Genomic DNA, 52427 nt, shown 5'->3' on the forward strand with positions numbered 1-52427 from the left:
TTATGGTCCCGTTAGGTGAGCAGATCACTATACCTATCCCTGCGCCATCCCCTTCTATGTTGTTACCGGTGACCCTTGTTGTGTTAAAGCCTGCAGCCACCATGGAAACGTCACGGGTTCCATTTACTCCATTTACCATGTTATGGATCATTTCAAGATGTGCCAGGGCAACACCCACAATACCTGCAGCCACACCAGGGGAGGTGATATCTGAAGCAATGTTATTTTTCAGGGTTGCATTGTTTAGGAGGCCCAGGCCTAACATGGCTACGGATGCACTGGCTTTGCTGATACCGGATACAAGGTTACCTTCCATTTTAAGGTCCCCGATGGCAACGATAACCATTCCAACTGCCTGTTGCCCCGCCACTATGGATGATATTATATTTTTGGATATTTCAACGGTTCCATTTCCCACTATGGCGGCTTCAAGCGCATAGACAGAACTGTTGGCAGAACCCTGTAAATTTAAGATCCTGTTACCTGATATGATGGCATTAACGCTGTCACTGACTATTTCCATTCCCATAATGGCACTGAAGGCAGTTACACCGTCAATGATGTTCCCGGTAACCACTAAACTGGCCACACTGGCCAGCTCGGGGTTTCCACCGGCACCCTTGCTTTTTCCAAGCTGGAATCCGAATACGGCGCCATTAGAAGTGCTTATATTTGACAGGGTGTTCCCGCTTAGATTAAAACTGTCTAAAGTCCCGTTGGTGGAAACAGTAACCCCACAGATGGTTCCCTCACCATTCATGTTTAATATGCGGTTTCCGGAAACCGTGAAGAAACCCTGGGAAATGTTAGCAAATATACCATTCTCATAGGGACCAGAAATAACGTTATTTAAGATTGTGGTGTTGCATCCTGAAACAGCAATCCCTGTTTTACCACCATTAATCCTGTTATTTTCAATTTTACAGTTATCTGCACTTATATTAACCCCGACACCATGGGGAGGACTGTTTATTATGAACCCCCTTATTGTGCTTCCGCTGCCATCACCGGTCCCATCGTTTACCAGGGTGAATGCTGTGTTAGCAGGGTTTATTTCCACATCATCGCCGTTATTAGCCTGTATTATGAGTTTCTTGTTCACGGTAACATCCTCATGATAGGTTCCACCGTGTACATTGATAACGTCACCCTCCAGGGTACTGGAATTATCAATTGCTGCCTGGATCGAGGTGTAGATCTGACCTGACCCCACATCCCACTGGGTTGCCGATGCATTACCTGCACAGAAAAGACAAATAGCAACCAGAAAAAGACCTCTATAAAATTTAGAACAGGTTTTCTTCAAATTCTCCACCTTCTCTGTATAAAATTATGTCAATGGGTTACATTTAATGCTTTGCACTGTATACTGTCTCTCTTTCTTTGAAGTGTTCTGAGAGGATCTTCAGGGGGGGGGCAGTAGCGGTGATTATATATTCTGTTCTGAGGATATCTTTTACAGGAGGAATGTTCTGTGGCATCTAAGGTTTACTTTGCAGACCTGAGGGCGAGGTCTGCTGATGAGAATAAGGGGAGTAAGATAGGGAAACTCTTTGAGAGGGTATGTGCCAATCTTTTCTCAGAGGATGATGTGGTGGCTGTGAAGGTCCACTTTGGGGAAAGGGGGAATGATTCCTTTGTAAGTCCAGTGATTTTAAGGCATATTGTCGATAAGGTCAAGGATAGCGCCGGGAAGGTTTTTCTGACCGATACAAATACACTGTATTATGGTTCCAGGCATAATTCAGTTGATCACCTTGTTACCGCAGTACTGAACGGTTTTGACTATGCGGTTGTCGGTGCTCCTCTTATAATCGCGGACGGACTCCATGGGGGGAATGAGAGGCTCGTGGAGGTGAATCAGAAGCATTTTGATACTGTGAAGATAGCGGGTGACATCCATGACTCCTCAGGGATGGTTGTGGTGTCCCATTTTAAGGGTCACGGGATGAGTGGTTTTGGAGGGGCCCTTAAAAACCTTGCAATGGGATGCGCAACACTCCATGGGAAACTGGAACAGCATGAGTGCGCAAAACCGGTTATAACAGGGGATTGTAACCTTTGCGGTGTCTGTGTGGAGGACTGTCCTGTGGAGGCCATCACTCTCACTGAAGATGGCGTTAAGATAGAATATGATGAGTGCATAGCCTGTATGAACTGTATGGACAGCTGTCCAAATGAGGTTTATGATCTTAACTGGGAGGATGATGTGCCAGCATTCATTGAGAGGATGATGGAATATTCACTTGGTGCCATTAAAGGTAAGGAGGGTAAGGTTGCATACTTCAATTTCCTTACGAACATAACACCTGACTGTGATTGCGTGCCCTGGAGTGATTATCCAATCGTACCGGATATAGGGATACTGGCCTCCAATGATCCTGTTGCAATAGATGCTGCAAGTTATGATCTTGTGAACCAGCAGGTGGGCTTCAGGGGGTCCATCCTTGAGAAGAATTTTGAGGAGGGGGCTGATAAGTTCAGGGGTGTCTGGAGTGAGGTTGATTCAGGGTACCAGCTGGTTTATGCCGAGGAGATCGGCCTTGGATCACGAAAGTACCATCTTGTGAGGGTATGATCATTATTCTGATACCCTGATCATCCTTTCAACAGCCCTCCTGGCCCTCCTGGCGATTTCATCAGGGACTGTAACAACAAATTCCTCGTTTATCAGGGAATTTTTAACCTTCTCTAGGGTATGGAGTTTCATGTTCTCACATATGGCCTCTTCAAGGAGGGGTATGGTCTTCTTGTCTGATTCAAGGCTGATGCGGGTCGTCATGTCAACCTCTGTCCCGATTATGAAACTCTCAGCGTCCGATTCAAGGACCCTGCGGAGCATTCCTCCGGTGCTCAGAATGTGGTCTGCAAGTTCCTGGACCTCGGGGTCACATTCGGGGTGTATGAGGAGCTCAGCTTCAGGATACTTCTCCTTTGCAGCCATCACATCGCCGGCCGTGAACATCTTGTGGACGTAGCAGTGCCCCTCCTCTGGGATGGGTATTATGGTTTTGTCTGTATGCTCCTGGACGTACCATGCCAGGTTCCTGTCGGGTCCAAAGAGAACCAGGTCTTCATCAAGGCTTTCAACAACCCTGACGGCATTTGCTGATGTGCACAGGATATCAGCCTCGGCCTTCGCCTCTGCGAGGGTGTTAACGTAGAGAACAACGGCGGCATCAGGATACCTCTTCCTAGCCATTCTCACATCCTCTGCACTGAGCATGTGTGCCATGGGACACTCAGCACCCCTGTCAGGTATCAGGATCTTCTTATCAGGATTCAGTATGTAGGCTGTCTCGGCCATGAAGTCCACTCCACAGAAGACGACAATGTCCTTTCCCTCTATCCTTGATGCCTCAATGCAGAGCTCAAGAGAATCCCCTTTAAAATCTGCAATCTCCTGTATCTCTCTGCTCTGGTAATTGTGTGCGAGTATAATTGCATTTTTTTCCTTCTTTAACCTTAGAATGTCCCTTTGCAGCTGATTTAACATAAGCGTCCCTACTGAGAGTTATCATGAGTAAAAATTAAGAATCAATGCATTTATTAATAGGATTTAATCTTTTATAAAGGTTTCCATGGAGACCTTTGGGTCTAGGTGAGTTTCAGTCGGCATTCCCATGTTTTATAAAGGTTTTTCTTGGTTCTGTGACCGGAATCATTCCTCCCAGATCTTCCTCAGCTCTGGGTGAATTGTCCCGGTTATTCCAAGTTCATCCATGGCAGCTCTGTAGGCCCTGTGGATCCTGCTGAACTCTGGTCGTATCATCCCCCTGAATGCATCGTACCCCATAACGCGACCATAATTTTCTGTTATGGATGTTATTATCCTCTCGAAGTCTTCCTTAATCTTCTCGATGCTGTGACCTGAGCCTTCAATATTCTCTCTCAGCCTTCTGAAGTCGAGGGATGCGCTTCCAAGGACTTTCACGTCTCTGAGTGTTTCAGGGCATTCAATGTATGGGAGGGACTTTCTGAGCATCCCACCAGCCGGGGCAACCCCCATTATCTTGCTGGCCCCGATTGACATTGCAAGGAGTACGTGCTCGTAGATGGTGAGGGCGGTTTCAATCCGCCCCTCAGGGTCGCCGGGGACCTCAAGGGGCCTCAGTTCAGGTAGTGAGAGTGGAGGTTTGACCTCAGGTATTCCTGGTGATTCCATGGGTTCACGGTCACCCTCATCAGGCACTGAATCACCTGCAGGGGCCCTGGCGGCCATTCCAGCTTCATCATCCATGACCTCAGATTCAGTGGAATCTGCAGGAACATCAGATTCTATCAAAAGCGTTTCAGATACATTTGAGTCCTTAACCTCGCTGATTTCGGACTTTCCTCTAACATCAGTGTATTCTGGTCCTGTAACTGTAGCTTCATCCCTATCAGGGGCAATGGCCGTCTTCAGGGAAGCCAGTTCACTGGCCATATCAGGTTCTGATAGCCTCCTCATGGTCTTCCTTGCAAGGAGAATAATCCTCCCGAGATTGGATCTCCTGTCAGCCAGTACAAGTAGCTGGTGGCTGTCGTTCAGGAGCACCATCTTCCCGCCAGGGAACTCCATCACGGCGGACCTGTATTCCCCCTGCCCTGCCAGGTTTATGAGTTTACCCGAGGCATCAGCCATGACCTGGGCCATTGATCCCAGGTCCCTGCTGAATGATCCGGCACCGTAGATGATCCGGCCTGAGCTTTCGGTTATGATAACCCCCTCGACACCATCAATTTCCAGGATTTCGCCCACTATCTCTTCAATTATTCTAAAACCCCCGTTTTAGATGTTCTCCTTCTTTAAAAGTTTGCAGTGTGTTATCCACGCAGCCTTCTTCTGGCCGGGGGGATAACATGTTATGAGCATCAGCCTTGCATCCCCGCTCTGGGAAAACCTCACAGGGTTTGTTCTGTAGTCCCACCTTATATCATCACCATTGGATGTCACGGTGTATATGTAGCGTATGGAGGATGATGCATCCTCTATGATTACCCTGTCACCCTTCCTCAGCGCTCCGATCTTCCTGAAGGGTCCTGAGTAGGTTGTCCTGTGTCCGAGGATTCCGCACTCCCCACCAGATCCTGGCATAACGCTTTCAGGATAGTGGTATACTGATTCATAGGCATTTACGGTGTCCTCCCTTATCCAGCACTTCACCCCTATACTGGGTATGATGAGCCTTCCAATGACAGGGCCACTGGAGCCGGCGCTGCTGCTGGGTACAGGGTCAAATAGCTCCCTGGGAGCATTCCTGTAATTCTCAAGGTGAGCCCTTGATCTTTCAAGGGCCTTGTAGTCCTCGAATCCCTTTATTATGATACCTGAACTTAGCATGATGAAAAAAAGGCATATTAGGGGTGCGTAGAGTCCTGTTTTCTTCATTTATGACCCTTCTCTGTATTTCCTCAGGATTTTTTTCACATGGCCGGCAATGACGGACCTGTATTTTGTCACCCTGTCAGGGTCAGGAATCCAGGCAGTTACCTTGGCGCTGATGCCTGTATCAGTGAATTCCAGTATGATCAGTCCGGGTTCAGGGTCCTTCAGTATCCCGGGAACCCTCATGAGGACGTCCTTCACATCGGATTCAAATTTCTCCAGGTCCATGTCATAGTCAAGGTTGACCCTCAGTTCAACCCTCCTCCGGTCTTCAGCAGTGTAATTTACGTAGGCTGTTTTTGAGAAGGTGGAGTTTGGAACCGTCACCATTCCGGCCTCTGGAGTTTCTATCGTCGTTGTTCTGAATCCAACCTTCCTGACCCTGCCCCGCTGGCCGGCAACTTCGATGGTGTCACCCACCCGGAAACTTTTATCTGCAAGGATGAACATCCCGGATATGAAGTTGGATATGATGTCCCTTGATGCAAAACCCACTGAAACACCTGCTATTCCCAGGCTAACGGTTATTGCAGTTATGTCAATGCCGAGTTCCCTGAGGACTATGCTTGCTGCGATGAAATAAACACTGTACTTTATTATGTCATTGATGACCTGTATGAGTGTGAGGTCCAGTTCCCATTTTCTGGCGGATTTCCTCAGGAAGTAGGACGTCCACTTAACAAGGAGGACGGCTACCATCACAGTTACAATTATTATTAGAATGGTCTCAACTGTCAGGAGAGGAGTCATAAGCCTTCACCTCCACTGTCATAAGGTCATCAGCAACATCAGTCACTGGGAATACCTGGCGGGCAGCTTCCAGAATAACCTCGGTGCGCTTGTACCGTGTGCTGAGGTGTGTGAGGATCAGTCTCTTCACCCCTGCGGATCTGGCAACCTCTGCAGCTTCCCTGGCGGTGGAGTGCCCGCTTTCAGCGGCCTTGTCCTCACTACCCGCCTCCAGTGTTGATTCGTGTATAAGGAGTTCCGCACCCTCTGCCAGTTTTATAACAGATTCACAGGGGCGGGTGTCCCCTGAGTAACATACCTTCACACCCTTCCTGGGGCTTCCAAGAACCTCCTCAGGCATTATGATTCTGTCACCGACCCTTACAGGTATGCCTCTGTGCAGTTTCCCGAAGGCCGGGCCCGGCTTGAGCCCCAGTGCAATGGCCTTTTCTCTGAGGAACCGGGGCCTCTTCTTCTCCTCGAAGCAGTATGCGAGGTTGAATACTGAGTGGGAGGCAGGGGCTGAGGTGACACGGTAGTCATCCTCTTCAACAACTGTGCCGCCCCTCACCTCATGGACGTTGATATCGAAGTCGAGGGTGAAGTAGCCCATCTTCATTATGCACTCATGCAGCTCATGGATCCCTGGGGGGCCATAGATATCCAGTGGTTCTTCACGACCCCTGAAACCCATGGACTGTATCATCCCGGGTATTCCGAGTATGTGGTCCCCGTGGAGGTGTGTTATGAATATCCTTGTAACCTTCATGGGACTGATCCCTGCAAGGGCCATCTGCCTCTGGGTTCCCTCACCGCAGTCAAAGAGAAATATTTCACCGGGTATGCGGAGGGCTATGGAGGTGTGGTTCCTGTTTTTCGATGGGACCGCTGATGATGTGCCAAGGAATGTCACTTCCATCATATCACTCTTTCATAAATGCTCTTCTTTTGCAGATCTCCCTTCTGGACATAAGATTTATAATTCTTCCATTTATATTAATTTAGGGGATCTTTATGATGGATATTATCAGGGAGATGATCAGGGCCGATGTGGGATTTGAGGATATAACAACCGAGGCACTCATTGACAGGGGAACCAGGGTTGTGGCGGATATCGTTTCCAGGGAAGAGGGAGTTGTTGCAGGTGTTGAGGTTGCCGAGATGATGGCCCGGGAGTTCTCCATATCCATCATCAGATGGAAGGATGATGGTGACCCCTTAAGCGGCGGTGAACGGGTCTTAACCCTTGAGGGGGATGCCATGGATATCCTTATGGTTGAGAGGACCATGCTGAACCTCATGATGAAGATGAGCGGTATAGCAACCCTGACAAGGAGCATGCTTCAGAGGGCGAGGGCGGTAAATGAGGGCATAAGGATAGCGGCCACAAGGAAAACCACTCCAGGTCTTCAGTGGTTTGAGAAACAGGCTGTTAGGATCGGTGGTGGCGACACCCACCGCTTCAGGCTTGATGACTGTGCAATGATCAAGGACAATCACATCGCCATTGTGGGCAACATTGAGGATGCGGTGAGGCGTGTGAGGGATCATGTGAGTTTCACAAAGAAGGTTGAGGTTGAGGTTGAGAGTCCTGATGATGCAGTCCGGGCGGCTGAGGCCGGAGCTGATATAGTACTCCTTGATAACATGTCACCTGAGACAATCCGAAATACCCTGGAGGAACTTGAAAGGCGCGGGCTCCGGGATAATGTCATAGTGGAGGCATCAGGGGGCATCAAACCGGATAATATTGAACTTTATGCTTCTACCGGCGTTGAAGTGATATCCATGGGTTTCATAACAGCTTCAGCTCATCCAGTTGACCTCAGCCTTGAAATAAGGGGACTAAAATGAGTTTTAATTCTGGTGATTGGAACCCTCAATCTACTTAATGGGATACCTTCCACTTAACATTATAATTGATGGTTTCTTCAATTATATGGAATACATTTATATACCTTGACATAGATATAGTCCCATGGAGGTTGAAATTATGGAAAATGAAGAGTTTCAGAATAATAATGCTGATGTCACTGAAACTGAAGAGGAAACTGAAGAATTACCCTTTGCAAAGGCAGAGGTTGTCAGACTGATGAAACAGCACCTTGACAGTGATAAGATGATACGTGAGAGAGTCAAGGTTGAGATGAACAAGTTCCTCGGTGAGATCCTTGAAAAGGTCTGCACCCAGCTGAACCAGTACCCCTATGCAACAGTGGAATATGAAATGCTTAAGGAGTGCATATATCCCTACAAGAACATTGAAAGGATCAACCAGGAGAAGGAACGCCTCCTGGCCCACCTTGAGGCAATAAAGGCGGACTGTGATTCCATGGCCATGGATATCCAGCGCACACTTAAACTCAGGGACGTGGATGAGGATTAATCCTCATCATCATTCCCTTCTGATTCAAAAACAAGGAATCCCGTTTTCAGAGACCTTATTTCATCCTCTGAAAGTTTTTCCTTCAGGGCCCGGGGGTGACCCACAAAGCTCTGGCCGAAGGGGTCCTCTATTATCACTGTAACTTTTCTGACACCTTCACGAACTTCATGGAGCATTTCCAGAATCTTTGAGGCCTTTTTCTTTGATTCATCATCCTCAAACAGGTTCAGGGCGGTTTTAAGCGCGGCTTCAAATCTTTCAACAACGCCCTCTATGTTGGAGATGTAACCCGCTGACCTGGGACCTGGCTCGACCTTGAGTCCAAGTTCAGGTATCCTTATGGTTGCTGATTGTGACTTAACGACCCTTGCGTTGAGTGTATCCGCCCCTGCCTCGATGATGTACCTTGAGGGTTCCTTCTGTTCGAGGCATATGATGTCGGTGCTCCTGTAGTTGCACCTTTCACAGATTAGTACTGACTCCATTATCTCTCCAAAGTAGGGAATCTTTTCAACCCTTGTTACTGCAGTCATGCACCGTTCTCCACCGCAGACCGGACAGTCAATTTTCATATCCTGCTGATTCACACTGTCACCCCTTGATGTTACTGGATTTACTTTCAGTCCCCATCCTCATCATGGTAGACCAGTCCACTCTCTTCCAGTTCCCTGAGTATTTCCTGAAGAGTTTCGGGATCTGGAGCACATATTCTGTGGCTGTGAACATTATTCGAGAGTGTGTAGAGCCTTTCAAGATCTCTTTTCCTCTTGGGACTCTCATTTAATCTTTTAACAAATCTTTCAGCTTCAGCTGGATCATATACGTTCACTTCACGTTTGAGGGGCTGCGAGAACCCGGGTATCGGGTAGGAGACATCAACAATCCTGCCACCATGTCTCTTTATTATTATGTCAATCACATCACCCAGCCGTTCAACCGGGTGCTGGAGGGTCACCTCGGTGCAGTTCTCCCTTATGAAGGAGAGCATCCTCCTGATTGTACAGTTTATATCATCATTGTTGATAACCGGGACACCATGTTCCCTTGCATTCCTGACAAGGTAATCATGGATTACGCGGTTCTCCCGGAAGTATTCAAGGTGTTTACCACCTCTCTTAATCTCCATGGCCCTCTTGACGAAGCGTTCCTTATGAACATTCTCCTCGGCCGCCAGAACAAAAAAATGAATTGAAGCGTTTTCGCTGAACTTTTCCGTGTTTATGAGTCCGGGGAGGAGGTGGACGCCCTCTATAACAACGTCATCAGAATCTGTAACAGCCCTTTCTATGACCTTCTCAATGGCGGGAATTACGAAAGAGGCATGGTCCTCAAAGCCAGCGCATATCAGTGACTCAATACTATTTCCCTGAAAGAGCTCCTTGTCCCTGAGTGCTGTGTAGGCATCAAAGGATGATCTGTGAAGTGTAGGCGCATAATCTGGCCCGATGATACCCCTGACTATCTCCCTTATAAAATCTGTTTCTATGAGGTGCTTTATGCTCAGTTCCCTTGCAAGTTCAGATGCCACCGTGGACTTCCCTATACCTGAGGCACTTCCAATGAGTATAACGTAGGGCTTTCTCAATTTATACTCCCCAAAACTAAAATAAAAATTATGTCAGGAGGTCCTTCACGCGTTCAGCGCTTCTCCTCATCTCTATACGTATAAGTCCCAGATTTATATCAACATCAGTTATGAGTACAAGTATTCCCTCCCCTGCATCTATCATGAGAGTTTTACCCCTGGTACCCTCAATCATGACCTGTTCAAGGGGCTCGTGCTTTATCTCCTCAGCTGACCTCTCGGCGGTACCGAACACTGCTGAAGCCATTGCAGCAACCAGTTCCCCATCGATATCAGATGGCACCTCACTCTCAATTACCAGACCATCCTTACCAACAACAAGGGAACCGTTTACCCCATTGATCCTACCTAAATCTTTAAGTATTCTTGCTATCATACTATGCCTCCATAAACAGAGTATTCCACCTAAAATATATAGGCTTTAAGCATTTATTAATTAAATGGGTATGACTAACTAATTAACAGTTTCTATTTGATTCCAGCAAGTATTAAAGGAGTGATTATTTGCACACATTATCTTCTGTGGAGGAACTCAGGGAGCTGAATCCATTCATAGTAATAGGCTGTGGCGGCGGCGGAGAAAAATTCGCAAACTTTGCGGGTGTTGAGGCGGTAGGATTTGTGGATGACGACCCCAGGAAACATGGAACTGAATTTTGCGGGTTTAAGGTGTCATCAAGCCTTCTTGACCTTATAAAGGAGACAGACGCCCGTAGCGTTGCCATCATGCTCCCCATAGGTGCCGAGGGCACAGCCCTCAAGTACGCTGTCCAGGCAATAAATGAGGGCAAAAACGTTGTCACCTCCTTCAGATCACTCCCCCTATCAGAGAACACTTCACTCATTAAATTCGCTGAAAGGATGAATGTGACCATAAAGGAGATAAGCCCCAGGCTCGATAACATCCGGAGGATATTTGGAGTAGCCCCTTCACGCTGCACCGAGATGCTCCCCAAGATAAATTACAGGCATAAGGCACCGCTTGTATTTGTTGGTGGAACCTCACAGGAGTGCGGTAAGCGTACAACCACAAGGCTGCTGGGAAAGGAGGCCATTGAGAGGGGCCTTGAGGTTGGCGTGATATCAACCGATGAAATGGGTCTGGAACAGCCAGTGGACATAAACTTCCGTGCAGGCAGTCTTTCGGTGATGGATGTTGCAGCGGCCATCATGGGGTCAGTCAAGTACCTTGAGGAGGAAAAGAACCCTGACATCATATTCATAGAGGGGCAGTCCAGTCTGACTGAAAGGGGTAACCCCCATCCCAGGGGCTTATCAGCTTCGATACTCATAGGTTCAATGCCAGATGCCACAGTGCTCTGTCACAGACCAAACCATCCCTACAGAAAACCTCGAGGAATAAAAGAGGAGATAAGGGCCATAGAGGCACTCGAGCCAACTAAGGTTATAGGCATTTCCTTAAATTTAAGAAACATTAGTGACAGATCAATAATGGAGGAATATGAAAAACGTTTCGGGCTTCCTGTTGTCGATGTTAAAAATGGGGGGGCATCAAGATTGATGGACGTCATCATGGAATACATAGGGGAGATTTAGTTGAGGGACATTCTGGAAATGCTGAAAAAAAGTGTCGGACTGGACGAGGAAGTAAGGGAATCCGAGGAGACAGAGACGATAATAGTGCCGGAACATTCATTCTATGAGATAATCCTACTCAGGGCAGGATCCCTGGGGGATGTGGAGGACGCACTTTCCCAGGTTATCGAGGAGAAAAATCCGGTTATACTTGACTTAACCGAAATTCAGAGGGATAATCCTGAAGACTTCACAGCCGTCGGTGAACGCATAAAGGATCTGAGGGAGAACCACGGAGCTGAGGCTATACTGATCTGCAATAAGGAGAAGAATGTTGTTATAATAACTCCAAGGGAAATCAAACTCATCAGGAAGGGGTAGTGAACGTAATGGAGCTTCCAATCACCAAACCATCAAAGATATCCTACGGTGATGAAATAGACTTCACGGAACTTCTTGAAAGACTCGCCAGGGATGAATACAACGGCTTCATAAGGGTTACGCATGCATCGGATGAGGGTTACATCCTTTTCAGGGACGGATCACATGTCGCAGCATCCTACGGACGTTTCATGAAGGGGGAAGCTCTTGATAGGATAATGGAGGTGGCTGATAAAACAGACACCCTAATAGAACTGTTTGATCTTAAAAGGTCACAGCTGGACTATCTCATGGATATAAACAAGATCTATAGAATCGAGGAGACTGCGGCTGAGATAACTGAAATGCCCGAGGTTGAGGAGGAGTCCTACTTCAACCCCAAGGAGGCAAGCTACAGGCAGCCAGTAACTCCCCGGGAACCTGTAACTGAAAATGAGGAAGATGTTAAGGTCAGTGAAGCGGCTCCTGATTCAACAGGAGATGTTTCTGGCGAGGCTGATCAGGGAGTGACTTCAGGTATGGATGTGGCGGTTGAGGGTGATGAAGGAACATCTGAATTAACAGATGATAGTTCTGAGGAGACCTCTCAGGAGGAAGCAGCGGTAACAGAATATACTGAAGTTCCACAGGCTTCTGAAGTCTCTTCCACTGAGGTCACCGTCCAGGAATCTGAAGATGAGTCTGAAGAGACCCGGAAACCCCTCAGCAGGGATGAACTCATGAAAAAATATGGTCTCAAGGATATCGGTGAAGAAGAGGTTGAAAGGGTTCTTGAGACATACAAAGGGGGTGCAATTACAGATATAGACCCTGAGAGGGTTGAACTCACCCTGATGAATAAGATAAAGATGTCAATACTTGGAATACCCAAAATAAAGGGTGCTGAGGTCATAGTATTCCTTGACAATGCCTATGACCTCAGTGGGAAGATAAAGATAATGGTTGAACATGAGGGTAAGGGACTGTTCTCTAGGATAATGGGGGACTCCAAGGAGGAGGACAAACTCAAGTTCCACATAATGGACATCGTCGAGATGGAGCTCAGGAAGACCTTCAGGGATTTCCCTGAGATTGTGGATAACTTTGAGGTGAGTATTGAGATACGCTGATCAGATAAGGTCAACTGTTGCCCGGATCGGATATCCTGTCCAGAACTAACAATATTTTTATACCGGACTTACATGTCTTTAAAGTAGGGTAATTAAAAAGGCGACGTGTGTAACAATATTTATATCGGAATGACTGATTATTATCTGGAGGTATTGGAATGACAAGAGTGATTACAGTTGCATCCGGTAAGGGAGGTGTGGGGAAGACAACCATCACTGCAAACCTGGGTGTTGCGCTCTCAACCTACGGTGAAAGGGTTGTCGTACTTGACGCTGATATAGCAATGGCAAACCTTGAATTAATCCTTGGGATGGAGGGAAAATCCGTTACACTGCATGATGTCCTTGCGGGTAATGCTTCAATCGAGGATGCTGTTTATGAGGGACCAAACGGTGTTAGGGTCGTCCCGGCAGGTATATCCCTTGAGGGTCTGAGGAATGTTAAGCTGGACCGTCTGGAGGATGCCCTGGCCTACCTTATAGAGGATACTGACATACTTCTCATAGACGCCCCTGCAGGGCTTGAAAAGGACGCTGTCGCAGCCCTTGCAGCTGCGGATGAACTTCTGCTTGTCACAACACCTGAGGTGCCCTCAATAAGCGATGCCCTCAAGACAAAGATTGTTGCAAGTAAACTGGATATAAACATAATAGGTGTTGTTATAAACCGTGAACAGTACGATAAAACCTTCCTGAGTGTTGAGGAGGTTGAAACAATACTCGAGGTCCCTGTAATTGCAGTTATACCGGACGACCCCGAGGTAAGCCGTGCAGCCGCCTTTGGCGAGCCGATAGTCATTAAGAATCCAAAGTCACCGGCAAGTAACGCCCTCATGGAGCTTGCAGCAGACCTCATTGGCGAGGAATACCAGCCAATTGAGCCTGACAAGCAGGGAGTTATTGCGAAACTCATAAGCGGTTTAATGGGGCGGAGATGATCACCCCCCGGTGATTTATTTTGATGCGTGTTGTCAGTGTCGGGACCTGTAACATGGACTTTATCTTCAGGGTGCAGGAGTTTGTTGAACCTGACTCTGAGATGTACATAGATGATATCCACATCCTTCCAGGGGGTTCCGCCCTCAACTTCGCTGTCTGGATCTCAGCCCTTGGTTTCAGTTCAGACATCGTGGCTGCCACCGGCGGAGACATGTATGGGGAAATAATAAGATCCAGACTGGAATCAGAGGGTGTATCCACAGGGTGTCTTTCTGTGGTTGAAAAACCTACAGGCATGGCCTTCATATCAGTTGATGGCTCAGGCAGAAGGTCAATATATTCATATATGGGGGCCAATGCAGAACTTGAGATCGGAACACCTGAGGGGCGGTGTATCAGGGCTGCAGATGCTGTTCATCTTAGCGGCTGCTACGTTGAAGTTGCACAGAGGGTTGCTGAAATCAGGGAGGTTTACTTCAGTCCAGGCCGCCTTCTGGCAGGCTATGGCCTCGATGTCCTTGAACCGGTACTCAGGAAAACGGAGGTCCTCTTTCTGAATGATGATGAACTTGAGATTCTCACGGGGTCCCGTAAATCAGGGATTTCCAGGTTACTGGGTGTCGGTGTTGATTATGTTGTTGTAACCCATGGACCAGGGGGCGCGTCCTTCTTCTCAGCTGACCATTCCCTGGAGATGAAGGTTGAGGATGCTGGAGCCATCGACACAACCGGTGCAGGCGATGCCTTTGCAGCGGGTTTCATGTCAGAATGGCTCAGGGGATATGAGCCATTAGAATGTCTCAGGGGAGGTCACAGGGCAGCCCTTAAGGTGATTTCAAGGTTTGGGGCTTTTTAATGTCTTTTGAGTTTCGGATTAGTTAATTTTGATGAGGTCTCTGATGTTATCCCGGGACACCCTCCTTATCTCTCTTCTCCCGAAGCCCTCCATCCTCATCCGGTGAACTGTCCTTGGAACAGAAAGGGGATCTGATGGTGCAGAGCTCATGTCACTGTTTATGACAAATCTTTCGGTCCCGTATTCCCTGAGAATTTCTACTGCTTCAGCAGGAGTGAGCTTCTCCGGCTGCACGGTGAGGCCAAGGATACATTCAGTTTCAATCAGATGAGGGAGCACATCCATGTTAACATGCTCAATCACGGCCCTCCTCTCATCAATGTTCTCTCCAACAAGATCTACTATCAGTGGGGTTATCTCGGCCTTTCTGGTGCGCGGGGTGTGCACAATTACAGGGAATCCCAGCTCATCTGCCATCTGCATCTGCTCTATGAAGACCTCTTTTTCAATTTCTGACCCCGAGTCAAGGCCTATTTCACCCACAGCAACAACAGATGAATCCTTAAGGAGAGCTGGAAGTTCTTCAAGGACCCTCCCATGATCAGGGGGTATGGCCCTCGGGTGCATCCCCAGTGCCAGGTGCAGTCTGAGGCCTTTACGTGAGGCCCTCCCCGGCTCAACCATGAGAACTCTCCTCAGGTGTGCAAGGATTACATCTGCTGATAGGGCCTCAAGAGGGTCATGGGCACATGCGATGGCTTCTTCAACACCACTCACAGCCATCAACTCAAAATCCTCGATGGGTCTAGTGTCTGCATGTATATGACTGTCTATCAGTTCAACTCCTCCCTTTTCATTCTATCAAAATATTTAACCCTGAAGGATATAAGTGTAGTGAGAGGAGTGGTGTATGCATGCATGGCGAGATACTCACTGATGTATATGAATATCTTTATGATGACCTTCAGTTCATCCTTAAATCAGCGGCAAGGTTCCGGATAATAGCTTCTCTTCTGGAATCACCGAAAACCTTTGATGAGATAAGGGGGGATGTTAGGGTCAGCCTGCCAGCACTCTACAGTAACCTAAGGCTGCTTATGGATGAGGGTTCAGTCAGGTTGAGGGGGGACCGTTACAGCCTCACCCCTGAGATGAAACTCATGGGACTCTCTGCACTGAAGCTGTTTGATTCTGTGAGGGTTATAAATGGCCTTGAGGATATATGGCTTGACCATGATATAAGCGGGATCCCTCAGGAACTCCTTGAGGATATTGACTGGCTCATCAATTCAGAACTCATAGTGGCATCACCTGCAGATATATACAGGCCCCATAACACATACAGGGAACTTATAGGGGGCTCCAGTGAGATATACGGTGTTTCACCCATATCCCACAGGGACCTCATCGATATATATGAGGGGTTCCTTGAGGAGGGTGTACCCATCGAACTCGTTCTGAGTGACGGTGTTATAAGGGAAATGGTTTTAAATGCAAGCTTCAGTCTTTTAAGGACATCCATTAAAAACAGAAACCTGAGGGTAAGACGTTTTGAAGGTGATCTGAGGGTTGCCTTCACAGTAACCGATAAGTTCCTGTCACTGGGCCTCTTTGATAGGAACGGGTTTTATGACCAGAACAGGGATATCATGAGCACCGATGCCAGGGCCATTGAGTGGGGCCTCCGGCTTTATGAGCACTACCGTGAAAGATCAGAAAAGCTTGGACTCAGGAACCTTACGAAGATAATGCTTTCAACAGGGAACTAGCTGATCTGGAGGGAACCGGAATGAAATTTAAACTGTTATCACCACGTGATGAAGGTGATTTTCAGAATCTCCTTGCTGACATCAGATTTCTGGCCGGCTCACGGGTCAGGTCAAAGATTATATTTGCACTGATGGACGGTGAAAGGTCCATTTCTGATATCAGGAAGAGTATGATGGCTCCAGATTCAACCATAACCCATTCCTTAATGGAATTAGAATCAAAAAGGCTGGTTGAGAGGAGTCAGGATTCCTGCAGATTGACTTCAAAAGGGAAACTTATGGGCGCGGTCCTTTCGAGGTTCATAGCTTCACTGGATGCAGTCAGACTTCACAGGGACTTCTGGAATGAACATTCAATAGAGGTCATACCCCTGGAATTTCTGATGAAGATAAATGTATTCAGGGACGCATACACCCTTGAAGCCAGCCCGGGTAAACTTGAGGAGCCGTATGCAACCTACCTGGAGATGCTGGATAGCTCCACCCACCTCAGGGCAATGCTCTCGGTGTGCCTGCCCCGGCACACAGATGCCATAGGCCGTTTCATTGAGATCGGAGGAGCAGCTGAAGTCATACTCACACCTGACAGCTATCCTGTGTTTATAAGGGAATCGGCCGGTATGAACCTGAAGGAAGCAATGGATTCTGGTCTTCTCATGATTGGAATCCTTGAGGAGAAACAGGAAATATCATATATTGTCTCTGACACCTTTTTTGCGATGAGCCTCAGGAGGGAGGGTCTGACCCCTCAAGTACAAGGGTCATAATGGGTCACGGTGATGAACTCCTGCGGTGGGGTAACGAGCTCTTTGATTATCACTGGAGCCTCTCCACGGGTCTGGACAGTGAAATGCTGGATGTTAATGTGGATGAGGTGGTCCCGGCAGAGGAATGATTTATCCTCTGAGTTTTTCAAGTGTGGGGACCAGTTCCTCGATCTTAACCCGTACCTGACTGCAGTCATCACGGTTTCGAAGGGTCACTGTACCATCCTCAAGGGTCTCATGATCCACCGTAACTGCAAATGGGACACCTATCTCATCTGCACGGGCATATCTTCTTCCTATTGTTCCTGATGAATCAAATTCTGCAATAAAACCTGACCTTCTGAGGTTTCTCTCTATCTCAAGGGCGGTCATCACCATCTCCTCCCGATTCACCAGCGGAAGGACAGTCACCTCAACAGGTGCAACATGGGGTGGGAGACGGAAGTAGGTCCTCTCCCCATCATCCACAAGGGAGTGCAGGAGTAGCGTGTAGATTATACGGTCAATACCAAAGGAGGGCTCTATGACGTGGGGATACACCTTCCTGCCAGTCACAACCTCCTCAACATCCTCAAAACTTACATCATCAGGGAGTATCTCGAATTCACCCTCAAGGATGAACCTTCCCTCTTCATCGAGGGCCTTCTCTATTTCCTCCACATCAACCTCACTGAGGGCACTGGCTATCCTGGCGGCATCCTTACGGAATTTTGGGCCAAGTTTGCCCATGTCTGGCTTCACGGCACGTTTCCTAATCCTCCTTGGCTCATCATATTCTATGAAAACCCTGAGGTCCTCCCCGCTGTGCTGGCTATGGGACCTGAGATCATAGTCGGTCCTGTCAGCTATCCCTATGATCTCTATCCAGCCGTAGGAATCTGTAAATGCCTCAACGTCCCAGCAGTCAATTGCATAGTGCGCCATTTCAGATGGAAGGTGCTGCCTGAACCTCAGGGCATCCTCGGGGATACCTATATCCATCAGGAACCTTTTTGCGAGGCACAGGTGGTATGTAAGGACTTCACTTGAAATCACACCTGCTTCAAGGGCCTCAGCGGCCGTCATATCCACAGTTCCGGATTCCTCCATCTGTCTCCCGGCAGGGTACAGTCTGAGGATGTCCTCCTTAACCTCCTCAAAGTCGGGGTGTGTCTTGTGTTCAGGGTCCACGAATATCTCTGCCTCTGCCTGTGTGAATTCACGGAGCCTTATAACTCCCTGTCTGGGGGATATCTCGTTACGGTAGGATTTACCAAGCTGGACAACGCCAAAGGGCAGGCGGTTCCTGAAGAATCTCAGGAGCCTCTTGAAGGGTATGAATATGCCCTGGGCTGTTTCAGGCCTCAAATAACCTGTCTTCTTACCCCTCGCCCCTATCAGGGTCTGAAACATGAGGTTGTAGCTCCATACATGGGTTAAGTGGCCTCCACACCTGGGACACCTTATCCCCTCATCTGATATAATCTCTGTGAGTTCCTGGTTCTCAAGACCCTCAACGTCGCGTCCGGTGGCGTCCTCAATGATGTGATCGGCACGGTAGACATCCATACATTCCTTGCACTGGGTCATGGGGTCATTGAAGTGGTCAACGTGTCCAGATGCCTTGAGGGCCTCCTCAGGCATTATTGTGGGGGATTCTATCTCATAAAAACCCTCCCTCACAACATAGAATTCACGCCAGCGGTTCATTATCTTGTTCTTGAGTGTTGCCCCCAGTGGACCGTAGTCCACAAAACCTGCAACACCTGAGTAAATTTCAAATGAAGACCAGAGGAAACCTCTTTTCCTTGCAACTGTCATGGTTCTTTCATGGTTCACATTAATCACTCCCTTCTACAGTCTGGAGTTTCTTATCTCATAGTCATCCTTTATTCTGCTTGTCTGGGGCCTTGTCTGGCCGATGTACTTGCTGTCACGTGAGGGGTGCCCGTAGGGTCGCTCTGCTGGAGAGGTCATTGTCTCGAATACTATCTGGCACACCCTCTGTCTGGGGTAGAGTGCAACTGGCATCTTACCTATATTGGATATTTCAAGGGTTATCCTTCCATGGAAACCGGGGTCTATGTACCCTGCTGTGACATGCATGGTTATACCAAGCCTCCCGATGGATGAACGACCCTCAACCCTGGCAACAAGGTCCTCAGGCAGGGCTATGTATTCGTGGGTTGTTGCAAGGGCGAATTCACCGGGATGTATTATGAAGGGCCCGTCCTCAACATGGAATGTCTCCATATAGGACTCTATATCTGAGGGGTCCTTGGGGTCTATGCAGGGTTTCCTTATAACCCGGAACCCCTTAAATTCATTACCTATCCTGAGATCAACCGATGATGGCTGTATCTGCCTTTCAGGGTCATCAAGGGGGTCTATGGTGATGAGGCCCTCCTCGATGTACCTCTTTATGTCACGGTCACTGAGTATCGCCATTAAAAACATCTCCTCTCTAATCTCTGCCATTATCCTCCTTCTTAACCTTGATTTCATCGGGGTTTTCCACGGAGTCAGGGATGCCGCTGCTGTTACCGGCACCCACTATGAGGATGGAGTCTGCATCAGATTCAGAGACGATCCCCTTTATCTGTTCAAGGGCCACCCTGCAGCCCCCCAGGACATCCTCTGGCATCTGACTCATTGCCTCCTCAGGGGACATCTTTATTATGATGGAGTGGGTTCTATGTTCCAGCACCAGGTTCTCTATGAACCACTTCTCAACACCGGACCCGCCGATGGCCACACCCATACCGCAGGCCACCGCCCCGGTCTTCTCGCCCTCAAGCTTTGCAGCAGCATCAACCATTATTATCTCATCAAACTCATCGCGGGTAAGGATTTCCTCCATGGCCTTTATCATCATCCCGAGCCTTGAACCGGGACCTCTGGGCCTCAGAATACCAACTTCCTTCCCCATAAACCTCTTTTTAACATAGACCATTTCATGCAGGTGCTCCCTCTGGTCCCTGTTCTCTATCAGCATCCCTGCAGTGAGGGGACCTGCACCATCACCTATGGGAAGGAAGCGTGATATGGCCCTGCAGCCGTCCATGTAGGCCCTGGCGGTTCGCATGATCAGCGCAAGGTTCATCTGGAGTGCCACAAGGATCTGGAGGTTCCCGGTTTTCCTTGCAAGTTCAAGGTTGTGCCTGAGGAATTTGAGTATCCCCCTCATTCCTGCAGCAACCCTGATGCACATGATGATGGAGGCCCTCCTTTCGGTGTCAGCAGCGGGTGGAAACCTTTCAACAAGTTTCTGGAGCCTCAGATCACCCATCTCAAGGAGCCTGCGGTACCTATCTGCCAGCCCTGCTGGATCAATATCTGATGGCGGGATTATGAAGAATTCAAGGTAATCCTCAAGGGTCCTGGGGTCCTCAGGCTCTGCAAGTTCTGCCAGGATTTTCATGGCATCACCCTCCATATCCTCGAGCTCGGCTATGGCCCCCTCAATGGCTGAGAAGATCCTCATCCTGACAATTGCAGGTAGGAGTATGATGAGGAGGATGAATGCAGCCATCCCAAGGATATCAAGGATACTGAAGGGCACAGAGAATCACCATCAACCTTTCATCCGGTTCTTTATTCTCCTGAGGACTCCCTTGAGCGTGTGGGCCTCCCTTGCGGTTATGAAGGCCCTTCCGGTGATGTTCCTGAACACCCTCGAGGCCACCCTCTGCTTATGTTCCGGGATGTCAATTAGGGAGAGTATGTCATCCATTTCCTCCAGGAGAAGACTCTTCTCCAGGGCAGAGGCCTCTTCAAGGCCCTCACATCTGAATTCCCTATCTCTGAACAGCTCATAGAATATTATGGCTGCAGCATGTGTTATATTCATTATTGGATACTCCTCTGAGGTCGGTACACTCACAACCATGTCGCAGAGACCTATCTCCTCATTGGAAAGACCGTCACCCTCGCGCCCGAATAGTATGAAGGTCCCTGAGGAGGGCCTGATGGCATCTGCAAGCTGTGATGGTCTGAGGGGGATCCTGTCCACGTTGTAACTGCCACCAGGTACGCCGGTGGTCCCCACAAGGAAGTCAGGCTCCAGGGAATCTATCATCTCAGAAAGGTCCCGGTAAATCAGGGCACCCTCCACTATGTCCCTTGCATGCATTGCCTGATAGTAGGCCTCATCCTCGAGTTCACAGGGGTTTATGAGGATCAGGGTCCTCAGACCAAAATTCTTCATTGCCCTTGCCAGGAACCCGATATTTCCAGGGGTTTCAGGTTCGACGAAGACAACGCTGATATTTTCTGCCAGCATTTTCAGGGCTTCCATGTCTTTCCACCCTTTAATCGGAATAGGCAAGATCCAGGAGTTCAAGTATGTTCATGACCCTGACGTTTTCCAGGCCCGCAAGGTCAAGGGAGTCCCTGATATGGAGCTGACAGAAGGGGCATATTGTTACAACAGCGTCAACATCGAGTTCACGTATCATATCTGCCTTCTTCCTGCCGAGGGCCTCTGCTACCTCTGGCTTACCTGACTTCACCCCACCACCGGATCCGCAGCACTGATCAGGTTTCTCCATTTCAACGAATTCGAGGCCCGGTATCTTCCTCAGGATCTTCCTCGGTTCGAATTCGACTCCCTGGCCCCGTTTGAGGTGGCAGGGGTCATGGTAGGTCACCCTCATATTCACTGGCTTCATTTTGATGGTGTCGATTCTGTCTGCAAGGAATTCACTTATATCAAGGACGTTCAGCTTAACACCGTAGCGTGGATAGTCCTTTTTCAGGGTAGCGCCGCAGCCAGCACAGACGGTTATTATGGTATCATAGTCCCTGAGGGCTTTTCTGTTCTTCTCAACAAGGTCCTCAACTATGTCGACCTGCCCGGTCCTTATCATGGGTGATCCGCAGCAAACCTGTCCCTCCGGGACGTCAACATCAAAGCCGTGCTCCCTGAGAACCCTGAGGAGTGCCATTCCAACCTCTGGCATCCGGTAATCCACCAGGCAGCCGGTGAAGAAACCTATCCGTGACCCGGGGTTTTTGCCGACTGATTCAATGAAACCATCCTTTATCCTGTCAACGGATCTTCCTGTTTCTGAGATGAGTTTTTTGATTCTCCTGTGGGCATCGAGGGGCCCGGAACCCTCCCTGCATGCCATTGCCCTCAGTTTTTCAATGGCATCACCGGGCACATTGAGTTCCTTGGGGCAGACCTCTGCACACTTACCGCAGGTTGTACAGCAGTACAGCCCTTTATCCACGCCCTCCTGTGCCCTGTCGCCAGTGTCACGGGGGTCGAAGGCGAATTTGGACAGGTACCTCATGAAGTAGGGCCCGGCGTACTCTGAACTCTCCTTTATAACAGGGCAGGAGCTTATACAGGAGAAGCATTCAATACATCCCCTGAGCTTCTTGGAGTCCAGGTAATCCTCTGGTCTGATCCTCTGGATTCCCTCAGAGGATGCCTGGAGGTATAACTGCATTGACTTTACCTTCTCCTCTATTTCTCCACGATCGACCATGAGGTCCTTTATAACGGGGAGGTCGATGGGTTCTATGATGGCACCATCCTCCACCTCAGCGCGGCATGCCAGCACAACTTCTCCATTCATCTTAACAGCACATGAACCGCACTGCCCTGCCCTGCAGGAGCTTCTGAATGCAATATTGGCTCCGTGAATTTTATTTATTAGTTGAAGGGCGTCAAGGACCTTCATCTTTTCCTTTGAGGGTATTTCATAACTTTCAAGGTGTGGTTTCTCATCTACACCCGGCTCAAATCTTAAAACCCTAATATTTATCATTTCCATCTCCATGCTGACTCATATGAAAAACTTCAGAATGAACTGAATTTTAATTGTTTATCAACACATATTAAGGTTTGTGATTTTAACTGATAATCTTTTAAACAATACAGACATATGTATTCTGGAAGTGCTCCGGGACTGCGCGTGCTGCTGAGTGGTATCTTCATAGTGGTTATCAGCAGTTCAGCACTCAACATAAAATCAAACACCGGAGTCCATCAACAGTTAAAGAGATTTTGTGAAGAATATCATATGGGTTCCTCAGATTGGCGGGATCAGGTTTATACCATCATTAAGGTGATTTAATGGAACTGGAGGATATACTTAACGCCAGAGAGGGCGATAAACTGTTCTTACTTGGAAACGAGGCTACTGTGAGGGCAGCGATAGAGTCAGGGGTGGGGGTTGCAAGCACCTACCCTGGAACACCATCATCGGAGATAGGCAATGTGCTCTCAGGGATCGCAAAGAGGGCAGGAATGTACTTTGAATTCTCTGTGAATGAAAAGGTGGCCCTGGAGGTTGCTGCAGCTGCAGCTGCCTCAGGTGTCAGATCATTCACCTTCATGAAACACGTCGGCCTTAACGTGGCCTCTGACTCCTTCATGAGCACAGCCTACACAGGTGTGAGGGCTGGCATGGTGGTTCTCACAGCCGACGACCCATCCATGTTCTCTTCCCAGAACGAGCAGGACAACAGACACTACGCCCGCCTCGCATGCCTCCCTCTCCTGGAACCATCAGATCCCCAGGAGGTACTGGAATTCATGAACCATGCCTTTGAACTATCAGAGGATTACGGCCTGCCGGTCCTCCTGAGGACAACAACTAGGGTATCCCACATGAGGGGAGTGGTTGAGGTGGGCAGCAGGATGCGTGAACCTTCAGAGGGGTTCTTCAGGAAGGACCCGGAACGATTTGTACCGGTACCTGCCACCGCGAGGGTGATGCACAGGAAACTTGTTGATAAGATGAAGGAACTGAGGATACGTGCAGATGAATCAGAACTCAACAGAGTATTCAATGGGGGCAGTGATTCAGAACTCGGGGTAGTGGCCTCAGGCGGGGCCTTCAACTATGTATACGATGCTCTTGAATCCCTTGGTCTTGAATTACCAGTACTCAAACTTGGATTCACGTATCCATTCCCTGCAGGACTCGTGGAGGAGTTCCTCTCAGGCCTTAAACGTGTTCTGGTTGTTGAGGAGGTTGACCCCATAATGGAGAGGGAGGTCCTTGCAGTAGCGGGATCCGCCCGCCTGGACCTTGATGTCCATGGAAAACTTGATGGCACACTCCCTGAGATATACGAGTACAATGAGGACATACTCAGAAAAGCAATATCAGGGCTTACAGGCGCACCATCAGTTGAAAGGGAATGTGATGTCCCGGATATACCTGAAAGACCTCCTTCACTCTGTCCGGGATGTCCGCACAGGGCTGTCTATTACGCCGTGAGGAGGGCTGCTGATGAACTGGAACTCTCAGGGGATGAGATAATATTCCCGACAGATATAGGTTGTTACACCCTTGGAATAGAGCCTCCATACTCTGCAGCCGATTACCTCCTGAGCATGGGATCCAGCATAGGAACCTCCTGTGGATTCTCAGCCGCGACCACCCAGAGGATAGTCTCCTTCATAGGTGACTCCACATTCTTCCATGCAGGCATACCCCCACTCATAAATGCTGTGCACAACAAGCAGAGATTTGTGCTGGTTGTCCTCGATAACAGGACAACGGCCATGACGGGTGGTCAGCCACACCCGGGCCTGCCTGTAGATGGGATGGGTGATGAGGCCCCTGAGATCTCCATTGAGGAAATAGTGAGGGCCTCTGGAGTTGAATTTGTGGAGACGGTGAACCCCATGAACATAAAAAGAACATCAGAAACAGTTAAACGGGCCCTGGAACATGAATCCGTGGCTGTGGTGATCTCAAAGTATCCGTGCATGCTCTCCTCTGGAGCGGTCCGGGGGAGGCCAATGGCTGTTGATGGGGAGAAATGTGATCTCTGTCTGGAATGCATCAGGGACCTTGCCTGCCCTGCGATGGTGACCCGTGAGGGGGAGGTGTTCATAGACCCTCTAAAGTGCAGGGGATGCAGTGTATGCCTCCAGATATGTCCCGCAGGAGCAATAAAACCGGAGGGAAAAGGATGAACTACAATATTTACGTCTGTGGCGTGGGCGGCCAGGGCATAATAAAGACCTCGGTCATAATCGGCGAGGCTGCAATGAAAAAGGACATCAACGTCGTTATGAGTGAAATACACGGGATGGCCCAGAGGGGAGGGTCGGTCTCAACTGAGATAAGGATTGGTGAAGTCCATGGATCCATCATCCCCGATGGAGAAGCCGATCTTGTGCTGGCCTTCGAACCACTTGAGGCCATCAGGGCCCTTCCAAAGATGTCTGAAGAATCAGAGGTCATCCTGAACACGTCAGTGATACCACCCTTCAACCTCATGAGGAGCCCGCACCCCTACCCGCCACTTGATGAGATCATGTCAACCCTTGAGGAGAGGGCAGGGAGTGTCAGGGGATTCAATGCAGAGGAAATTGCCCTGAAGGCAGGTCACATACTCTCCCTCAACATGGTGATGCTTGGAGCTGCAGCAGCCACCCCGGGATTCCCTCTCGAATCGGAGTCACTGATCAGTTCCATGAGGGATAACCTGCCATCCAGACTGATTGATGTGAATCTGAGGGCATTCAGGGATGGATTCGGGGCTGCAGCTGAGTCCTGAGATGCTGTTAGAATGAGTGTCAGTGTCTGATGCTTCTGAGAGGGGTTTTAGAGGATGAGGATGTCATCCGAGGACAGGACGGGTATACCTGCATCCTCAAGGGCCCTTATGCCCTCATCCACATCCTCTGTCCTTATGACCACAACGGCCTTTTCACCCTTCTTCTCAACGAAGGCATAGATGTATTCAACATTTATGTCATGGTCTGTGAGGACTCCAAGTATTCCATCAAGGCCGCCTGGTTCATCCGGGACCTCCACGGCTATCACATCGTTGACCCTCACAACGAAGTTTCTCTCCTCAAGGGCCCTCCTGGCCAGTTCAGGGTCGGAGACTATCATCCTGAGTATTCCGAACTCGGATGTGTCTGCAATTGAAAGTGCCCTGATGTTGATGCCTGCCTCTGAGAGGGCGTGGATGGCATTCTTCAATCTTCCCTTTCTGTTTTCAAGGAATACAGATATCTGTTTCAGTTTCATTCAAAACACCTCTTAGCCTTCATTCAATCCATTAACCCTTTCTCGGGTCTTCAGTCGAATTTCCTCTTATCTATGACCCTGATGGCCTTACCCTCACTCCTGGGAAGACTTCCGGGCTCCACAAGTGTCACGTTAACCCTGAGGCCTATCTCACTGTGTATATGCTTCTCTATCATCCTCTTGGCCTCTTCAACGTGTTTAACCTCATCTGAGAAGAGCTCGGGGGATGCCTCCACCTGGACCTCAAGTTCATCAAGGAACTCTGGCCTTGTTACAACTATCTGGTAGTGGGGTTCCAGTCCCTTTATCTTGAGGAGGGCCCTCTCTATCTGTGATGGGAACACTATAACGCCACGGATCTTGAGCATATCGTCGCTTCTACCTGTTATCCTGTCCATCCTTACAAGGGTGCGGCCGCATCCACATTCACCATCTCTGAGGGCTGTTATATCCTTGGTTCTGAACCTAAGGACTGGCATGCCCTCCCTCGTGAGTGTTGTAAGGACGAGTTCCCCCTTTGTTCCATTGGGGAGTTTCTCCCCGGTTTTGGGGTCTATTATCTCGGGGTAGAAGTGGTCCTCTGCAATGTGGAGTCCGTTCTTCTCTGTGCACTCCATCGCGACTCCGGGACCTATTATCTCTGTCAGGCCGTAGATGTTAAGGGCTGTGAGGCCCAGCCTCGCCTCTATGGTTTCCCTCATCTCCTCGGTCCACATCTCTGCACCGAATATCCCTGATTTCAGGTTCAGTTCACCGATATCCACACCCTCCTTCTCAAGGACCTCTGCAAGGTAGAGTGCATAGGATGGTGTGCATGTTATCACTGTGGTGCCAAAGTCCTGCATTATCTCAATCTGGCGCTTCGTGTTACCTGCTGAGATGGGGATCACCGTGGCCCCGATTTTCTGGGCACCGTAGTGCACACCCAGACCTCCTGTGAAGAGTCCGTAGCCGTAGCAGTTCTGTATGCGGTCCTTCCTGGTGGCCATGCCCATTGTCAGGGCCCTTGCCATCACCTCAGACCATATTTCAAGGTCCCTGCTGGTGTAACCTGATACAACGGGTTTACCTGTTGTCCCTGATGATGTATGCACCTCCACTATCTCCTCGTCGGGTACCGCGAACATACCGAAGGGGTAGGCCTCCCTGAGGTCATTCTTTGTGGTGAATGGTAGCTTCTCTATGTCATCAAGGGTTTCTATATCCTCGGGGAATACTCCTGCATCTCTCAGACGCTTATTGTAGTAGGGCACGTTTTCGTAGGCTCTTTTGACTGTATTCTGGAGCCTCCTGAGCTGTAATTCCTGTTTTTCTTCCTGACTCATACATTCGGCTTCAGGGTTCCATATCATTTCGATCTCCTTCGATGAGCTTTCTTGTTTTTTCTGTCTCTAAAGACTTATATGTTAACTGTCATTATCATTAATTATAATTTGATGGATTTAAAGGAGGATGTTGAATGGATCTTTTAGTACTCGGTATCGTCGTTCTCATCTACTTCCTTCTTGTGGGCTACGTTGGATACGTGGCATGGAGAAGGACGGAGACCTCAGAGGACTACATGGTGGCCGGTAGAAGGACCCACCCCTACATCATGGCCATGAGCTATGGAGCCACCTTCATAAGTACGGCGGCCATCGTCGGCTTCGGTGGAATGGCAGGTGTCTTCGGGATGGGTATACTCTGGCTCGTGTTTCTCAACATACTTGTAGGTATATTCATTGCATTCGTGTTTTTTGGTAAGCGCACAATGAAGATGGGCCACAACATGTCGGCCCTCACATTCCCGGAATTCCTGGGGAGGAGATTTAACAGCAGATTCCTTCAGTACTTTGGTGGGGCCATAATCTTTCTTGGAATGCCCCTGTATGCATCCGTTGTCCTGATAGGTGCTGCAAGGTTCATTGAAACAACCCTTGGCCTGGACTTCAGCATCGCCCTGATACTGATGGCTGTCATAGTGGCTGTTTATGTTGTTCTTGGAGGTATAAGGGGTGTTATGTACACCGACGCCCTTCAGGGCACCATAATGTTCCTTGGAATGATATTCCTTGTTGTATCGACCTACTACCTTCTTGGCGGAGTTGTGGACGCTCATCAGGCACTCACAAACATTTCACACCTCATACCCGCCAAGGCCAGGGCAATAGGGGCAACTGGCTGGACCAGCATGCCTTTATATGGTAGCCCCTACTGGTGGACGCTCCTCTCAACAATAATCCTTGGTGTTGGTGTGGGTGTCCTTGCACAGCCCCAGCTCATAGTGAGGTTCATGACCGTGAAATCCAACAGGGAGCTCAACAGAGGTGTTCTAATAGGTGCACTCTTCATATTCGTGATGACCTGGAGCGCCTACGTCGTTGGGGCACTTTCGAATGTCTACTTCTTCAGGAAGATGGGCATGATAGCGGTGCAGGCTGCTGGTGGAAACGCAGATAAGATAATACCTTTCTTCATAAAGTCTGCCATGCCCGAGTGGTTCTCGTACATCTTCATGCTGACGCTGCTCTCAGCAGCCATGTCAACACTCAGTGCCCAGTTCCATGTCCAGGGGACTGCCATAGGTAGGGACGTCTATGAGACAGTAAGAAGGAGGAAGGGTGATAGATCCGTCCTCATCACAAGGGGAGGCATAATAATAGCGGTACTTATAGCGGTGGTCCTCGGCTACCTGCTACCAGGAAGCATAGTTGCACAGGGAACAGCCCTTTTCTTCGGGATATGTGCAGCATCCTTCCTTTCGGTCTATGTTGCAGCCATATTCTGGAAGAGGGCCACAAGGCAGGGTGCGATAGCCGGGATGGTTTCAGGAGCCATTGTAAGTCTGTTCTGGCTACTTTTCGAATACAAGAAGACTGCGGAGGCCCTTGGAATCGCCAAGGCACTCTTCGGGGGCCCGGTTATAGCATCGATGCCATGGCCGGTGGTGGACCCGATACTGGTGGGTGTGCCGGTCTCAGCCATCTTCATGGTGGCTGTCAGCCTTCTTACGGAACCACCCTCTGATGAGCACATCCAGAAATGTTTTAACGGAGTTTAGTGGAGGTCAAGCATGGTACTTGGAATACCTGACCCATGGGTATGGGGCGCATATATCCTCTGCATCCTGATAACAGTCTTCTGCGTTATCTACGGCCTGGTGAACTGGAACCGGGGCGGTGAAGATGAGGAAGAACAGATAATGGAAGAACTCAGGTGGGAGGAAGAGGAGAAAAGGATGGAAGAGGATGAACTTGGTCTTTAAGAGGGATCTTCTCCATCTAATCCTTTAATTTTTTTCACCAGGATCTCAGGTTAAACAACAAAGCATGAGAATCCACAGCCCTGAAATTTTTGTTTAAAAATCAGGCCTCTGTGAAGGGCCATGTTAGTTTTTATGTGTGGTCTGTTTTGTTGCATGACTTCAGAGTGGTAGAGAATCAGCTGATGTTTGGGACTAAAAAAATAAAAATAAAAAAATCAGGGTTTATCAGAAAAGACCGCTTTCTTCCAGCTTGCTTTCCATCCAGTGAGCTCTCTTATCCATCTTCTCCTTGACGAGAACCGTGATAATGAAGGTTGCCACAGGGAAGAGGCTGAGAACTGCAATGTTCGTCCAGTAGATGCTCCAGATCACACCACCAACAACCTCCCTCAGGGCGCCAACAGCGTAGGTGAGGGGGAGGTAGGGATGTATCGCCTGGAAAAATGGGGGTAGCAGTTCCACAGGGAATATACCGCCGGTACCGGTAATCTGGAGTACAAGAATTATTATTGATAGGGCCTTACCGGCGTTTCCCAGGGCAGAGGTCAGTGAATATATTATGAGCATGGAGCATACGCTCACATAGATGGATGTGAGCAGCAGTAGCATGCTTCCCGTGGTCTGCACCCTCAGAAACATTGCACCAGCAACAACAACGAGGGCCTGGAATACTGCTATTATTATGAAGAGGCCCATCCTGCCGAAGTAGACCTGGATGCTACTGTAGTCACCGTACTTCACCCTCATGCTTATCATTGCAACTGCGATTATACCGCCTATCCACAGGGATATGGGTATGTAAAATGGTGCCAGTGCAGATCCATAGTTCTTCACGGGATAGATGTGCTCTTTCTCCATCCTCACAGGGCTCCTGAAGTACTCCCTCACAGCGGAGGGATCAATGTCAGCCAGCTTAACGAGGCTGTTGAGGTCATCATCGCTGATCATGTTCAGCTTTCTGCTGGCATCCTGGATGGCTGACCTCATGGTCGGCCATCTGGCGTTTGCAATACCTAGCTTCGCTGAAGCATCCTGCATTGCAGCGTCTATCTCGTCCCTGCTGTCCATGAGTTTGTTGAGGGCGCTGTCCATCCTGTCGATGGAGGCCTTAAGCTTCACAATCCTGTCAGTGGTACCCTTTGTTTTGAGATCAGATTCAATTGTCTGCAGTATCCCGAGAACTGAACTGGCCTTCTCTATATTTGTATCAATCTGGTCAATGGCTGTTTTCAGTTTCGGGTCTCCTGTGGCGGAGTAAAGGCTGGCAAGAACCGCCCGGAGATATTTCATTGAGGTTATTGCCTCTGATAGGTGTGACTCCATGCTCTGGACCGTTGAAAGGGCCTTTGCAGGGTCTTTCCCGATGTAACTTTCAAGGAGGCTGTATTTCTCCTTCACAAAGTTGGCGTTGTCCCTGATTTCTGGTAGATCTGTCTTAAGTGAGGACCACAGATTCTGTCCCTTTTCCAGGTCTGAGTTGGCGGTGCTGAGTGTTTCATCGATTTTACCGAGATTTCCATTAAGCTCATTGACGAATCTCTTTGTCCTCAGTATATCGTCCCTGTTTGCCCTTGCAAGTTCACCCGCTTCGCTTATCTTACCGAATACTATTCCATCAATTGTTTTAACGACTTCACTGTTTATCTTTGCCTGGAGGGCATCTGCCCCAGCGTTTGTTATCCTTGGCGCAACAGGGTTTAACTTGTCATTCACCATGTACTTTATACTTGCCTGTCTGGGGGTCCCGTTCTTTATTGAGAGGAGGTCGGAGCTGAAGTTTCCAGGTATTATGAGAACGGCGTAGTATTTTCCCTTCCTCAGGCCGTCCATTGCATCGGATCGGTCAACGAACTGCCAGTCGAAGTTCCTGTTCTTCCTGAGTTCACTGACAAATTCTGCACCCACGTTCAGGTGTGTGCCATTGAAATCCGCTCCCATGTCCTCATTGACAACAGCAACCTCTATACTGGAGGTCCTTGAGTATGGATCAAGGGTCGCCTGGATGTTGAATACGGCGTAGAGCGCCGGGATGCAGATTATAACTGCGATGACGAAGAGTACAACTGGACTGTTTTTAACGGTCTTCATATCCTTCCAGAATATTTCCAGGGCCTTTCTCATGGGTTTTATGCCTCCAAAAATAAAATATATTTTTGTAAGAAAAACAACTTAATGGATATCATAATATAAAAGTCTTTCGGTGAACTGCATTTAAAATTATAAATACCAATAGGACCAATAATAAATACAGTGATTAAATGGTGGTATTATGAGAATAGTTGAGGAAATGGTTGGCAAAGAGGTTCTTGACAGCTCTGCAAAGGTCATAGGGAAGGTAAAGGACGTGGAAGTCGACATAGAATCCCAGGCAATAGAATCACTTGTTCTTGGGAAGGGCGGAATATCAGAGGGCCTTGGCCTATCAAAGGGTGAAACAATAGTCCCCTATGAAATGGTCAAGAAGATAGGTGACAAGATACTCCTCAAAGGCCCTGAAGAATAGACCCCAGGGGCCGGTGAAGAGATTGGAGCTCAGGGGAATCTGCAGCATCTGCGGGCGTGCAGGTTTTCTTCACACGTGTAGACTTTGCGGGGCACAGGTATGTTCAGATTGCTACGTTCCAGAGCTGGGAGTCTGTAAGATATGCAGGTCAAAAATACAGAGGAACTCAGAAGGGAGCTTATAGAACTTCTGTCTGAAATGGATGTCGTTCAGAGGGGTAAATTCATCCTCTCATCAGGCAGGGAAAGCGATTACTACGTTGATATAAAGAGGGCGGTAACGGAGCCGGCTGTCCTTGACGTTATAGCGAGGTTAATAGCCGATGCGGCCGGTGAAGTGGACAGGATAGCAGGTCCTGCCCTTGGAGCGGTCCCAATAGCCACTGCGGTGTCACTCTACTCCAGAAAACCGCTCCTGATGATAAGAAAGGAGAAAAAGGGATACGGAACATCAAAACTCATTGAGGGGGATCTGCAGAAAGGTGACAGGGTTGCCGTGGTTGAGGACGTTACAACGACTGGCGGGTCTCTTCTTAAGGCTGTTAGGGCAATTCAGGAGAACGGTGGGATCGTTGAGAAGGCATTTGTTATTGTTGACCGTGAGGAAGGGGCTGTAGACGAATTTAAAAGGGAGGGCATAACCCTCATACCCCTCCTTTCGGTATCTGACTTCAACCATTCCTGAACATTCTCTTATTATTTTTTTCACTATTCCCGCAGGTGCTTCACAAGGTGACCGATCTCCGGGACCACAATTTCGATTCCAAGCTTAACCGCGTTGGGCGATCCCGGCAGTGCAAATATGAGGGTCCCCCGGTAAACGCCTGCAGTTGCCCTGCTGAGTATTGCCCCGGCTCCAAGCTCCTTGAATGAGAGATACCTGAATATCTCACCGAAACCATCAAGTTCCTTTTCAAAGATCCCCCTGAGTGTCTCAACGGTTATATCACGGCTCCCGATGCCGGTGCCGCCTGTGGTGAATATGACTGATACCCCTTCATCGATCATGTCATGAATTGTAGAGATGAGCTTCTCACCATCGTCGGGTATCACAGTGTATTCTGAAACACTGTAATCATGGGAGAGTGCATCAACAAGGAGTCTGCCAGATGTGTCACTTTCGGGTATTTCACCGGTCTCCTGGAACTCCCGGTACTTTGAATCACTGAGGGTGATGACACCGCAGCTGATATCCTCTGGAGCTGAGGCCCTGTGCTCCTCCATACTCTGACTTTTCATATTCATCAACCGTCTACTTAATACTGAATTATGGATGTAACAATTTATTTATGTGGGCGTGATTTATAAGTCTTCTGGTTTTTAGCTTACCGAAAATGATTATAATCCCCTTTCTGACAAGGAGAGAAAAGTAATAAAAATTTATGACGATTTGGTCTGGGTAGGGTTTGATATTGGATTGGAGGCGGTTTCAATTCCAATTTAAAAGACCAGAATAAGTTTTAAAAGTCCTGGACCCTACCCGTTTACTATATATTAACAGCACTATTTATAAAGTTTTCGTTAGGTTATTTAAATCAGCATCTGGGAGCCATAATCCAGTTCAAAGGTTTTAAAACCATTTAAATCCAAAAAACATGTTTTTAACACTTTTATTAGATTCTGTGGTAATACTTTTTCATGTCAGCCCGGTTACCATTCAGCAGCTCTGAAGACTTTAAGGATGGAAACAGACATCCACATTTTTGCAGGAATCTTTCCTGGGGCAGTGCAGCTGATTGCATTTTTCCTCTTCATCATCTCAGGGTACATTTATTAGGGTGATCCCTCAAAGCTGAAGACAGAGACCCCCATGCATATTGATAATGTGGTTTTTATGAAGAAGGTTCTTGACGCGTCTGCCTTCATAAATGGATACGTGCCAGAGGGAAGGGAAAATTACACTGTAAGATCGGTCACAGAGGAGATCAGGGATTTCAGGTCAATGATGATACTGGAGGATGCACTGAGGGAAGGTAGACTCAAAATAACCGAACCCGACCCTGAGAGCATGAAGGTGGTGGAGGACGCCATCAGCGAATCAGGAGACATAATGAGACTTTCCCCCACAGACATGGAGGTCATAGGCCTTGCAGTTTCCCTGAGGGGGAAGGATGACGTCACTGTGATAACAGACGACTACACAATACAGAACACACTGAAAATCCTGGGTATAGGGTTCAGGAGTGTTCTAACATCAGGTATAAGGGACACCTACAGCTGGAGACGGGTATGCACCGGGTGCCGGAGGGTGTACCCCCTGGACTATGAATTTGAGGAATGTGAGATATGCGGTTCAAGAATAGTCCGCAAGAGGCACAGAAACTGAAACTTCAGGTGATTTCATGAATATAGGAGTGGTTGTTCACGGACCACACATTGTTGATTCTGGCTACGCAGCACAGCTCATAGAACTCCTTAGAAAATACGGTCATGTGAAGGCAAGACTGGGAGGCACCATGGGAAGAACAGCTGTCTACGACGCCCACCTTGAGGATATCATAGACATCTCAGAGAAGAGACTTCCCAGTGAATCGGTTGACCTCTGTGCAGAGGAGGGCCATGACCTTGTTGTACTCATGAACTATGGAAAATCCCGCATAACCGGCCACGGCTTCGGCTACAAGGTATTCCAGAGGTCGGAGAAGAAACCGCCCATGGTCCAGATAGAAAGACCTGGAGAGCCCGATGGAAGTGTTGTACCCTGGAGGAGGGAGGTACTCCCATTCGCAGAAAAGCTTGCAGATGAACTTGGACTTGAACTGGTGGACCCTGAGGAGATATGCCGTGAAATATTCCATGGAGAGCCATGCAACGAACAGGAACCCGATAGCAGGGAATACCGCAGACTCGTGGGTGTCTCAGAGAACGAGAACATCTTTGTCAACGGTATAGTGGTGGGGACATCAACCTCAGATGACGTCACACTGGTTGCAGAGAACGGCATAATCACAGATATAATCGGGGGCCGCATAAAGAAACACGGCGTCGAAAAGCTTGGAAGGGTTAACCTAAGGGACGCGGTGGTGAAGACAGGACTCCTCAGACGATCCGATGTAAAGCCAAGAAAGGTGAAGCTAAGAGAAAATAATAAGGAGAGATTCAGGGTCTCCTTCCTCAACCACGCAGCAGAGGACATCTACAGCCTTCATGACGCTGACCTGGTTGTCACCGTGGGAGACGACACGACCCTTGTGGCAGCAGACATACTCTACAGGTTTGACGTTCCGATCATTGGCATCACAGATGGAGACATTGACAGGGTTGTCAGGAATGGTTTCAAATGCTCAGGTTCCATCATAATAGAATTTGAGGGAGGATGGGATGATATAGTGGGTGAGAGATCTACAGGAGCTATTCAGGGGCAGTGACACAATTGAAGTGGAGGACTTGGAAACTTTTAAAAAGGATCTGCTACAGATTATAGATAATACAGGTGCAGAATACACTGTGAGATACACCTAAACGATACAAAGAGGTGTGGAATTGGATTTAGATGATATCATCCATTCCCTTAAAAATTTTGAGGGTGTAACAAGAAAAAGACCGATAAAGAATATTGTTTCTATTCTGAATGATGCCTACAATGTTTCAGGAAACACCTACCTCGGCTACGGTGACGACGCATCTGCAATAAGGATCGGGGACGGGAAACTTCTTCTACTGGCCGCAGATGGCATATGGGGCCGCCTGATGGACGCCGACCCCTACTGGGCAGGTTACTGTTCCGTCCTTGTTAACGTTAATGACATCGCGGCCATGGGTGGTAAACCTGTGGGTATGGTCAATGTACTGTCAATAAACTCCAGTGAAACCTGTTACAGTGTCATGGAGGGCATAAGGGATGGTGCAGATAAATTCGGGGTTCCAATGGTGGGGGGTCACGTTCACCCCGACACCCCCTACGATGCCCTTGATGTTTCAATTGCAGGGATAGCATCCGAGGATGCCATCATAACAAGCTGTGACGCCAGGCCAGGGGACCGGGTAATTGTTGGGATAGACCTTGATGGAAGGCCACACCCGTCATTTCCACTGAACTGGGATACAACCACGCATAAGAGCCCCGAGGATGTGCAGGCACAGATAGACATCATGGCAGAACTTGCTGAGAGGCACCTCGTAACCGCAGGGAAGGACATAAGTAACCCTGGCACACTCGGAACACTTGGAATGCTCCTTGAAGCTTCGAATGTGGGGGCGAGAATTGAAATGGAATCCATTCCAAGGAACAGATCCGTTGATTGGGACAGCTGGCTTAAGATGTATCCAGGATCAGGTTTTGTTTTAACGGCAGCACCTGAAAATGTAAATGAATGTGTGGAGCTACTGGAGTCCGTCGGAATAACAGCATCAGATGCTGGCGAAATAATAGCCGATCAGAGGCTTTATCTGAGGGTTGATGATGATGAGGGGGTCCTCTTTGACCTTAAAAGTGAAATAATAACAGGAGTGACCGAGGAGAGATTGTGAAAGATTATGTGGAGATTGATTTGGGGAAACAGGTTGAGTGAAGAAAGTCTATGAGGGAGAAATCATGTTTGTTAAGGTCAACGGGGAGGAAGTAGAACTTCCGGATGGATCCACGGTGAGGGATGCCCTTGAGGCAACCGGCGCCCCCTACGTGGAGGGGACACTGGTGTGCCTCATAAGCGGTACAAGGGAACTTGAGAGGACGATAGACACATACCGCATCAGGACAACGACAGGCAGCATACTTCTGGAACTTCTGCCGGACGATGCACCTGGCATAGTAGAGGAATGGCGAAGGATCTACACTGAGCTTGAAAACATGCGCATCAGGTGGACCACACCATCTGAGATCGCAATGGGGCCCCTAAGGACAGAACTGGAACCCTCAAGGGACGAATTCACCTACGATGAAGATGAGGTTATAATGAGCCTCTCAGGATTCAGCCCGGATTCAACACATATAATAATATCAAAGGAACCCCATTCAGCAGTATACGGTGTCCCAAGGGAGAACAGAGGAGTATTTGCAAGGATAACCGGGGGAAAAAGGACAGTTGAGAGGTTAACCCAGGATGACGTGGTTAAATCGGTTGAACCCGTTGTTGAGAGGAAGAGCATAGTTGAGAGCGCCGCTGTAACAGACCTCAACACGGAACTTGAGGATGGAAACCAGCTCTTCACCTACGTGAAGGTTAAACCCTCCCCTGAATCACCACAGTCAGTGGAACATTTCTTCTCCATGGTGGAGGACGGGAAACTCAGGGTTGACTACGAGGCAAATTCATTCATAGGCTTTTACTCACTCCAGGGGATAAAAAAAGACCCCGAAAAAATCGACAAGAGAAACCGTGGAGCAGTGACACTCAGAAACACGGGAAGGGGCTCTGGAAGGGTCTACATCTACAGGGAGGATAGGGTTTCAACCCCATCCCATAACCTCATAGGCCATGTCACAGAGGGCATGGAACTGGTTGACATAGCAGGCGAGGGCGACCAGATAACAGTGGAATGCGAACCCGGAAGGATAATGACCGTGGCCATGACCCAGAAGGAGGCTGAGGATTACCTCAGGGAATACGGTATAGAACAGATACGTGAGGGTATAATGGACGATGATGCCATTGTGGTGGTCCAGGACCCACCCTACACCATGGACATCCTGAGGGAGGGAAAGGTCAGGACCCTTGGCATTGATCCGGATAAGATTCTTGAGATAGAACTTGATCCGGCTGCCCCCAGATCCTCATGGTACTTCCGCAGGCTCACAGGTCTCATCGACACACCGATAGGATCCCTCAAGGTACACTTCGCCTTCCCTGGAATGAAGGTGGTCATGTTTGAGGGCGATAAATCACTGGCAAAGGGCCTCATACCTGAAAATACACCTGAGAGATGCGTTAAGAAGGGTAACATAGGCATAACCAACATGTCACGGCGCCACATAGGCATGGTGGGTGTCAGACTCGAAGACAACGATGAATATGGCCCCACAGGGGAACCATTCAATGGCACCAACATGATAGGTAAAATCACAGGTGGAATTGAGAATGTTGAAAAACTGAAAGAGGGGGATACCGTATATGTCCGGGAAAGAAAAAGAGGGTGAAAAGGCAACCAGGATGATAATACTGGGCCCATCGGCGAGGCTGAGTTCATCGGAACTTGTCCAGAAACTCCACCTCCTTGGCCTTCCCCTCACAATAAAGTCAACATGCTATGGAGCACTTATCCATGGAGATGAGGACGTGGTGATGGAGGCCGTAAAAAGGATAAGGAGCCTTGACCCCCCCAACATATTCACGAAGGAGAGGGGCTTTCCACCGGGAGACCCCCGGAGATGCAGAGGACACAGGGGGGCCGCCCGGGAGGGATACCATCAGCTTGAGAAGGAATTCAAACTCCTGGGCTACGTATGTGAGGCCCTTGAAAACCCGCAGGAGGTCGCACCCGAAATAAAGGAGAAGATCCCTGTAGATGAATTCCGCAGGATAGCTGAAAAAGCTCAAAAATCAAAACAGAAAACATAGGCTGGTTAAAATGAAAATAACATCATCATCAACTGGAGAGGAACTGAGGGAACTTGGCATCTGCATACATGAACTTGTAAGTCGCCTGCCCCTAACAATAAGGAGCAGGGAATCACCCGGCCTCAGAATAGAGGACGGAAAGGTGGTGGATGATAACTACACAGGACCCGTACTTGAGAAGGTCCTGGAATCAGGGGAAATAGCCAGGGAAACACCTGACAGGGGACCCTACCGGGGGATTCCCGTCGTTGTCGTACCCCTCAAGGAAGAGGGCGAGGTCATATGTGCTGTGGGCATCGTTGACGCGACAAAGGGACTCTTCACAGACATGGTTGAGATAGCCAGAAGACCCCAGGACACAGATAAGGGGGAATTCTATTGAAGATAGCCATATTTCCACCAAACTCACTGATACTGGCGGATCTTGTTGAGAGAAGGGGACATGAGCCACTGGTAATCCAGAAGGAAATAAAAAAGAAGGTCACAGACCCTGAAATAGACTCACCTCCCTTCAATATAACCGAAGAGGACCCAATCAGGGGACTGAAGTACGCTGCAATAGAGGTTCCATCAGGTGTCAGGGGGAGGATGTCAATCTTCGGCCCGCTCATAGAGGAGGCAGATGCAGCCATAATAATGGAGGAGGCACCCTTCGGCTTCGGGTGCATAGGCTGCGCAAGAACCAACGAACTCTGCGTCTTCCAGCTCAGGAAGAGGGGCATACCAACCCTTGAACTTAAATATCCCCGCACACGTGAGGAGACAATAGATGTTGTCAATAAGATAAATAATTTCTTAGATGAACTGGAGGCTCAAAATGGTTAAAATAGCCCAGATTTCATGCGGAACCGACTACAGCGGTGTTCAGAAGGAAATTGAAAAGGCCGCCGAAACCTTCGGGGCGGAGATAGTGATCCCCGAGGCTGACCTCGACTACATAGATGAGGCCTATGAAAAGTTCGGGTTCAACTGTGCCAGCTCAAGCATAAAACTGATGATAGCCAGGGCAATGTCCCTAGTGGAGGGTAAAACAGATGCCGACGCAGTCTTCATAGCAACTTGCTTCAGATGTGCCGAGGGCGCCCTTGTAAGGAATGAGCTCAGGAGGTTCATCCAGCAGAACACCAGACTGCCAGTGGTAACCTACTCATTCACAGAGAGGACCAAGGCAGATGAACTGTTCATACGTATGGAGGCCCTGGCCACCATAGTCGCAAGGAAGAGCATACTGGCAAGGGAGAAACAGGAGGGCCTCACCCTGGGTATCGACTCAGGATCAACAACAACCAAGGTTGTACTCATGGAGGATAATGAGGTCATAGGTACCGGGTGGCTGCCAACAACCGATGTCATAGGTTCAGCAGAGAAGGGCATAGAGGAGGCACTCTCAGGGACCGGCTACAAACTTGAGGATATTGATGGAATGGGTGTCACAGGATACGGTAGACTCACAATAGGGAAGCACTACGGGGCGGACCTAATCCAGGAGGAGCTGAGCGTCAACTCCAAGGGTGCGGTGTTCCTGGCAGACCACCAGAAGGGAGAGGCAACGGTGCTGGACATAGGTGGTATGGACAACAAGGTCATCACGGTCAACGATGGCATACCAGACAACTTCACCATGGGGGGTATCTGTGCCGGTGCCTCCGGCCGTTTCCTTGAGATAACCGCCAGGAGACTCGGCGTGGAGATAGATGAGCTCGGAAGCCTCGCCCTCAAGGGCACTTACAGGAAGGCCCTTCTGAACAGCTACTGCATAGTCTTCGGTATACAGGACCTTGTCACAGCCCTGGCAGCAGGGACCTCCCGCGAGGATGCAGCAGCGGCAGCATGTCACTCTGTGGCTGAACAGGTCTACGAGCAACAGCTTCAGGAAATAGATGTCAGGGAGCCCCTCATACAGGTTGGAGGAACATCACTTATAGAGGGCCTTGTCAAGGCAGTCAGCGACATCCTTGGAGGTATAGATGTCATAGTGCCCCCATACTCACAGCACATCGGTGCAGTGGGAGCGGCGCTCCTTGTTTCAGGGATGAAGAAGGCCGGTGAGGGTTAATATGGGGATACAGATAGAATGCTATGACCCCCGCGGGGCAGCGGTGTACGACATAATCACCAGGCAGGTTCTCCAGGACCTGCAGCTTTCAAGGGCCATAGATGACCTGAGGATATGGGTTGATCCAAGGGAACCGGTTTTCATAATAGCTGTTAAGACACAGAAAACATCCGAACCCATTCACCTTGAGGATATGGCTGAAATGGAGGTTGATAAGGCCACGGGTTCCATTCATCTAAGGATAAAGGATGAGACCTACCTCCCACAGCTACTTGAAAGGTTATGGGAAACACAGGGAAGGGGCAGGGTCCGCCAGCCCTCGAGGTTTGAGGTGATAATTGAGGACCCGGTCTCGGGTATCACAGGAATGACGGTCCATGACCCCTCACTCAACCTCAAGAAGAGGGTATACGATGCAATCTTCAGGATAATACCCGAGGGATTCCGGGTTATAAGGGATCTATCTGAGGACAACCTGATAGCCCTCGTATGCACCGATGAGGTACTCAGGGATGAATGGGTCCTGAAGGCGAAGGAGATAATTGACGGGATGAGGTGAAGAAATGCCAGATCAGAGACAGACAAGATTTGCACACATAACAAAGGCCCACCCATGCTTTAACGAGAAACTGCATGACAGGGTTGGAAGGGTACATGTTCCAATAGCACCCCGCTGCAACATTCACTGTAAATTCTGCACCAGGGACATAAATGAATGTGAAAGACGGCCTGGGGTTACAGGAAGGCTCATGACAGCTGATGATGCCATAAAACACGTGGAAAAGGTTAAGGAGGAGATGCCAATAAGTGTAATTGGTGTGGCCGGTCCAGGAGACGCTCTGGCCAATGAGGAGACATTCGAGTTCTTCAAAAAGGCCAGCAAGAAATTCCCGGACCTCCTTAAATGTATGAGCACCAACGGACTTCTCCTACCGGACAGGGCAGATGAACTCGCAGAACTTGGGATTAACACCGTCACCGTCACCGTGAACGCAGTGGACCCCGAGATAGGGGAGAAGATATACTCCTTCGTCGTCTACAAGGATAAGGTCTACCATGGAAGGGAGGCATTTGAAGTTCTCTCAAGGAACCAGCTGGAGGGTATTGAGAAGCTCGCTGAGAGGGGGATAATTGTAAAGGTCAACAGCGTCCTCATACCCGGACTCAACGATGAACACATAGTTGACATTGCAAGGGAGGTTAAAAAGAGGGGAGCGTCCCTCATGAACATAATACCACTCATCCCCATGGGCGAGATGAAGGACTACCCGAGACCAACATGTGAACAGATCGAGAGGGTCCGCAACGAAGTTGAAAAGATAATACCAGTGTTCAGGGCATGTACACAGTGCAGGGCAGACGCCTACGGAATCCCCGGGAAGAAAGAAGCTGATAAACACCTTGACATGACACCAGCAAGCCACTACTGACCATGGATAGATGAACATGAAGACCATTGAATGGAAGGATGGAGAGCTGGTCCTCATCGACCAGCGCAAGCTACCTGACTCCCTCGAGTACTTCCGCTGCAGGGACTACAGGGACGTTATATATGCCATAAAGAACATGGTTGTCAGGGGTGCACCGGCAATAGGGGTTACAGCAGCATTCGGGGTTGCAATGGCGGAACTCGCCGGTGAGGATGTTGAGGTGGCAGCAGAGGAAATAAAGGCATCTAGACCAACAGCAGTGAACCTGTTCTGGGCCGTTGACCGTGTGATGAAATCAGAATCTCCCCTGGATGAGGCCATCACAATGTACATGGAGGACATGGAGACCAACAGGGCAATAGGAAGACACGGCGCTGGGCTCATAGAGGATGGTGACACGGTTTTAACCCACTGCAATGCAGGGGCCCTTGCCTGCGTTGACTACGGAACAGCCCTTGGGGTTATAAGGGCCGCATGGGATGATGGGAAAAGGTTAACAGTCATATGTGATGAAACAAGGCCAGTCGGCCAGGGTGCAAGGCTCAGTGTCTGGGAGATGCAGCAGGAGGGCATACCCGTTAAGCTGATAACGGATGTTGCAGCAGGCTACCTGATGCAGACTGGCATGATCGATAAGGTGATAATAGGCGCCGACCGTATCGCAGAGGGGGGCGTGGCAAATAAGATAGGCTCCCTCATGGTTGCCCTGGCAGCAAAACGTTTCAATGTCCCCTTCTATGTTGCAGCACCCATGAGCACATTTGACACGGAAAACTCCATCTATGACATCGAAATCGAGGAGCGGGATCCTGCAGAGGTTCTATATTATGGTGGATGCAGGATAGCGCCGCAGGATACAGAGGCCATTAACCCTGCATTTGATATCGTACCATCGGACCTCATATCAGGTATTATAACTGAGAAGGGTATCCTTGACCCCCTCTAGACTCTGAAATCATAGAATAAACCCCTTTTTTATATCAGGGAGTTATACCCTTTTCATTTTTTTCTGTATCTGAAGAGGGAGTTTTCCTTATTCTTGCGTCGATGCCCATATGCCAGACCCCGGGGCTCCTTGATTTAACCCTCCGCATATCAAGGACATCAACATGGAAGGGCTTCGCAGCCTCCTTCAAACGGTTCACAGGCGTTTTGAAGTCCCTTGCAAATTCATAGTAGTGTATCACTCCACCGTCCCGCAAGGCCCTGATGGCATCATCAAGAAATTCGCAGGCACTTCCAGGGAGGTTCATTATAATATGGTCAGCGAAGCACTCCCTGTCCCTGAGAAACTCCCTAACATCACCTTCAACTGCAACTATAACATCCTCTGCATGGTTCAATCTGGCATTCTCCTCTATGTACCTCACAGCCGCAGGATTTATGTCAACGGCGTAGACGCGTGAAGCCCTTCCATGCCTTGCAACTGCAATGGCGAAGGGTCCAGCCCCGGCGAACATGTCAAGGACAACCTCACCATCCTTCACCTGAGCCGCTACAGTTTCCCTCTCATTTGCAAGTCTGGGGCTGAAGTACACGTCCTTTATATCCACCTTTATCCGGCTTCCATACTCCTGATGTATGGTCTCTGACAGCGCTGACCCTGCAATCAGTTCAAGTTCTCTGGTCCTGGTAACTCCCTTCACACCACTCCTCTTCATGTAGACAGCCTTTCTGCCTGTGAATTCAAGGGCGGCTTCACCAATGATGAAACGGTAATCCTGAAGCTCCTCCGGTATCTCAAGTATCACAGTATCTCCTATTATGTCAAATGACCTCCTGATTGATGCAAGGGCGTCTTCAGGGATTTTTGATTTCAGTATGTCGGTGAACCTTGCAGGGGAGCGTTTGCTCTCCTTAAATTCCCGATCAACAATTTCAGCACCATCGATCTCAGGGATCCTGACGTCCTCCCTGAGGGGTATGTAAACGTGCTCATGGTCCCGGCTTATACGGTAGTCCCTGTTCAGCAGTGACCCAGCAACAAGCATCTTTATGATATCATTCGCCATCCTCTTTGGAACCTTCAAGCCCTTCATGATTGAAACTTCCCCTATCTTGAGTCACTTATTATATTGGTCACGTGCATATATACCGTTATTAATGGTTTCTGATACTGATTAGGGAGGGTTAAGATGCTATACATAATTGGACTGGGACTCTACGACGAGAATGACATATCAATCAAGGGCCTGAGGGCCATAGAGGACTGTGACGAGGTTTACGCTGAATTCTACACTGCAATGCTCCAGGGGTCCAGTTTATCGGCAATCGAGAGGAGAATAGGTAGGAGTGTGAAGGTCCTGGGGAGGGGAGAAATCGAGGAGGAAAGAATCCCCATTGAAAGGGCCCTGGAGCTTGATGTGGCCCTCCTTGTTGCAGGGGATCCCCTTGTTGCAACAACACACACGGAGCTTCTCATAGACGCCCACAGGAGGGGCATAGAGACAAGGGTTATCCATTCGTCATCCATAATATCAGCCGCTCCTGGTCTCGCAGGCCTTCAGGCCTACAAGTTTGGAAGGATAATCACAATACCATTCACCTCTGATAACTACTTTCCCACATCACCCTACACCAACATAGGGGAGAACCTTAAGGCAGGTTCCCACTCCCTTGTGCTCCTGGATATCGAGGCCCACAGGAATAGATACATGACGGCAACTGAGGGGCTCAGGTATCTCCTGAAGGCATCAGAGAAACTTGATGATGGTACAATTAGTGGCGAAACCCTTGCAGTTGTCATAGCAAGGGCTGGCTCTGAGAAGCCCCTTGTGAGGGCTGATAAAATAGCTACACTCGTTGAGGAGGACTTCGGTGATCCACTCCACTGTCTTGTGGTCCCGGCGGGCCTTCATTTCATTGAGGCGGACTATCTTGTTGAGATTGCAGGGGCACCCCGGGCAGTGGTGGAGAGGATGATCCTATAGCCTATCTCAGGAGATACTCACATTTTTCAACATTCTGGAGGGGGATGATTATCTCCCTTTTCCCGAATTCCCTCTCAGAGAAGCTCACCAGTATGACGCATTTCTCCTTATCAACCTTTATCATTTCAACCCCAAATTCACCCCTCTTGAAGTGATGGACGGTCCCGTTTATCATGGTGAGCTCCATCTTTTCTATCATCTAAACACCACTTAATTATCTGTCAGGGTTTTTATTTATAACTTGGCAGCGATCATGGATTTTCAGTGTCGTCTGGGCTGGCGGTTATTTCGTCAGTGATTATGGAATGTTCATGGTTTCTGAAGAGACACCATGCGTGTGGTTGTGAAAGTTATTATTGTGATTATGGAATATTCTCGATGTCCTATCCCGAAAGATTATTCATTTTTAGAAGCAGAGTAGTTACAGGGGCATGACATTTTTCTCATAACCGAGGAGGTGTTAGTGTGGGCAGAGTGCATGTTGATGGGGGTAAATCAACACGTGACCTCATAGACGCCAGGAAACTGATTGAGCTGCTTCCACTGAAACCAGGAGATACGTTCCTCGATGCTGGATGTGGTGATGGCTTCATTTCACTTGAGGCGGTGAATGCTGTGGGAGATGAGGGAATGGTAATTGCAGTTGACATATACCCACCATCAGTTGAAGCCCTCAGATCAGCCGCTTCAGGGATCAAAAACATTGTAACACTCCTTGATGATATAACAGGGAGGCTTCCGGTCCCCGATGGGACAGTTGACATTTATTTCATGGCAAACGTGTTCCATGGGATAGTTGCAAATGGGGAGGTTGACCTCCTCCTTGCCGAGGTGAGGAGACTTCTGAGGGATGATGGTAAACTCGCCATAGTTGATTTTAAGAAAATTCCAGGAACCCCGGGTCCACACCTTGACCTGAGGCTATCTGAGGATGAGGTCATCGGGATACTCAGGGAAAAGGGATTTGAGGTCGAGGATGTGGTGGATGCAGGGTCTTTTCATTATCTTGTTGTGGGGTCTCCTTTGTGACCGGAGCCGGCCCATTAGCTGCTGGAGTCTAATCGTTGGAGTACTGCAAAATTAGTATAGAGGTGTGTATCTCTGGAGGAATTCCTGCTTCTCACGGTCCAGAATCCTCAGCGCTGACATGTTCTGGGGTGATGAGGCAGCACGCTCCTCAACAAGGTTTCTGAGTGTTCCGTTTCTGATATGCTCACGGACCTCGCTGATTATTAGCTCAAGGGTGTGCCTGTTTCTCTCCATGAGATCCCCTGCTCCAGCATCACAGATACCGTAGGTGTCCAGTGGATAGGTGTGACTCTCTGTCAGGAGGATGTTGAGTCTCCCATATAGCTCTGCAGTGGCATCTGAGAAGAGGTCCATGCCCATGTAGGTGAGGATGGGAATGAATGCAGGGTGTGAGAAGGTTGAGCAAAGCAGGGTTTCAGGCTTCAAAGATTCCCTCAGTGCAGTTAGAATTCTCACAAGGTCACCGGGCCTCTGAAGCAGTTCATCCATATTTGCCACTATGAGCCTCCTGAACCCCATCTCCTCAAGTTCAAGGGCACACCTTATCCGCAGGTCCTGGTAGCTGGATCCATGTATGAAGGCATAATCTGCAGCGGAACCTGAGGCCATCCTGAGGGTTTCATCAACACCCCACTCTGCAATTTCCCTGGGGACACTGTAGGGTATGGTCTCATGGGGTGCTATCTCCATCCCGTCATGTTCAAGGAGTAGAGGTGTTTCAGTATCATCCAGGAGGCCCAGCCTTGCAGGACCGTCATGTAACTTTATCTGGTATCTGCTCATGATCATGCACCGTCATACCTACTTGAGGCACCCTTCTACTTAACCATTTCCAGAATGCTGTAACCTTAAAGGTTACACTCTCGCGAATTTTAGGAATCTTTATATAGAGATGAGAGTCACAGTCTAATAAGAAAAATCTGAGGTTTGCTAACCAGGGATATTTCAGGGTGTGAAAACAATGTCAGTTCTAAAACGCCTAAAGGAAATGTTGATGGGTGAGAAGAAGGAAGAGGACAGCAAAACAGAGAAACCAGTGGAAACAGAGACTCCCAGCGAGCCCATTAAAGAAACTGAGAAACCTCAACCTGAAGAAAAACCTTCAGCTGAACCTTCATCATCTGCATCTGAAACCTCCGATGCCCCTGAGGAACCTGTGAAGGTTTCTGAGGCCCCTGAGGCTGAGGAGACTGTTAAGGTCCCTGAAGCCCCAGAGAAGGAAACTGCAGATGCTGATGAAGTTGAAACTGAAGAACCAGCTGAAACCTCCGATGAAGATGAGGAGGTTGTTGAGGATGAAACCTCTTCGGAGGATTCTGATTCCGATGAGGAATCAGAGGATGAGGAGGAAAAAAGCGAAAGGAGTGATATAATGACCCTACTGCAGAGAGAGGAAAACATAATCAGAAAGGGTAATATTGACAAGGAATTCTCTGAAAAAATAAAAGCAGCAGGCGGAGACAGTCTGGAATACTGTTTCCAGTGCGGTACATGCACAGGTTCATGCCCATCAGGAAGAAGAACCCCATACAGGGTAAGGCAGATAATAAGGAAGGCCAACGTGGGATTAAAGGACGAAATAATCTCAGATCCAGCACTCTGGATGTGCACCACCTGCTACTCCTGCCAGGAAAGGTGTCCACGTAAGGTCAAAATCGTGGATGTTGTGAAACTTGCAAGGAACGAGGCAGCCAAGGCAGGATTCATGGCACCAGCCCACAAGGCAGTTGGATCATTCGTTATAAAAACAGGCCATGGCGTGCCAATAAACGACGCAACAATGGAACTCCGAAAGGCAGTTGGCCTCGGAGAACTACCACCAACAACACACCAGTTCCCAGAAGCCCTTGAAGAGGTTCAGAAAATCATCAAGGCAACAGGCTTCGACCAGTTAATAGGATACAACTGGGAAACAGGTGAACTAGAATAGGGAGGCATGTAAATGGAAATCGCATACTTTTTAGGATGTATCATGAACAACAGGTACCCTGGAATTGAAAAGGCAACAAGAGTCCTCTTCGATAAACTCGGAATCGAACTCAAGGACATGGAAGGGGCATTCTGCTGCCCGGCACCAGGGGTCTTCGGTTCATTCGACAAGACAACATGGGCTGCAATAGCAGCAAGGAACATCACCATCGCTGAGGAGATGGGTTCAGACGTCATGACAGAATGTAACGGATGCTTCGGGTCACTGTTTGAAGCAAACCACCTCCTCAAGGAAGACGAGGAAATGAGGGCAAAAATCAATGAGATCCTCAAGGAAGCAGGAAGGGAATACAAGGGTGAAATAAACGTAAGGCACCTGGCTGAAATTCTTTACAATGATGTGGGACTTGACAAACTCTCAGAAGTCGTTGAAAAACCCCTCAACCTCAACGTGGCAGTGCACTACGGATGCCACTTCCTCAAACCAAGCGAAGAGATAAACATAGACAACCCTGAAAGGCCAACAATACTGGACGAACTTGTTGAGGTCACCGGAGCAAAATCAGTTGACTACAAGGACAAGATGATGTGCTGCGGTGCCGGTGGTGGAGTAAGATCCAGGGACCTGGATGTTGCCCTGGACTTCACAATGGAAAAACTCAGAAACATGAAGGAAGCAGGTGTGGATGCAATAGTCAACGTCTGCCCATTCTGCCACCTTCAGTTTGACGTGGGTCAGATGGAGATCAAGGACAAGTTCGGTGAAGAATTCGACATACCAGTACTCCACCTTGCACAGCTGCTGGGACTTGCAATGGGTCTTCCAAAAGAGGACCTTGTGGTTGACGCTCACCAGGTATGTGTCGACGAGTGCCTTGAAAAACTCGAGGAACTCGACCGCCTCGCACCTGGAAGCGGATAAACCCCTAAATTATTTATTTTTTCAGGGGAGTTAAACTCCCATAAAGTAAACCAGAGGTGTTTTTTTGTTTATAGCCACTTTAAAGGGAATATTCACCCTTAAGGATCTTCCAGAAGAATTCAGACCCTTCGTGGACTACAAGGCGGGACTTGAGAAAAAGAAGCTCTCAGATGATGATGAAATAGCCATAATATCCATTAAGGGCACTCAGAGCAACCATGTGCTCTTCCTCAGCTCCTACAACAGCGTTGATGAGATCCGAAAGGAGCTGGAGGAGGCAGGTGCAAAGATAAATCATACAACCCTAAAAATTCTGGAAGGACACCTATGACACTACCAGTAGAACAGACATGGTTTGTCCTGGTTGAACTTCTAACAGACCTTAGAAAAAGGGATGTGGATGTACCCACATCAATCACAGAGGACGTAAGGCTGGTCAGGACGTCAATAAACTTCTACAAATCAGACCCTGAAAACCCTGAAATGATGAAGGAGCTCAAGAGAATAAATGACATGCTAAACTCCATCCAGGAGGAACTCCTTGAACTCGCAGAGACAGTCTCCTCAGATTACCCTGCACAGTGGATTGAAAAACTGAAAAGGGCGGCTAGGGGGGAGGAGGTCCACAGACCCCCACAGACCAAATCAAAATTCATTGTCGGGGCGCCGCCAGGATTTGCAGCTGCAAGGGTTCACCTCAGGGAACCACTTGCAGAGGACAGGGTCCAGGACATCGCCGAAACCCACAGTCTGATAATAGAATTCGAAGAGTATGACCTTATAGCGATTTACGGTGACTCAGAGGACATAAAGAAAGGCCTTAGAGAAATAGGCTCATTTTTCAGGGAATAGGGGCGTGATTTTTCGTGAAAATCCTTGCAGTTAGTGACCTCCATGGATCAAACATCCCGGAACTTCACAGTTACCTGAAAAATAACAGGGTGGACATTATTGTTGTAGCCGGGGACATAACCCACTTCGGTCCCCCTGAACTTGCCGAGGAACTGCTAAATGACCTGGCATCACACAAGATACCGGTGGTAGCTGTACCTGGAAACTGTGACCCCCATGGGATCGCATCCAGAATCGAAAATTCCAGAGCCATCAATATCCACGCGAGAACCCTCAGTGTTAAGAATGTTACCTTCTGCGGACTTGGCGGTTCCAATCCAACACCCTTCAACACACCCCTTGAACTGGGAGAGGATGAGATACGCAGCGAACTGGATAAACTCCTTGAGAACCTCAAAGGGAATGATAGGCTGATTCTTGTAACCCATGCACCACCACATGGAACCGGTGTTGACAGGATTCCCTCCGGGGATAACGTGGGAAGCACCGGTGTGAGGGATGTGATTGAGAAGCATCAGCCATGCATCAACATCTGCGGCCACATCCATGAGTCCCCCGGTGTGGAACGTCTTGGTGAAACCCTCATAGTAAACCCGGGGCAGCTTTCCGAGGGCAGGGCAGCTCTCATTGAAATTGACGATGATGGCTCCGTAAGGGCCGAAATCTTAAACCTCAAATCCAGTTAAATATATAAAAACTGGATTCCAGATTATCACTGAATTCTTTTTGAGGTGAGATCATGATAATGGTTCAGGGAGAGGTAAGTGGAAAGAAATACACAGAGCCATTCTCCAAGGGTGTTCTGGCACGTTCACTGACCCGGGCAGAGATGGATCCAAACAGGGCATACACCTTCGCTTCAAGGATTGAGGCTCACCTTAAAAAGAATAAGGTGGATCTGATAACCATTGAGGAACTGGTTGAAATCGTCTCTGAACATCTCAGGAAGGAGGACCCCGAGGTTGCAGAGAAGTACATGCTCTGGCGAAAGATAAGACAGTGCAAGGAGCCCCTCATAATACTCATAGGCGGTGCTTCAGGTGTGGGAACATCATCAATCGCCTTTGAAGTTGCAAACCGCCTTGGAATAAGGAACATGATAAGTACCGACATGATAAGAGAGGTCATGCGTAAGATAGTCTCCAGGGAACTTCTTCCATCCATCTACGAATCCAGCTACACAGCCTACCAGTCCCTCAGGATACCCCCACCACCGGAACTAGACGAGGTCCTCATAGGATTCAGGGACCACGTTGAAAGTGTGAGCATAGGTGTGGAGGCAGTAATTGAGAGGGCGCTGACAGAGGGGATAAGCATAGTTATTGAGGGCGTGCACATAGTCCCTGGTTTCATAAGGGAGGACCTTGTTAACAAGGAAAACGTTGCAATGTTTGTCCTGACGGTCTCTGATGAGAACGTTCATAAGGGGAGGTTCTATTCACGCTGCAGGCAGATGTGGGCCAGAAGACCCCTTAAAAGATACATAAGTTACTTCTGGGCCATCAGAAGGATTCACAGATACATAGAAAACCAGGCACGAAAACACGGTGTGCCTGTAATTGAGAACATAGATGTTGTAACAACAATTGACTCGATCATCAAATCATTAACAAAGACAACTGTTAAAGGAGGAGAAAAAGGTGCTGAAAAGACTGAATGAGGTTAAGGTTGAGGATGTAATGACACGTGATGTTATAACAGTCGAGCCATCTGAGGATGTCGTTTTTGCATTTGAAAAACTGATGAAGCACAGGATAAGCGCACTTCCCGTACTGGAGGAAGGTAAGCTTGCTGGAATCGTCACCGCATCAGACCTAGGTCACAACCTCATACTTGACAACTATGAGCTTGGAACCACAGTCGGTGAGGTCATGGTAAAGGATGTTGCAACCGTGGCCCCGGGGGAGACCCTGGCAGATGCCATTGAAAAGATGAATGACTACTCATCTGATGAGGGAATCATAAACCAGCTTGTTGTGGTGGATGATGGGGATATGGTTGGCATAATTGCCGATGGGGATATCATAAGGGCCCTCAAAACTCTTTAACCCCAGAATCCAGTAATAATGTATATTGCAGATGATAGGATAATGCATGTGGGTATCGTGACTATCCAGGTATAGGCTATGTGTCCTATAACATCATACTTTACTGTTGATGTCCCATGTGCAATTCCCACACCTATCACTGATCCGACGAGTGTCTGTGTTGGTGATACAGGCATACCATAACCCATGAAAAGGTAAACTATAATTGCAGCTGCCAGCTGGGCTGAAAAGCCCCTGCTTGGTGTTAGATCTGTTATCCTTCTCCCAATTGTTTCTGTAACCCTGTTACCTGCAAGGAGGATTCCCGCAACAAGGCCGATGGCCCCCAGGATTCTGATCCAGTTTCCTCCGAAACTTCCCACTGCGAATATAACCCCTGTGGCAACAGCTATATCTATAGCCCCGAGGTTAAGGGCTGAGAATGATGAGCTCGCTATCTGGAGATAGGAAAAAATCTTCTCAGCACGATCCCTGAGTCCCATACCCTGAAGTGCTTTTATTATCATATTCCTGATGGCATGGTATATAAGGAATCCCATTAAAAGACCTGCGAGGGGGGGGGATATGATCCAGCTTAGGACTATGAATCCGATGACATCCAGCCGCATGTTCTGGATCCCAACTGCAGCAACCCCG

The 52427-nt window shown here is 48.8% G+C and carries 61 protein-coding genes (2 of these 61 running past the window's edge); 37 read left to right on the forward strand and 24 right to left on the reverse strand.

Annotation, left to right across the window (positions count from 1 at the left end):
- Positions 1 to 1315 carry the 5' portion of a right-handed parallel beta-helix repeat-containing protein gene (locus MTH_RS08745; RefSeq protein WP_010877427.1) on the reverse strand. 710 nt of this gene lie to the left of the window's left edge, so the window shows 1315 of its 2025 coding nt (coding positions 1-1315); it begins with the start codon at positions 1313 to 1315; its stop codon lies beyond the left edge, outside the window.
- 159 nt (positions 1316 to 1474) lie between these two features.
- Between MTH_RS08745 and MTH_RS08750 the strand changes: the two genes are divergently transcribed.
- Complete coding sequence (locus MTH_RS08750; protein WP_010877428.1) at positions 1475 to 2578, forward strand: DUF362 domain-containing protein; 1104 nt, start codon at positions 1475 to 1477, stop codon at positions 2576 to 2578.
- 3 nt (positions 2579 to 2581) lie between these two features.
- Here MTH_RS08750 and nadA read toward each other — a convergent pair whose 3' ends face one another.
- From nadA to rnz, 5 genes are all read right to left on the reverse strand, one after another.
- Positions 2582 to 3496: a quinolinate synthase gene (gene nadA, locus MTH_RS08755; RefSeq protein ID WP_010877429.1), complete on the reverse strand. Its 915-nt coding sequence runs from the start codon at positions 3494 to 3496 to the stop codon at positions 2582 to 2584.
- Positions 3497 to 3661: 165 nt separating this feature from the next.
- Positions 3662 to 4741 (reverse strand): roadblock/LC7 domain-containing protein, encoded by a 1080-nt coding sequence (locus MTH_RS08760; protein ID WP_010877430.1) that lies wholly within the window; start codon positions 4739 to 4741, stop codon positions 3662 to 3664.
- A 30-nt stretch (positions 4742 to 4771) separates the two neighbouring features.
- The gene (locus MTH_RS08765; protein WP_010877431.1) at positions 4772 to 5371 is read right to left on the reverse strand and encodes a class E sortase; all 600 of its coding nucleotides are present in this window, start codon (positions 5369 to 5371) and stop codon (positions 4772 to 4774) included.
- On the reverse strand, positions 5372 to 6118 hold the full coding sequence (locus MTH_RS08770; protein ID WP_010877432.1) for a mechanosensitive ion channel family protein: 747 nt from the start codon (positions 6116 to 6118) through the stop codon (positions 5372 to 5374).
- Complete coding sequence (rnz, locus tag MTH_RS08775; RefSeq protein WP_048061333.1) at positions 6096 to 7016, reverse strand: ribonuclease Z; 921 nt, start codon at positions 7014 to 7016, stop codon at positions 6096 to 6098. Before rnz ends, MTH_RS08770 begins: the two co-directional genes overlap by 23 nt.
- Positions 7017 to 7111: 95 nt before the next feature.
- On the opposite strand from rnz, the gene nadC reads away from it, so the two are divergent.
- Both nadC and MTH_RS08785 read left to right on the forward strand, forming a co-directional pair.
- Positions 7112 to 7951, forward strand: coding sequence for a carboxylating nicotinate-nucleotide diphosphorylase (gene nadC, locus MTH_RS08780; RefSeq protein ID WP_010877434.1), 840 nt, complete (start codon positions 7112 to 7114; stop codon positions 7949 to 7951).
- A gap of 139 nt (positions 7952 to 8090) precedes the next feature.
- Positions 8091 to 8483, forward strand: a complete 393-nt coding sequence (locus tag MTH_RS08785) for a hypothetical protein (RefSeq protein ID WP_048061151.1) — start codon at positions 8091 to 8093, stop codon at positions 8481 to 8483.
- Here MTH_RS08785 and MTH_RS08790 read toward each other — a convergent pair.
- From MTH_RS08790 to MTH_RS08800, 3 genes are read right to left on the reverse strand one after another with little or no spacing between them, the layout of a single operon-like run.
- Positions 8480 to 9070, reverse strand: coding sequence for a ZPR1 zinc finger domain-containing protein (locus MTH_RS08790; protein WP_010877436.1), 591 nt, complete (start codon positions 9068 to 9070; stop codon positions 8480 to 8482). The two genes, MTH_RS08785 and MTH_RS08790, sit on opposite strands and share 4 nt — an antisense overlap.
- 32 nt (positions 9071 to 9102) lie before the next feature.
- Entirely contained in the window at positions 9103 to 10068 is a 966-nt protein-coding gene (locus MTH_RS08795; protein WP_010877437.1) for a 3H domain-containing protein, read from the reverse strand.
- 28 nt (positions 10069 to 10096) lie between these two features.
- Complete coding sequence (locus MTH_RS08800; protein ID WP_010877438.1) at positions 10097 to 10444, reverse strand: roadblock/LC7 domain-containing protein; 348 nt, start codon at positions 10442 to 10444, stop codon at positions 10097 to 10099.
- Between the two features lie 128 nt (positions 10445 to 10572).
- Between MTH_RS08800 and MTH_RS08805 the strand changes: the two genes are divergently transcribed.
- The 5 genes from MTH_RS08805 (at position 10573) to MTH_RS08825 (ending at position 14889) form a co-directional block, all read left to right on the forward strand.
- Complete coding sequence (locus MTH_RS08805; RefSeq protein WP_010877439.1) at positions 10573 to 11625, forward strand: DUF1611 domain-containing protein; 1053 nt, start codon at positions 10573 to 10575, stop codon at positions 11623 to 11625.
- A complete protein-coding gene (sepF, locus tag MTH_RS08810) occupies positions 11626 to 11985 on the forward strand; it encodes a cell division protein SepF (RefSeq protein ID WP_010877440.1) in 360 nt (119 codons plus the stop codon). It abuts the gene before it with no gap.
- Between the two features lie 8 nt (positions 11986 to 11993).
- On the forward strand, positions 11994 to 13094 hold the full coding sequence (locus MTH_RS08815; RefSeq protein ID WP_048061152.1) for a DUF2226 domain-containing protein: 1101 nt from the start codon (positions 11994 to 11996) through the stop codon (positions 13092 to 13094).
- A 158-nt stretch (positions 13095 to 13252) separates the two neighbouring features.
- The gene (locus MTH_RS08820) at positions 13253 to 14032 is read left to right on the forward strand and encodes a septum site-determining protein MinD (RefSeq protein ID WP_010877442.1); all 780 of its coding nucleotides are present in this window, start codon (positions 13253 to 13255) and stop codon (positions 14030 to 14032) included.
- A gap of 23 nt (positions 14033 to 14055) precedes the next feature.
- Positions 14056 to 14889, forward strand: coding sequence for a carbohydrate kinase family protein (locus MTH_RS08825; RefSeq protein WP_048061153.1), 834 nt, complete (start codon positions 14056 to 14058; stop codon positions 14887 to 14889).
- Positions 14890 to 14907: 18 nt separating this feature from the next.
- Here MTH_RS08825 and MTH_RS08830 read toward each other — a convergent pair whose 3' ends face one another.
- Positions 14908 to 15666, reverse strand: a complete 759-nt coding sequence (locus tag MTH_RS08830; RefSeq protein ID WP_048061154.1) for a TatD family hydrolase — start codon at positions 15664 to 15666, stop codon at positions 14908 to 14910.
- A gap of 77 nt (positions 15667 to 15743) precedes the next feature.
- On the opposite strand from MTH_RS08830, the gene MTH_RS08835 reads away from it, so the two are divergent.
- Positions 15744 to 16598, forward strand: a complete 855-nt coding sequence (locus tag MTH_RS08835; RefSeq protein WP_010877445.1) for a helix-turn-helix transcriptional regulator — start codon at positions 15744 to 15746, stop codon at positions 16596 to 16598.
- 61 nt (positions 16599 to 16659) lie between these two features.
- On the opposite strand, the gene MTH_RS10195 is transcribed toward MTH_RS08835, so the two are convergent.
- Positions 16660 to 16791 (reverse strand): hypothetical protein, encoded by a 132-nt coding sequence (locus MTH_RS10195; protein WP_269889707.1) that lies wholly within the window; start codon positions 16789 to 16791, stop codon positions 16660 to 16662.
- Here MTH_RS10195 and MTH_RS08840 point away from each other — a divergent pair.
- Both MTH_RS08840 and MTH_RS10200 read left to right on the forward strand, forming a co-directional pair.
- Complete coding sequence (locus MTH_RS08840; protein WP_394295916.1) at positions 16730 to 17365, forward strand: helix-turn-helix transcriptional regulator; 636 nt, start codon at positions 16730 to 16732, stop codon at positions 17363 to 17365. The genes MTH_RS10195 and MTH_RS08840 overlap by 62 nt on opposite strands.
- Positions 17365 to 17493: a hypothetical protein gene (locus MTH_RS10200; protein ID WP_010877447.1), complete on the forward strand. Its 129-nt coding sequence runs from the start codon at positions 17365 to 17367 to the stop codon at positions 17491 to 17493. The genes MTH_RS08840 and MTH_RS10200 overlap by 1 nt, the downstream gene beginning before the upstream one ends.
- Position 17494: 1 nt before the next feature.
- On the opposite strand, the gene glyS is transcribed toward MTH_RS10200, so the two are convergent.
- From glyS to tfrB, 5 genes are read right to left on the reverse strand one after another with little or no spacing between them, the layout of a single operon-like run.
- The gene (gene glyS, locus MTH_RS08845; protein ID WP_048061155.1) at positions 17495 to 19183 is read right to left on the reverse strand and encodes a glycine--tRNA ligase; all 1689 of its coding nucleotides are present in this window, start codon (positions 19181 to 19183) and stop codon (positions 17495 to 17497) included.
- Positions 19184 to 19198: 15 nt separating this feature from the next.
- Entirely contained in the window at positions 19199 to 19792 is a 594-nt protein-coding gene (gene dcd / locus MTH_RS08850; RefSeq protein WP_048061156.1) for a dCTP deaminase, read from the reverse strand.
- 16 nt (positions 19793 to 19808) lie between these two features.
- A complete protein-coding gene (locus MTH_RS08855; protein WP_010877450.1) occupies positions 19809 to 20906 on the reverse strand; it encodes a DUF1512 domain-containing protein in 1098 nt (365 codons plus the stop codon).
- 12 nt (positions 20907 to 20918) lie between these two features.
- Complete coding sequence (locus MTH_RS08860) at positions 20919 to 21641, reverse strand: TrmJ/YjtD family RNA methyltransferase (protein WP_010877451.1); 723 nt, start codon at positions 21639 to 21641, stop codon at positions 20919 to 20921.
- Positions 21642 to 21654: 13 nt separating this feature from the next.
- Positions 21655 to 23121, reverse strand: coding sequence for a fumarate reductase (CoM/CoB) subunit TfrB (gene tfrB / locus MTH_RS08865; protein ID WP_048061157.1), 1467 nt, complete (start codon positions 23119 to 23121; stop codon positions 21655 to 21657).
- 308 nt (positions 23122 to 23429) lie between these two features.
- Here tfrB and iorA point away from each other — a divergent pair, with 308 nt between their 5' ends.
- Complete coding sequence (gene iorA, locus MTH_RS08870) at positions 23430 to 25286, forward strand: indolepyruvate ferredoxin oxidoreductase subunit alpha (RefSeq protein WP_010877454.1); 1857 nt, start codon at positions 23430 to 23432, stop codon at positions 25284 to 25286.
- Entirely contained in the window at positions 25283 to 25873 is a 591-nt protein-coding gene (gene iorB / locus MTH_RS08875) for an indolepyruvate ferredoxin oxidoreductase subunit beta (protein WP_010877455.1), read from the forward strand. Before iorA ends, iorB begins: the two co-directional genes overlap by 4 nt.
- A 47-nt stretch (positions 25874 to 25920) precedes the next feature.
- On the opposite strand, the gene MTH_RS08880 is transcribed toward iorB, so the two are convergent.
- On the reverse strand, positions 25921 to 26352 hold the full coding sequence (locus MTH_RS08880) for an ACT domain-containing protein (RefSeq protein WP_010877456.1): 432 nt from the start codon (positions 26350 to 26352) through the stop codon (positions 25921 to 25923).
- A gap of 50 nt (positions 26353 to 26402) precedes the next feature.
- Positions 26403 to 27704 (reverse strand): phenylacetate--CoA ligase, encoded by a 1302-nt coding sequence (locus MTH_RS08885; RefSeq protein WP_010877457.1) that lies wholly within the window; start codon positions 27702 to 27704, stop codon positions 26403 to 26405.
- 107 nt (positions 27705 to 27811) lie between these two features.
- On the opposite strand from MTH_RS08885, the gene MTH_RS08890 reads away from it, so the two are divergent.
- Together MTH_RS08890 and MTH_RS08895 are read left to right on the forward strand one after the other, a co-directional pair.
- Positions 27812 to 29392, forward strand: a complete 1581-nt coding sequence (locus MTH_RS08890; protein ID WP_010877458.1) for a sodium:solute symporter family protein — start codon at positions 27812 to 27814, stop codon at positions 29390 to 29392.
- 12 nt (positions 29393 to 29404) lie between these two features.
- Entirely contained in the window at positions 29405 to 29596 is a 192-nt protein-coding gene (locus tag MTH_RS08895; protein ID WP_010877459.1) for a symporter small accessory protein, read from the forward strand.
- A 225-nt stretch (positions 29597 to 29821) separates the two neighbouring features.
- On the opposite strand, the gene MTH_RS08900 is transcribed toward MTH_RS08895, so the two are convergent.
- Entirely contained in the window at positions 29822 to 31717 is a 1896-nt protein-coding gene (locus tag MTH_RS08900; protein WP_010877460.1) for a YhgE/Pip domain-containing protein, read from the reverse strand.
- A 148-nt stretch (positions 31718 to 31865) separates the two neighbouring features.
- Between MTH_RS08900 and MTH_RS08905 the strand changes: the two genes are divergently transcribed.
- Both MTH_RS08905 and pyrE read left to right on the forward strand, forming a co-directional pair.
- Entirely contained in the window at positions 31866 to 32099 is a 234-nt protein-coding gene (locus tag MTH_RS08905; RefSeq protein ID WP_010877461.1) for a PRC-barrel domain-containing protein, read from the forward strand.
- 141 nt (positions 32100 to 32240) lie between these two features.
- Complete coding sequence (gene pyrE, locus MTH_RS08910; RefSeq protein ID WP_010877462.1) at positions 32241 to 32783, forward strand: orotate phosphoribosyltransferase; 543 nt, start codon at positions 32241 to 32243, stop codon at positions 32781 to 32783.
- Between the two features lie 23 nt (positions 32784 to 32806).
- Here pyrE and MTH_RS08915 read toward each other — a convergent pair whose 3' ends face one another.
- Positions 32807 to 33337 (reverse strand): MogA/MoaB family molybdenum cofactor biosynthesis protein, encoded by a 531-nt coding sequence (locus tag MTH_RS08915; protein WP_048061158.1) that lies wholly within the window; start codon positions 33335 to 33337, stop codon positions 32807 to 32809.
- Positions 33338 to 33932: 595 nt separating this feature from the next.
- Between MTH_RS08915 and MTH_RS08920 the strand changes: the two genes are divergently transcribed.
- From MTH_RS08920 to mtnA, 11 genes are all read left to right on the forward strand, one after another.
- Complete coding sequence (locus MTH_RS08920; protein ID WP_048061159.1) at positions 33933 to 34424, forward strand: type II toxin-antitoxin system VapC family toxin; 492 nt, start codon at positions 33933 to 33935, stop codon at positions 34422 to 34424.
- A gap of 16 nt (positions 34425 to 34440) precedes the next feature.
- Positions 34441 to 35466 (forward strand): DUF2117 family protein, encoded by a 1026-nt coding sequence (locus tag MTH_RS08925; protein ID WP_010877465.1) that lies wholly within the window; start codon positions 34441 to 34443, stop codon positions 35464 to 35466.
- Positions 35467 to 35581: 115 nt separating this feature from the next.
- Entirely contained in the window at positions 35582 to 36568 is a 987-nt protein-coding gene (locus tag MTH_RS08930; RefSeq protein WP_048061160.1) for a methanogenesis marker 2 protein, read from the forward strand.
- Between the two features lie 64 nt (positions 36569 to 36632).
- Positions 36633 to 38174, forward strand: a complete 1542-nt coding sequence (locus MTH_RS08935; RefSeq protein ID WP_048061161.1) for a methyl-coenzyme M reductase-associated protein Mmp3 — start codon at positions 36633 to 36635, stop codon at positions 38172 to 38174.
- Positions 38149 to 38595: a methanogenesis marker 6 protein gene (locus MTH_RS08940; RefSeq protein WP_048061162.1), complete on the forward strand. Its 447-nt coding sequence runs from the start codon at positions 38149 to 38151 to the stop codon at positions 38593 to 38595. Before MTH_RS08935 ends, MTH_RS08940 begins: the two co-directional genes overlap by 26 nt.
- Positions 38596 to 38605: 10 nt before the next feature.
- A complete protein-coding gene (locus MTH_RS08945; protein ID WP_010877469.1) occupies positions 38606 to 38977 on the forward strand; it encodes a DUF2111 domain-containing protein in 372 nt (123 codons plus the stop codon).
- Positions 38974 to 39420, forward strand: coding sequence for a methanogenesis marker 5 protein (locus MTH_RS08950; RefSeq protein WP_010877470.1), 447 nt, complete (start codon positions 38974 to 38976; stop codon positions 39418 to 39420). The genes MTH_RS08945 and MTH_RS08950 overlap by 4 nt, the downstream gene beginning before the upstream one ends.
- Positions 39413 to 40651: a methanogenesis marker 15 protein gene (locus MTH_RS08955; protein WP_010877471.1), complete on the forward strand. Its 1239-nt coding sequence runs from the start codon at positions 39413 to 39415 to the stop codon at positions 40649 to 40651. Before MTH_RS08950 ends, MTH_RS08955 begins: the two co-directional genes overlap by 8 nt.
- A gap of 1 nt (position 40652) precedes the next feature.
- The gene (locus tag MTH_RS08960; RefSeq protein WP_010877472.1) at positions 40653 to 41210 is read left to right on the forward strand and encodes a methanogenesis marker 17 protein; all 558 of its coding nucleotides are present in this window, start codon (positions 40653 to 40655) and stop codon (positions 41208 to 41210) included.
- 4 nt (positions 41211 to 41214) lie between these two features.
- Entirely contained in the window at positions 41215 to 42081 is an 867-nt protein-coding gene (gene nifB, locus MTH_RS08965; RefSeq protein ID WP_010877473.1) for a FeMo cofactor biosynthesis protein NifB, read from the forward strand.
- A gap of 16 nt (positions 42082 to 42097) precedes the next feature.
- Positions 42098 to 43027 (forward strand): S-methyl-5-thioribose-1-phosphate isomerase, encoded by a 930-nt coding sequence (gene mtnA / locus MTH_RS08970; protein ID WP_048061163.1) that lies wholly within the window; start codon positions 42098 to 42100, stop codon positions 43025 to 43027.
- 34 nt (positions 43028 to 43061) lie between these two features.
- On the opposite strand, the gene MTH_RS08975 is transcribed toward mtnA, so the two are convergent.
- Positions 43062 to 44120 carry a class I SAM-dependent methyltransferase gene (locus MTH_RS08975; protein ID WP_010877475.1) on the reverse strand — a complete coding sequence of 353 codons (1059 nt, stop codon included), beginning with the start codon at positions 44118 to 44120 and terminating at the stop codon, positions 43062 to 43064.
- A gap of 96 nt (positions 44121 to 44216) precedes the next feature.
- Between MTH_RS08975 and dph5 the strand changes: the two genes are divergently transcribed.
- On the forward strand, positions 44217 to 45011 hold the full coding sequence (dph5, locus tag MTH_RS08980; RefSeq protein ID WP_010877476.1) for a diphthine synthase: 795 nt from the start codon (positions 44217 to 44219) through the stop codon (positions 45009 to 45011).
- Between the two features lies 1 nt (position 45012).
- Here the strand turns inward: dph5 and MTH_RS08985 are convergent, their stop codons facing one another.
- Positions 45013 to 45210, reverse strand: coding sequence for a hypothetical protein (locus tag MTH_RS08985; protein ID WP_010877477.1), 198 nt, complete (start codon positions 45208 to 45210; stop codon positions 45013 to 45015).
- A gap of 266 nt (positions 45211 to 45476) precedes the next feature.
- Here MTH_RS08985 and MTH_RS08990 point away from each other — a divergent pair, with 266 nt between their 5' ends.
- Positions 45477 to 46040 (forward strand): class I SAM-dependent methyltransferase, encoded by a 564-nt coding sequence (locus tag MTH_RS08990; RefSeq protein ID WP_010877478.1) that lies wholly within the window; start codon positions 45477 to 45479, stop codon positions 46038 to 46040.
- A 51-nt stretch (positions 46041 to 46091) separates the two neighbouring features.
- On the opposite strand, the gene MTH_RS08995 is transcribed toward MTH_RS08990, so the two are convergent.
- Positions 46092 to 46823 carry an archaeosine tRNA-ribosyltransferase gene (locus MTH_RS08995; RefSeq protein ID WP_238374208.1) on the reverse strand — a complete coding sequence of 244 codons (732 nt, stop codon included), beginning with the start codon at positions 46821 to 46823 and terminating at the stop codon, positions 46092 to 46094.
- Positions 46824 to 47001: 178 nt separating this feature from the next.
- Here MTH_RS08995 and hdrC point away from each other — a divergent pair, with 178 nt between their 5' ends.
- From hdrC to MTH_RS09030, 7 genes are all read left to right on the forward strand, one after another.
- A complete protein-coding gene (hdrC, locus tag MTH_RS10135) occupies positions 47002 to 47970 on the forward strand; it encodes a CoB--CoM heterodisulfide reductase subunit C (protein WP_048061164.1) in 969 nt (322 codons plus the stop codon).
- Positions 47971 to 47982: 12 nt separating this feature from the next.
- On the forward strand, positions 47983 to 48891 hold the full coding sequence (gene hdrB, locus MTH_RS09005) for a CoB--CoM heterodisulfide reductase subunit B (protein ID WP_010877481.1): 909 nt from the start codon (positions 47983 to 47985) through the stop codon (positions 48889 to 48891).
- Between the two features lie 64 nt (positions 48892 to 48955).
- Complete coding sequence (locus MTH_RS09010; protein ID WP_010877482.1) at positions 48956 to 49222, forward strand: DUF749 domain-containing protein; 267 nt, start codon at positions 48956 to 48958, stop codon at positions 49220 to 49222.
- Entirely contained in the window at positions 49219 to 49743 is a 525-nt protein-coding gene (locus MTH_RS09015; RefSeq protein ID WP_010877483.1) for a DUF2096 domain-containing protein, read from the forward strand. The genes MTH_RS09010 and MTH_RS09015 overlap by 4 nt, the downstream gene beginning before the upstream one ends.
- Before the next feature lie 14 nt (positions 49744 to 49757).
- Positions 49758 to 50429: a metallophosphoesterase gene (locus MTH_RS09020; RefSeq protein WP_010877484.1), complete on the forward strand. Its 672-nt coding sequence runs from the start codon at positions 49758 to 49760 to the stop codon at positions 50427 to 50429.
- Positions 50430 to 50482: 53 nt separating this feature from the next.
- Positions 50483 to 51403, forward strand: coding sequence for a 2-phosphoglycerate kinase (locus MTH_RS09025; protein ID WP_010877485.1), 921 nt, complete (start codon positions 50483 to 50485; stop codon positions 51401 to 51403).
- Positions 51404 to 51422: 19 nt separating this feature from the next.
- The gene (locus tag MTH_RS09030) at positions 51423 to 51791 is read left to right on the forward strand and encodes a CBS domain-containing protein (RefSeq protein WP_010877486.1); all 369 of its coding nucleotides are present in this window, start codon (positions 51423 to 51425) and stop codon (positions 51789 to 51791) included.
- Here MTH_RS09030 and MTH_RS09035 read toward each other — a convergent pair.
- Positions 51788 to 52427, reverse strand: the 3' portion of a protein-coding gene (locus MTH_RS09035) for an inorganic phosphate transporter (protein WP_010877487.1). Its footprint extends 341 nt past the window's final position; the window shows 640 of its 981 coding nt (coding positions 342-981); its start codon lies beyond the right edge, outside the window — the gene reads right to left on this strand; the stop codon is at positions 51788 to 51790. The two genes, MTH_RS09030 and MTH_RS09035, sit on opposite strands and share 4 nt — an antisense overlap.

The organism is Methanothermobacter thermautotrophicus str. Delta H (assembly GCF_000008645.1).
Lineage (GTDB): Archaea > Methanobacteriota > Methanobacteria > Methanobacteriales > Methanothermobacteraceae > Methanothermobacter > Methanothermobacter thermautotrophicus.

Bases quoted from the DNA above. Each gene is read 5' to 3' on its own strand.
- nadA (WP_010877429.1), bottom strand. From the start codon at position 3,496: ATGTTAAATCAGCTGCAAAGGGACATTCTAAGGTTAAAGAAGGAAAAA.
- mtnA (WP_048061163.1), top strand. From the start codon at position 42,098: ATGAAGACCATTGAATGGAAGGATGGAGAGCTGGTCCTCATCGACCAG.
- MTH_RS08860 (WP_010877451.1), bottom strand. From the start codon at position 21,641: ATGGAAGCCCTGAAAATGCTGGCAGAAAATATCAGCGTTGTCTTCGTC.
- MTH_RS08825 (WP_048061153.1), top strand. From the start codon at position 14,056: ATGCGTGTTGTCAGTGTCGGGACCTGTAACATGGACTTTATCTTCAGG.
- MTH_RS08890 (WP_010877458.1), top strand. From the start codon at position 27,812: ATGGATCTTTTAGTACTCGGTATCGTCGTTCTCATCTACTTCCTTCTT.
- MTH_RS08835 (WP_010877445.1), top strand. From the start codon at position 15,744: ATGCATGGCGAGATACTCACTGATGTATATGAATATCTTTATGATGAC.
- pyrE (WP_010877462.1), top strand. From the start codon at position 32,241: ATGCAGGTCAAAAATACAGAGGAACTCAGAAGGGAGCTTATAGAACTT.
- MTH_RS08935 (WP_048061161.1), top strand. From the start codon at position 36,633: ATGTTTGTTAAGGTCAACGGGGAGGAAGTAGAACTTCCGGATGGATCC.
- MTH_RS08945 (WP_010877469.1), top strand. From the start codon at position 38,606: ATGAAAATAACATCATCATCAACTGGAGAGGAACTGAGGGAACTTGGC.
- MTH_RS08920 (WP_048061159.1), top strand. From the start codon at position 33,933: ATGAAGAAGGTTCTTGACGCGTCTGCCTTCATAAATGGATACGTGCCA.
- iorB (WP_010877455.1), top strand. From the start codon at position 25,283: ATGAACTACAATATTTACGTCTGTGGCGTGGGCGGCCAGGGCATAATA.
- MTH_RS08770 (WP_010877432.1), bottom strand. From the start codon at position 6,118: ATGACTCCTCTCCTGACAGTTGAGACCATTCTAATAATAATTGTAACT.
- tfrB (WP_048061157.1), bottom strand. From the start codon at position 23,121: ATGATAAATATTAGGGTTTTAAGATTTGAGCCGGGTGTAGATGAGAAA.
- MTH_RS10195 (WP_269889707.1), bottom strand. From the start codon at position 16,791: ATGGTTGAATCTGGAGCCATCATACTCTTCCTGATATCAGAAATGGAC.
- MTH_RS08940 (WP_048061162.1), top strand. From the start codon at position 38,149: ATGTCCGGGAAAGAAAAAGAGGGTGAAAAGGCAACCAGGATGATAATA.
- dph5 (WP_010877476.1), top strand. From the start codon at position 44,217: ATGCTATACATAATTGGACTGGGACTCTACGACGAGAATGACATATCA.
- MTH_RS10200 (WP_010877447.1), top strand. From the start codon at position 17,365: ATGGGTCACGGTGATGAACTCCTGCGGTGGGGTAACGAGCTCTTTGAT.
- dcd (WP_048061156.1), bottom strand. From the start codon at position 19,792: ATGGCGATACTCAGTGACCGTGACATAAAGAGGTACATCGAGGAGGGC.
- MTH_RS08785 (WP_048061151.1), top strand. From the start codon at position 8,091: ATGGAAAATGAAGAGTTTCAGAATAATAATGCTGATGTCACTGAAACT.
- MTH_RS09025 (WP_010877485.1), top strand. From the start codon at position 50,483: ATGATAATGGTTCAGGGAGAGGTAAGTGGAAAGAAATACACAGAGCCA.
- MTH_RS08905 (WP_010877461.1), top strand. From the start codon at position 31,866: ATGAGAATAGTTGAGGAAATGGTTGGCAAAGAGGTTCTTGACAGCTCT.
- MTH_RS09030 (WP_010877486.1), top strand. From the start codon at position 51,423: ATGACACGTGATGTTATAACAGTCGAGCCATCTGAGGATGTCGTTTTT.
- iorA (WP_010877454.1), top strand. From the start codon at position 23,430: ATGGAACTGGAGGATATACTTAACGCCAGAGAGGGCGATAAACTGTTC.
- MTH_RS08955 (WP_010877471.1), top strand. From the start codon at position 39,413: ATGGTTAAAATAGCCCAGATTTCATGCGGAACCGACTACAGCGGTGTT.
- MTH_RS08820 (WP_010877442.1), top strand. From the start codon at position 13,253: ATGACAAGAGTGATTACAGTTGCATCCGGTAAGGGAGGTGTGGGGAAG.
- nifB (WP_010877473.1), top strand. From the start codon at position 41,215: ATGCCAGATCAGAGACAGACAAGATTTGCACACATAACAAAGGCCCAC.
- MTH_RS08880 (WP_010877456.1), bottom strand. From the start codon at position 26,352: ATGAAACTGAAACAGATATCTGTATTCCTTGAAAACAGAAAGGGAAGA.
- MTH_RS08985 (WP_010877477.1), bottom strand. From the start codon at position 45,210: ATGATAGAAAAGATGGAGCTCACCATGATAAACGGGACCGTCCATCAC.
- MTH_RS08765 (WP_010877431.1), bottom strand. From the start codon at position 5,371: ATGAAGAAAACAGGACTCTACGCACCCCTAATATGCCTTTTTTTCATC.
- MTH_RS08960 (WP_010877472.1), top strand. From the start codon at position 40,653: ATGGGGATACAGATAGAATGCTATGACCCCCGCGGGGCAGCGGTGTAC.
- MTH_RS08815 (WP_048061152.1), top strand. From the start codon at position 11,994: ATGGAGCTTCCAATCACCAAACCATCAAAGATATCCTACGGTGATGAA.
- hdrC (WP_048061164.1), top strand. From the start codon at position 47,002: ATGTCAGTTCTAAAACGCCTAAAGGAAATGTTGATGGGTGAGAAGAAG.
- MTH_RS08975 (WP_010877475.1), bottom strand. From the start codon at position 44,120: ATGAAGGGCTTGAAGGTTCCAAAGAGGATGGCGAATGATATCATAAAG.
- MTH_RS08895 (WP_010877459.1), top strand. From the start codon at position 29,405: ATGGTACTTGGAATACCTGACCCATGGGTATGGGGCGCATATATCCTC.
- hdrB (WP_010877481.1), top strand. From the start codon at position 47,983: ATGGAAATCGCATACTTTTTAGGATGTATCATGAACAACAGGTACCCT.
- MTH_RS08800 (WP_010877438.1), bottom strand. From the start codon at position 10,444: ATGATAGCAAGAATACTTAAAGATTTAGGTAGGATCAATGGGGTAAAC.
- MTH_RS08995 (WP_238374208.1), bottom strand. From the start codon at position 46,823: ATGAGCAGATACCAGATAAAGTTACATGACGGTCCTGCAAGGCTGGGC.
- MTH_RS09015 (WP_010877483.1), top strand. From the start codon at position 49,219: ATGACACTACCAGTAGAACAGACATGGTTTGTCCTGGTTGAACTTCTA.
- MTH_RS08915 (WP_048061158.1), bottom strand. From the start codon at position 33,337: ATGAAAAGTCAGAGTATGGAGGAGCACAGGGCCTCAGCTCCAGAGGAT.
- MTH_RS08900 (WP_010877460.1), bottom strand. From the start codon at position 31,717: ATGAGAAAGGCCCTGGAAATATTCTGGAAGGATATGAAGACCGTTAAA.
- MTH_RS08840 (WP_394295916.1), top strand. From the start codon at position 16,730: ATGGACGGTGAAAGGTCCATTTCTGATATCAGGAAGAGTATGATGGCT.
- MTH_RS08925 (WP_010877465.1), top strand. From the start codon at position 34,441: ATGAATATAGGAGTGGTTGTTCACGGACCACACATTGTTGATTCTGGC.
- nadC (WP_010877434.1), top strand. From the start codon at position 7,112: ATGATGGATATTATCAGGGAGATGATCAGGGCCGATGTGGGATTTGAG.
- rnz (WP_048061333.1), bottom strand. From the start codon at position 7,016: ATGGAAGTGACATTCCTTGGCACATCATCAGCGGTCCCATCGAAAAAC.
- MTH_RS08885 (WP_010877457.1), bottom strand. From the start codon at position 27,704: ATGATATGGAACCCTGAAGCCGAATGTATGAGTCAGGAAGAAAAACAG.